Origin of the sequence: Isoptericola sp. NPDC056134 (genome assembly GCF_042264825.1) — a bacterium.
GTDB classification, from domain to species: Bacteria; Actinomycetota; Actinomycetes; order Actinomycetales; family Cellulomonadaceae; genus Isoptericola; species Isoptericola nanjingensis.
The window spans coordinates 1-57,671 of record NZ_JBHJVM010000023.1 but is presented as its reverse complement, the minus strand read 5'-3'; the positions used below and the strand labels follow the sequence as shown (position 1 = coordinate 57,671).

39 protein-coding genes (1 of these 39 running past the window's edge) are annotated in these 57,671 nt (G+C 74.2%); 6 read left to right on the top strand and 33 right to left on the bottom strand.

Annotated elements, in window-relative coordinates:
• The 15 genes from ACFCZN_RS17795 to ACFCZN_RS17725 form a co-directional block, all read right to left on the bottom strand.
• Positions 1-2,256, bottom strand: the 5' portion of a protein-coding gene (locus ACFCZN_RS17795) for an FtsK/SpoIIIE domain-containing protein (RefSeq protein WP_429764869.1). It extends 2,217 nt beyond the left edge of the window; the window shows 2,256 of its 4,473 coding nt (coding positions 1-2,256); the start codon lies at positions 2,254-2,256; its stop codon lies beyond the left edge, outside the window.
• A 69-nt stretch (positions 2,257-2,325) separates the two neighbouring features.
• On the bottom strand, positions 2,326-2,586 hold the full coding sequence (locus ACFCZN_RS17790; protein WP_430557629.1) for a hypothetical protein: 261 nt from the start codon (positions 2,584-2,586) through the stop codon (positions 2,326-2,328).
• Positions 2,583-3,293: a hypothetical protein gene (locus ACFCZN_RS17785; RefSeq protein WP_429764873.1), complete on the bottom strand. Its 711-nt coding sequence runs from the start codon at positions 3,291-3,293 to the stop codon at positions 2,583-2,585. Before ACFCZN_RS17785 ends, ACFCZN_RS17790 begins: the two co-directional genes overlap by 4 nt.
• Positions 3,290-4,921 (bottom strand): serine/threonine-protein kinase, encoded by a 1,632-nt coding sequence (locus ACFCZN_RS17780; protein ID WP_430557628.1) that lies wholly within the window; start codon positions 4,919-4,921, stop codon positions 3,290-3,292. The genes ACFCZN_RS17785 and ACFCZN_RS17780 overlap by 4 nt, the downstream gene beginning before the upstream one ends.
• Entirely contained in the window at positions 4,922-6,628 is a 1,707-nt protein-coding gene (locus ACFCZN_RS17775; protein WP_430557627.1) for a hypothetical protein, read from the bottom strand.
• The gene (locus tag ACFCZN_RS17770; protein ID WP_430557626.1) at positions 6,625-7,461 is read right to left on the bottom strand and encodes a PP2C family protein-serine/threonine phosphatase; all 837 of its coding nucleotides are present in this window, start codon (positions 7,459-7,461) and stop codon (positions 6,625-6,627) included. Before ACFCZN_RS17770 ends, ACFCZN_RS17775 begins: the two co-directional genes overlap by 4 nt.
• Positions 7,458-8,957, bottom strand: a complete 1,500-nt coding sequence (locus tag ACFCZN_RS17765; RefSeq protein WP_430557625.1) for an RDD family protein — start codon at positions 8,955-8,957, stop codon at positions 7,458-7,460. Before ACFCZN_RS17765 ends, ACFCZN_RS17770 begins: the two co-directional genes overlap by 4 nt.
• The gene (locus tag ACFCZN_RS17760; RefSeq protein ID WP_430557624.1) at positions 8,954-11,527 is read right to left on the bottom strand and encodes a transglutaminase domain-containing protein; all 2,574 of its coding nucleotides are present in this window, start codon (positions 11,525-11,527) and stop codon (positions 8,954-8,956) included. Before ACFCZN_RS17760 ends, ACFCZN_RS17765 begins: the two co-directional genes overlap by 4 nt.
• The gene (locus tag ACFCZN_RS17755; RefSeq protein ID WP_430557623.1) at positions 11,520-12,881 is read right to left on the bottom strand and encodes a DUF58 domain-containing protein; all 1,362 of its coding nucleotides are present in this window, start codon (positions 12,879-12,881) and stop codon (positions 11,520-11,522) included. The genes ACFCZN_RS17760 and ACFCZN_RS17755 overlap by 8 nt, the downstream gene beginning before the upstream one ends.
• A gap of 53 nt (positions 12,882-12,934) precedes the next feature.
• A complete protein-coding gene (locus ACFCZN_RS17750) occupies positions 12,935-13,909 on the bottom strand; it encodes an AAA family ATPase (RefSeq protein WP_430557622.1) in 975 nt (324 codons plus the stop codon).
• 61 nt (positions 13,910-13,970) lie between these two features.
• Positions 13,971-19,994, bottom strand: coding sequence for an Ig-like domain-containing protein (locus ACFCZN_RS17745; RefSeq protein WP_430557621.1), 6,024 nt, complete (start codon positions 19,992-19,994; stop codon positions 13,971-13,973).
• Positions 19,995-20,154: 160 nt separating this feature from the next.
• Positions 20,155-26,208: an Ig-like domain-containing protein gene (locus ACFCZN_RS17740; protein ID WP_430557620.1), complete on the bottom strand. Its 6,054-nt coding sequence runs from the start codon at positions 26,206-26,208 to the stop codon at positions 20,155-20,157.
• Between the two features lie 216 nt (positions 26,209-26,424).
• Positions 26,425-27,492, bottom strand: a complete 1,068-nt coding sequence (locus tag ACFCZN_RS17735; protein WP_430557619.1) for an NAD(P)/FAD-dependent oxidoreductase — start codon at positions 27,490-27,492, stop codon at positions 26,425-26,427.
• Entirely contained in the window at positions 27,492-28,016 is a 525-nt protein-coding gene (locus ACFCZN_RS17730) for an isoprenylcysteine carboxyl methyltransferase family protein (RefSeq protein WP_430557618.1), read from the bottom strand. Before ACFCZN_RS17730 ends, ACFCZN_RS17735 begins: the two co-directional genes overlap by 1 nt.
• The gene (locus ACFCZN_RS17725; protein WP_430557617.1) at positions 28,013-29,095 is read right to left on the bottom strand and encodes a type III polyketide synthase; all 1,083 of its coding nucleotides are present in this window, start codon (positions 29,093-29,095) and stop codon (positions 28,013-28,015) included. Before ACFCZN_RS17725 ends, ACFCZN_RS17730 begins: the two co-directional genes overlap by 4 nt.
• Positions 29,096-29,245: 150 nt before the next feature.
• On the opposite strand from ACFCZN_RS17725, the gene ACFCZN_RS17720 reads away from it, so the two are divergent.
• Together ACFCZN_RS17720 and ACFCZN_RS17715 are read left to right on the top strand one after the other, a co-directional pair.
• Complete coding sequence (locus ACFCZN_RS17720; protein WP_430557616.1) at positions 29,246-30,121, top strand: UbiA family prenyltransferase; 876 nt, start codon at positions 29,246-29,248, stop codon at positions 30,119-30,121.
• Positions 30,122-30,183: 62 nt separating this feature from the next.
• Entirely contained in the window at positions 30,184-30,762 is a 579-nt protein-coding gene (locus ACFCZN_RS17715; protein ID WP_430557615.1) for a prepilin peptidase, read from the top strand.
• 28 nt (positions 30,763-30,790) lie between these two features.
• Here ACFCZN_RS17715 and ACFCZN_RS17710 read toward each other — a convergent pair whose 3' ends face one another.
• From ACFCZN_RS17710 to ACFCZN_RS17635, 16 genes are all read right to left on the bottom strand, one after another.
• Positions 30,791-31,846, bottom strand: a complete 1,056-nt coding sequence (locus ACFCZN_RS17710) for a polyprenyl synthetase family protein (RefSeq protein ID WP_429764899.1) — start codon at positions 31,844-31,846, stop codon at positions 30,791-30,793.
• A 157-nt stretch (positions 31,847-32,003) separates the two neighbouring features.
• The gene (gene nuoN / locus ACFCZN_RS17705; RefSeq protein WP_430557614.1) at positions 32,004-33,755 is read right to left on the bottom strand and encodes an NADH-quinone oxidoreductase subunit NuoN; all 1,752 of its coding nucleotides are present in this window, start codon (positions 33,753-33,755) and stop codon (positions 32,004-32,006) included.
• Entirely contained in the window at positions 33,752-35,365 is a 1,614-nt protein-coding gene (locus ACFCZN_RS17700) for an NADH-quinone oxidoreductase subunit M (protein ID WP_430557635.1), read from the bottom strand. The genes nuoN and ACFCZN_RS17700 overlap by 4 nt, the downstream gene beginning before the upstream one ends.
• Positions 35,366-35,447: 82 nt before the next feature.
• Positions 35,448-37,376 (bottom strand): NADH-quinone oxidoreductase subunit L, encoded by a 1,929-nt coding sequence (gene nuoL, locus ACFCZN_RS17695; protein WP_430557634.1) that lies wholly within the window; start codon positions 37,374-37,376, stop codon positions 35,448-35,450.
• Positions 37,377-37,404: 28 nt separating this feature from the next.
• Positions 37,405-37,704, bottom strand: coding sequence for an NADH-quinone oxidoreductase subunit NuoK (nuoK, locus tag ACFCZN_RS17690; protein WP_429764904.1), 300 nt, complete (start codon positions 37,702-37,704; stop codon positions 37,405-37,407).
• Positions 37,704-38,591 carry an NADH-quinone oxidoreductase subunit J gene (locus ACFCZN_RS17685; protein ID WP_430557613.1) on the bottom strand — a complete coding sequence of 296 codons (888 nt, stop codon included), beginning with the start codon at positions 38,589-38,591 and terminating at the stop codon, positions 37,704-37,706. The genes nuoK and ACFCZN_RS17685 overlap by 1 nt, the downstream gene beginning before the upstream one ends.
• On the bottom strand, positions 38,588-39,367 hold the full coding sequence (gene nuoI / locus ACFCZN_RS17680; protein WP_430557612.1) for an NADH-quinone oxidoreductase subunit NuoI: 780 nt from the start codon (positions 39,365-39,367) through the stop codon (positions 38,588-38,590). Before nuoI ends, ACFCZN_RS17685 begins: the two co-directional genes overlap by 4 nt.
• Positions 39,364-40,722: an NADH-quinone oxidoreductase subunit NuoH gene (nuoH, locus tag ACFCZN_RS17675; protein WP_429764909.1), complete on the bottom strand. Its 1,359-nt coding sequence runs from the start codon at positions 40,720-40,722 to the stop codon at positions 39,364-39,366. The genes nuoI and nuoH overlap by 4 nt, the downstream gene beginning before the upstream one ends.
• Positions 40,719-43,376, bottom strand: coding sequence for an NADH-quinone oxidoreductase subunit G (locus ACFCZN_RS17670; RefSeq protein WP_430557611.1), 2,658 nt, complete (start codon positions 43,374-43,376; stop codon positions 40,719-40,721). Before ACFCZN_RS17670 ends, nuoH begins: the two co-directional genes overlap by 4 nt.
• Complete coding sequence (gene nuoF, locus ACFCZN_RS17665; RefSeq protein ID WP_429764913.1) at positions 43,376-44,710, bottom strand: NADH-quinone oxidoreductase subunit NuoF; 1,335 nt, start codon at positions 44,708-44,710, stop codon at positions 43,376-43,378. The genes ACFCZN_RS17670 and nuoF overlap by 1 nt, the downstream gene beginning before the upstream one ends.
• Complete coding sequence (nuoE, locus tag ACFCZN_RS17660; RefSeq protein WP_430557610.1) at positions 44,703-45,584, bottom strand: NADH-quinone oxidoreductase subunit NuoE; 882 nt, start codon at positions 45,582-45,584, stop codon at positions 44,703-44,705. The genes nuoF and nuoE overlap by 8 nt, the downstream gene beginning before the upstream one ends.
• The gene (locus ACFCZN_RS17655) at positions 45,581-46,927 is read right to left on the bottom strand and encodes an NADH-quinone oxidoreductase subunit D (protein ID WP_429764916.1); all 1,347 of its coding nucleotides are present in this window, start codon (positions 46,925-46,927) and stop codon (positions 45,581-45,583) included. The genes nuoE and ACFCZN_RS17655 overlap by 4 nt, the downstream gene beginning before the upstream one ends.
• Positions 46,924-47,736, bottom strand: coding sequence for an NADH-quinone oxidoreductase subunit C (locus ACFCZN_RS17650; protein ID WP_429764918.1), 813 nt, complete (start codon positions 47,734-47,736; stop codon positions 46,924-46,926). The genes ACFCZN_RS17655 and ACFCZN_RS17650 overlap by 4 nt, the downstream gene beginning before the upstream one ends.
• Positions 47,733-48,284: a NuoB/complex I 20 kDa subunit family protein gene (locus ACFCZN_RS17645; RefSeq protein WP_429735902.1), complete on the bottom strand. Its 552-nt coding sequence runs from the start codon at positions 48,282-48,284 to the stop codon at positions 47,733-47,735. The genes ACFCZN_RS17650 and ACFCZN_RS17645 overlap by 4 nt, the downstream gene beginning before the upstream one ends.
• Positions 48,285-48,406: 122 nt before the next feature.
• Positions 48,407-48,769: an NADH-quinone oxidoreductase subunit A gene (locus ACFCZN_RS17640; protein WP_429735904.1), complete on the bottom strand. Its 363-nt coding sequence runs from the start codon at positions 48,767-48,769 to the stop codon at positions 48,407-48,409.
• A gap of 114 nt (positions 48,770-48,883) precedes the next feature.
• Positions 48,884-50,197, bottom strand: a complete 1,314-nt coding sequence (locus tag ACFCZN_RS17635; protein WP_430557609.1) for a geranylgeranyl reductase family protein — start codon at positions 50,195-50,197, stop codon at positions 48,884-48,886.
• A 316-nt stretch (positions 50,198-50,513) separates the two neighbouring features.
• Between ACFCZN_RS17635 and ACFCZN_RS17630 the strand changes: the two genes are divergently transcribed.
• Positions 50,514-50,738 carry a YtxH domain-containing protein gene (locus ACFCZN_RS17630; RefSeq protein ID WP_429764922.1) on the top strand — a complete coding sequence of 75 codons (225 nt, stop codon included), beginning with the start codon at positions 50,514-50,516 and terminating at the stop codon, positions 50,736-50,738.
• A gap of 95 nt (positions 50,739-50,833) precedes the next feature.
• Here ACFCZN_RS17630 and ACFCZN_RS17625 read toward each other — a convergent pair whose 3' ends face one another.
• Together ACFCZN_RS17625 and ACFCZN_RS17620 are read right to left on the bottom strand one after the other, a co-directional pair.
• Positions 50,834-52,156, bottom strand: a complete 1,323-nt coding sequence (locus tag ACFCZN_RS17625) for an MFS transporter (protein ID WP_429764924.1) — start codon at positions 52,154-52,156, stop codon at positions 50,834-50,836.
• Between the two features lie 124 nt (positions 52,157-52,280).
• A complete protein-coding gene (locus tag ACFCZN_RS17620) occupies positions 52,281-52,976 on the bottom strand; it encodes a demethylmenaquinone methyltransferase (RefSeq protein ID WP_429764925.1) in 696 nt (231 codons plus the stop codon).
• 196 nt (positions 52,977-53,172) lie between these two features.
• Here ACFCZN_RS17620 and ACFCZN_RS17615 point away from each other — a divergent pair, with 196 nt between their 5' ends.
• From ACFCZN_RS17615 to ACFCZN_RS17605, 3 genes are all read left to right on the top strand, one after another.
• Positions 53,173-54,528 carry an 8-oxoguanine deaminase gene (locus ACFCZN_RS17615; RefSeq protein WP_430557608.1) on the top strand — a complete coding sequence of 452 codons (1,356 nt, stop codon included), beginning with the start codon at positions 53,173-53,175 and terminating at the stop codon, positions 54,526-54,528.
• 127 nt (positions 54,529-54,655) lie between these two features.
• Positions 54,656-56,119, top strand: coding sequence for a nucleobase:cation symporter-2 family protein (locus ACFCZN_RS17610; protein ID WP_430557607.1), 1,464 nt, complete (start codon positions 54,656-54,658; stop codon positions 56,117-56,119).
• Between the two features lie 78 nt (positions 56,120-56,197).
• Positions 56,198-57,610 (top strand): isochorismate synthase, encoded by a 1,413-nt coding sequence (locus tag ACFCZN_RS17605; RefSeq protein WP_429764930.1) that lies wholly within the window; start codon positions 56,198-56,200, stop codon positions 57,608-57,610.
• The last annotated feature ends 61 nt before the right edge of the window (positions 57,611-57,671 follow it).

Sequence of the window (57,671 nt, the reverse complement as noted above, 5' to 3'; positions counted from 1 at the left end):
GTGCGGCAGCTGCACGCAGTCCGCGAACGCGGAGCCGCCCTTGTAGTCGACGAACAGGAAGGTGACGCGGTCCGGGCTGTACTCGGCCGCCATCGCGAGCACCCATGCCTGCAGGAACTCCGACTTGCCGGCTCCCGTGGTGCCGCCCACCAGGGCGTGCGGGCCCTGGCTGCGCAGGTCGAGGTGCTGGGCGTCGAGGCCGGCCGAGCCGACGATGGCCCGCAGGGACCCGGCGCGCTTGCGAGGCACCGCCTGCGTGCGGTCGTAGACCGACAGGTTCTGGCGCCAGCGCTCCAGCACGGCGCGCGGGTCCTCGAACAGCTCGTGCCCGAGCAGCGCCGGCATCGTCACCGAGCGCGGCAGGTCGGACGAGTCGGCGACGATCGCGCCGGCGTCGAAGACGGGGGCGAGCCGCCGCCCGTAGTCGAGCGCCGCGGTCGCGTCGATCTCCTCGAGCTCGACGTCGTCGACCCAGCGCCCCAGCCGCACCATGCCGACGCGCGGCCCGTGCTCGCCGAGGTCCACGAAGGTGCGGCACGCCGCCGGGAGGTACGCGGTGTCGGCGGAGATCCACAGCAGGTACACGCCCGCGTCGGGACCCTGCTCGGCGAGCTGCACCAGGCGGGCCCGCTCCACGTCGATGTCGTCCGAGACGACGACCACCACCGCGGGCACCGCGGACTTCGTGCCGGCCTCCGCCTTCTTGCCCCCGACGTCGCTGCCCCGCTCCAGGGCGGCGTCGTCCTCGTCGATCGCGCCGCGCCGCTGGGCGCCGCCGCGCGCGGCCCGCAGACGCGTGGTGACGAGCTCCTCGAGCTCGGCCACGAGCCGAGCGGCGCCGCTCGCCGAGTCGGCCAGGTGGTGGCCCTCGATCGGGCTCTGGGGCGACGAGGTGTGCGGGATCCACGTGAGCCACTGCAGGGACCTGGTCCACACCGGGCTCACCATGCCCGTCACGACCAGCTCGGACGGCGAGTGCAGGCCGGTGAGCTGCAGCAGCGTGGCGTTGAGGCTGCCCGCCACCTTGGCGGGCGGCCCGGCGAAGCCGATGGCACCCGCGTCGTACAGGTTCTCCACCACGGGGACGCCCGAGACGGTCGAGTACTTGTCGACGACGGCGTCCAGGCGCTCCTGGTACTCCTTGATCATCGCGCCCTTGGCCGTGTCCTTCACGGTGTTGCGCGACGGCATCGTGCCGATCCCGAACCGGACGTTGAGGAAGCTCCAGTGCTCGGGGCGGCGCGTCCAGAGCATCGGCCCGTGCCGCATCGCCTCCGCGAAGACGTGCGGGGTCGCCGGCGCCTCGCGCAGCCGCACGGACCGCTCCGTCTCCTCCTCGCCCCCGAGGGCGTCGCGCAGCGCGTCCAGGCGCTCCTCGAAGCGCGCGATGTCGCGCTCCTTGCGCTTCTTCGTCTGCTTGTTCCGGGTGAGGTAGTTGCCCGCCAGCATGATCGGCGACAGCGCGATGAACACGAGCGACATCAGGCCGCGGCCCATCGCGAGCATGAACCCGCCCATGAGCACCGGGGCCAGCATCGCCAGCAGCGGGAACGGCTGCGGCTCGGTCTCGGCGGGCACCTCGGGCGCGTCGAACTCCTCGCCCTTGTACCGCGCCTCGACGCGCGGCGAGCGCGTGAACGGCACGGGCCCCGCCTTGGGCGCCACGCCCGTCAGGGTCTGCGGCTTGCGCCGCTCGATCGTCATCACGGTGTCGCCGACGGTGACGCGCTGGCTGCCCTCGACGCGCAGGCGCTGCACGTGGTCGCCGTCCACGAGCAGGCCGTTGGCCGAGCCCAGGTCGACGACGTCGACGACGTCCGAGACGTCGAGGCGCAGGTGCTGCTTCGACACGAGCGGGTCGCTCAGCACGACGTCGCAGCCCGGCGCACGCCCGAGCGTCCAGCTGCCCTCGGGCAGGTCGATCACGCTGCCGTCCGCGAACCGGAGGGTGGCGCGCACGTCCCGGGAGGGCTGGTAGTCGAAGCCCGGGCGGTCGAGCTCGACGATGGCCACGTCCGCGCCCGAGCCGATCCACGCCTCGCCGAGCGCGGCGTCGGCCGGCAGCCGCGTGGGCCTGTCCTGGCCGGGCAGCCGGGCCTCGATCGTCCGCCGGCCGGCGCCGACCGTGCCCGTCCCGCGCGGGTCCACGCGGGCCAGGGTGGACGCCACCTCGCCGATGGTCGCCCCCGCGTCCGCGGTGATGACGACGTCGTCGTGCGTGGTGTCGGGGCGCCGGAGCGTCACCTTGACGCGCATCGCTCTCCTCGGTTCGTTCCGTCGGTGTCTCGGGTGGGCGCGGCCGGCCGGGCCGTGCCACGGGGTCTGCTACGGGCGGCGCCAGCGCGAGATCGCGCCCACGACGGCGGTGACGGCCGCTCCGGCCAGCGCGCTCAGACCGATGATGCGCCAGTTGGCGGCGTCGGTGAGCTCGCGGCCGATCGCCCGCCAGTAGTCGAGGGGGTCGCCGGTGCCGACGCCGTCACGGAGCACGCCGGCGGCCATGAGGATCACGAACGCGATCGCCGCGGCGGCGACGGCGACCACGACGACCATCTGCCAGAGCTCCGGACGGTTGCGGCGGCTCATTCCCCGTCCTTCCCGTCGACGTCGGTCAGGTCGAGCAGCGGCAGGTCGTCGGCGGTGACGAGCCGCGACGCGACGGCGTACTCCACCAGCCGCGCGCGCCGGTTCGTGGCGAGCCCGCCGGAGCCGCCGCGCAGCCCCTTCACGCCCACCCGGTCGAGCTTCTCGCACACGTTGTCGAGCTTGCGGTTGAAGCGCGTCGTCGTCCAGCCGAGGCGCGCCGCCGCCTCCGCGGACGACGGGATCTCGGACAGCCCCGTGCCGTCGCGGCGCAGCATCGGCTCGCACAGGGCGACCACGAGCTGTCGCTGGCTCACCGTGAACGGGATCATCCCGATCGTGGTGGCCCCGCCCTCGGGCTCCTCGGAGTGGATCTCCGCGTACGGCGACGGGCTGAGGCGGGCGAGCAGCTCGTACGTGGTCGGGCCCGCGGTGAAGACGATCGACGTCGACGGGAAGACGATCGGCAGCGACGTGCCCGGCGAGAGCCACGACTGCACGCCGCCGGCCGCGTCGCACACGGTCGCGGACAGCCGCGCGCCGGCGTTGACCAGCCACCACAGCCCCGAGACGTGCGTGAGCTGCAGGAACCGCCGGTGCAGGTAGGGGTTGTCGTCGAGGGCGAGGTCGCCCTCCCGCCCGATCTCGAAGACCCCCTCCGGGTCGGGTCGGAACCACTCCCCCGCGAACTCCACCGCCAGGTCGCTCATCCCACGCACACTCCCTGCGGCTCGATGGAGAAGGCCCCCTGGCGCACGATGACGACCTCGACGCAGGTCTCCCCGGAGTCCGCCTTGTCGACCGTGACGGTGGTCTCCTTCACCTGCTGGTAGTGCGCCTCCTCCAGCGCCTTCGGCTCGCGCCAGCCGTACGTGTCCCCGTCGACCGGGTCGGGGTTGGTCCACGTGAAGACGACCTTGCCTCCCGAGACCTTGCCCTCCAGCTCGGTCACCGCGGGCACGAGCCCGCCCAGGTTGTCCGCCGGAGGCGCGGGGTCGTCGCCCGCCCCCGTCGCGACGGCCGTCGGGTCGTCGCCCGGGTCCTGCGCCCCGTCGGGCCAGAGCACCACGGCGAGCGTGACCACGAGGGCGGCGACCACGGCCACCAGCCCGACGACGAGGCCCGTCGTGGCCCGCCCACGACGCGGGGCCTCGGGCGCCTCCCCGGGGGCGGGCGCCGCGACCGGAGAGGCGGGTGACGTCGCCGGCGCGGCAGGGGCCATCGACCGGTGCACGGTGTCGCCGAGGTCGTCGGCCAGCACGCCCTGCGCCGTGCCCGTCGTCGGCGCCGGGACCGAGGCGGCCCACGACGGGCGGGAGGCCGCGGCCGGGGCCGCCGTCGCGAGCCCGCCGGCGGCCTGCGCCGGCCCGCGCGGGTCCACCGAGACGACCTCGCGCAGACGGGTGCCCACCTCGTCCTCGTCGGCCGGTTCGGGTGCGCCGCCGTCGTCGTCGCGCACCTGGCCGCGGTCGTCCAGGAGGTCGATCGGCGTGACGGCGAACGACAGGTCCGTCTGCACGGCCTGCAGCGCCCGGGCGAACGCCAGGGCCGTCGGGTACCGCGCCTCCGGGTTCTTCGCCATCGCCGTGCCGAGCACGCGCTCGAGCGCCGCCGGCACGTCGTTGCGGCCCGTGGGCTGCAGCGGCGCGGACTCGATCCGCGCCACCAGGTCGGCGCTGGAGTTCGGCCCGCCCGGCACCTCGAACGGCGTGCGCGACGCGAGGAGGGAATACGTCGTGGCCGCGAGGCCCCAGACGTCGGTCGCGACGGACGTGCGCGGCGGCTCGGCGAACGACTCGGGGGGCGACCACGGGATCGACATGCCCTCGGCGAGCCCGGCGTCGTCCAGCGTGGACGAGATGCCGAAGTCCGTCAGCGCCGGGTGCCCGTACTCGGTGACGAGGATGTTGGCGGGCTTGATGTCACGGTGCAGGATGCCCGCGCGGTGCGACGTCTCGACCGCGCCCGCGACCTGGACGGCGATCCGCAGCACGTCCGGCACGCTCAGCCGCTCGCTGCGGTACCGGGCACCCAGGTTGGGCCGCGAGCAGAACTCCATCGCGAGGTACGGGCGCCCGTCCGCGGCCACGTCGGCCTCGTACATCGTCACGATGGACGGGTGCGTGGACAGCGTGGCCATGAGGTCGGCCTCGGCCTCGAACGCCTCGCGCTGGCCCTCGTTCGTCCACTCGTGCAGCAGGACCTTCACGGCCACCCGGCGACGTGGCCGGCGCTGCTGGTAGAGGAAGACGTCGGAGAAGCCGCCCGAGCCGATGATCGAGACGTACTCGAACCCCTCGATCTCCGGCGGCGGTGACGGCGGACGCTTGCGGCTCACTCAGAGGATCCCTTCGAAGGTCAGCGTCACGCCGTCACCCAGGTCGACGACGTCGCGCGAGACGACCAGGACGGGCTCGCCCGGGTGCAGGCGCAGCGGCGGCTGCCCCGACCGGAGGAGGGTGGTGCCGTTGGTCGTGCTCATGTCGCTGACGAGCACGTGCCAGCCCTCCAGCCGCACCTCCACGTGGGAGCGGGAGATGTCCTGCTGCGGGCTCGGGACGGTCACCAGCCGGGGCAGGTCGTCGCCCGTGGCGCGCGGCGACCGGGGGCGGCGGCCGACGACGACCGGGCGGTCCAGCGTGACGCGGGGCCCGCCGGAGACGCCCATGACGCCGAGAGCGGGGCGCGGCACCTGCCGCGCGTCCCCCACGAGCGACTGCCCGCAGGTGGCGCAGTCGTCCCGCTGGGGCGGGTTGGGGTGCCCGGCCGTGCACAGGCGCGCCAGGATCATCGGCCGGCCGGGCTGCGGGCCGGGGGCGAACGAGGGGCCGGGTGGCGCGGCCGCAGGGTCCGGCGCCGGGGCGGCGGCCGGCGTGCCCGCGGCGGCCCGGAGGTCGGCGATGGCCGACGAGAGCACCGTGCTCCCGTCGATCTCCTCGACGTCCTGGACGGGCGCGCCGGAGGGCACCAGGTCGACCGGCGCGGGGGCCGGCGGCGCGGCGTCGGCCGGCGGGTGCGGCGCCGCGGTGCCGGGTCCCTTCGCGTCGTCGTGCTCCTCCGGGGCCACGGTCGCGCCGTCCGGAAGCCCGTCGTCCGCACCCTCGGTGGCGTCAGCCGCGGCGTCGTGCGAAGTACCCGGCGCGGGCTCGGCGGGGTCGGCGCCCGCCTGCCCGGGCCCCTCCTCGTCGTCCTCCTCGCTCGGCGGCCGCACGGCCGCGGCCTCGACCGCGCGGTGCACCGTCGAGCCCCAGAGGTGGTCGTAGCCGGACGTCTCCTCGACCGGCGCGCCCGGCCCGGCCGGGGTCTCGGCCACGTCCGCGCCCGAGACCTGGTCCAGGTCGCCGTCGGCCACGGGTCGCGGCACGTCGTCGGAGGTGACGGCGAGGCCCGGCGCGACGGTCGACTCCGGGGCGATCGTCGCCTCGGAGGCGAACGCCGTGTCGACGGACGGCACCGGGGCGCGGGGCACGACCGGCGCCGGCGCGCTCGGCGCGGCGGCCGCCGGCACCTCGTCCACCTCCGGCGGGCCCGTGTCCTCCCACGGCTCGCGGACCGGGTCCTGGCGGCGGACGGGAGCCGCCGCGAGCGCGTCCTCGGTGAGCCGCAGGCCCACGGACCGCACGAGGACCACACCCGCGTCCAACGGCAGGGCGCGCGCGTCGACGAGATCGTCCGGCTCGGTCACGCCGACCTGCACGGAGAGGTCCACCACGTCGTCGAACGTGCGCTCCGCCCAGGTGGTGACCCCCTCGCCGGACACGTGGTCACGACCGTCGACCCGCGCCACCGTCACCGACGTCGCGCCGCGGCTCGCGACCTGCACCCGTCGGCCGTCCGCCACCGCGATCGCGAACGGCGGCAAGGAGGCCAGGCTCGCCCCGAAGGACCCGGTGAGCACCTCGAGCACCGGCACCACGCCGGCGCGTTCGCCCAGCGTCGTCCACAGCTCGTCGACGAGCTCCGGCGTCACCTTCTCCGGCAGCACGACGACGGCACCGCCGCGCACCACGGCGTAGGCCGGACCGATCACGTAGCGCACGGTCACGTCAGCGCCCCCTTCCACGGCGACCGCCGGGGCACCGTGTCCTCGTCGTCGTCGTGGTCGGGCCGCCCGTCCCGGGGCGCCGTGCGCTCCAGGGCGTCCGTCAGCCCCGTCGCGTCCACCACGATCACGGTGATGTTATCCCGGCCCCCCGCGGCGAGGGCCTCGCCGACCAGCCGCTCCGCGGCCGTCTGCGGGTCGGGCTCGACCATCAGCAGCTCGGCCACCCGCCGGTCGGGCAGCTCGGCCGTCAGGCCGTCGGAGCACACCAGCATCCGGTCGCCCGCGTGGACGGGGAGGAACCAGAAGTCGGGCTCCGGGTCGTCCGGTGCCCCCAGCGCACGCGTCACGACGTGCCGCCGCGGGTGCGTGAGCGCCTGCTCCGCGGTGATCCGCCCGGCGTCGACGAGCTCCTGGACCTCGGAGTGGTCCACGCTCACCTGCTCCAGCGCACCGTCCGCAACCCGGTACGTCCGGGAGTCGCCCACGTTCACCACCAGCCAGTAGGGCTCGCCGCCCTGGTCGGTGAGCGCCACGCCGGACAGCGTCGTGCCGGCGCCGCGGCCGGGTGCCGTATCGATGGCCCGCACGGCGTCGTGGGCGGCGCGCACGCGGCACCGGACCTCGTCGACCCCGACGACGTCCGACCGCCCGAGCGGTGCCAGCGCCTCGACCGCGGCCGCGCTGGCGACCTCGCCGGCCTCGTGCCCGCCCATCCCGTCGGCGACGAAGAACACGGACCCGCGCGCGAGGAAGGAGTCCTCGTTGAGCCTGCGGCGCGCGCCCTGGTGCGTGGCGGCGCCCCAGAGCAGGCCGAGACTGACCGGTGTCGTCATGCGCCGGCGTCCTGCCCCACGACGGTGAGGCGACGCGCACCGGCCTGCACGACCCACCCGGCGGCGACCGTCACCGGCCGCCCGGCGACGAGCTCCTGCACCTGGCCGCCCGGCGCGATGACGGCGCTGCCGTTGGTGCTCCCGAGGTCCGTGACCCGCAGGCCGTCCGGGGTGGGCACGAGCTCGAGGTGCGTCTTCGAGACGGACCGCGTCGGGTCCTCGACGCTCAGCAGGGTGGCGGGCGCACCGCCGTCCTGCTGCGGCTGACGACCGACGAGCGTCCGCGCCGCGACGTGGACCCGGCGCTCCGGGTCGACCTCGACCACGATCCGCGGCGGCATGCTCCCGTCGCCCGCGCTGCGCCGCGAGGACACGCTGAACCGGGTGGCCTCGAGGTCGTCGAGGTCGTCCTGCGGCGCCGGTGCCGGGGCGGGTACCGGCGCCACGACGGGGACCGGCGGAGCGGCCGGGGCTTCGGGGGTCGCCGCGGGCACCGCGCGCTGCTGCTGCGTCGGCGCCGGCTCGGGCGCCGCGGCCTGTGCCGCCGCGGAGGCGCGGTGCACGGTGTGCGCGTCGACACCGGCTGCCTGCGGAGCCTCTGGCTCCCCCGCGGGAGCCGCGGTGCCCGGGACTCCCGTGATGAGGCCGCCCGCGGCGCGCTGTGCGGCCGGGAAGGCCCACGGGTCCTCGGTCGGCGGGCTGCCCTGCGCGGCGCCCTGCGCCGTGCCCGGGGCGATGTCCCCGGGAGCCGACGGCGAAGCAGGCGCGAAGCTGCGCGGCGACACACCGCGCACGTCCCGCACCACGCTCCGGGCGGCCTTGTCCTGCCAGCCCTGGCGGCGCCCGGACGAGTCGAACGTGGGCGACACGAGCACCAGCACCGTGCCCACCAGCGGCAGGACGCCGCACCCCGCGAGCACGAGCCACCGCAGCACCCCGCGACCGGCCCCGACGGGACCGCCGCCGTCGAGCGCGACCGTGCGGATCCCGAGGGCGGAGTTCCCGACCGTACGGCCGGTGCGCCCCTCCCACAGGGCCAGGCCGAACCAGCCGAGCAGGCTCACCGCGCCGCCCACGAGGGAGACCGCGACGTACGCGCTGAGGGCGTCGCGCGCCGCGGCCTCCGACCCCATCGGGGTGGTCGCCGCGACGGCGTCCGCGACCCGCGCGGGCAGGCGCACGGCGAGCGCGGTGACCGTGGAGGCCGCACCCACGAGCAGGGAGAGGGCGAGGAGGTCGAGCACGTACGCACCCGCCCGGCGGCCGACGCCGGCCAGCGGCGGCTCGCCCACGGGGGGCGGTGCCGCGGCCGCGCGGGCCACGTCGTCGGGGGCGCGACGGGTCCGCTCGCGCAGCTCCGGCTCCGTGGTCACCTCCAGGCTGCCGGTCGCCGGGCCGGGCGTCCGGTAGCCCGTCGCCACGGTCGGCGTGCCGCACACGGAGCAGAACGCACCGCGCTGCTCGGGCGCGCCGCACGCGGTGCACGTCGTCGTCATCGATCCTCCTGCCGCGGGCCGCGCCGGGTGCCGTCCTTGCGGCGCCGGGCGCGCGCCATCCTGTCATGCAGCGGGCGCACGGCCGCCCGCCCGAGCCGACCCGCCGCCGCGGGGACCGCCGCGAACCACCGGCGCACGACCTCGCCCACGGGCGGCGCGTCCGCGCCGCGCACGGAGCGCAACGACAGGCGCGCGGCCAGCCGGCGCCGCCACGGCAGGCCGGCGCGCATCGTGCCGACGACGTCGTCCACCTCGGACCAGAACCGCGCCACGTCGTCGTCGGTGGGCGCGCCCGCGCCGAACACGGTCGCGTCCGCCCGGTGGGCGAGCTGCACCGTGCTGGTCGCCGCCGACGGGACCTGGTCGGCCACGATCCGGGCGCCCTCGCGGCGCGTCGCGGCACGGGGCACGCCCGCGCCGAGGTCGGTGGCGGCGTCGACGACCTCGCGCCAGCCGCCGCTCACCCGGTCGGCGAGCACCGGTGCCGACCGGCGCTTCCCGCGACGACGGCGCTTGAACCCGAGGATCAGCAGCAGCGGCAGGGCCAGGATCGCGAGCGGCACGGCCACCGCGACGGCGATCATCGCGACCTGGCGCCAGTCGATCGCCGTCTGGTCGTCGTCCTGGTCCTCCTCCTCGACGTCGCCCGCCTCCGCCTGCGGCGGCTCCTCCGGGGACTCCGGGGTCTCGAGGACCGGCGGCTTCGGCACCTGCTTGGAGCGCGGCAGGGGCTCCACCTTGTTGTCCTCGTCGGGGACGACGTCGAACGGCACCCAGCCGTAGCCCTCGAACGGGACCTCGACCCAGGCGTGCACGTCGCCGCCCGTCACGGTGTACGGCTCGCCGGCCTCCACCGCGTCCTTCTCGGGGTAGAAGCCCATCACGACCCGCGCCGGGACGCCGGCCTGCTGCGCCATGAGGGCGAGCGCGACCGCGAACTGCTCGTCGTCGCCCACCATCTCGTCCTGCGCCAGCAGCGTGTCGATGCGCGCCGCGGAGTGGCCGGGGCGGGACGGCGGCTGGTTCTCGAGGCCGCTCGAGTAGACGCCGGTCGCCACGAGCGTGTCGCGGATGTTGACGAACTTCTCGAACGGCTCGGTGGCGTCGGCGGCGAACTGCGCGGACTTCCCCGGAACCTCGTCGGCCACGTCCTCCGGCCTCGGGAGGTCCACGTCCTGGATCGGCACGGTGGCCAGGTCGTCCTCGGAGGGCGTCGGCGAGACGATCGCGTCGATCTCGTAGGAGTCGCCGGGCCGGAGGCCGCTGGTCGACAGGGCCGTGCCGGACGTCGCGTTGTAATAGGTGGTGGACGCCAGCTCGTCGGCGCGCTCCCCCCCGAACGTGATGCCGCCCAGCTCCCCCACGTCGGGCAGCCACACGCCGGAGTAGCCCGTGACGGACACCTGCACGGGCGTCCGGGTGCCGGCCGCGACCGTGTCGACGACCTCGCCCGCGCGGTTGAAGACGCCCGTGGCGCCCCCGCTGGAGGCGTCGTAGACCGTGCCGGCGTACGTGTCGAGCGTCGCGAGGCGCACGCGGCCGCCCTCCGGCAGGCCGGTCACGGTGAACAGCTCCGCGTCCTTGAGGTCCTTCGTGTAGTGCCGGAAGCCGACCAGCGGGCTGGTGTACTGGTGCAGGTCGAGCGGCGGGGTGATCAGCTCGCGCAGCGCGAGGCGCTCCCCGTGCGCCATCGGCGGTGCCGCCACCACCGCGGCGAGGCCGCCGATCGCGAGCAGCACGGCGCCACCGCGCAGGCGCTGCGCCCGGAGCCGCCGCGTCGCGGACCGGCTCGCCTCGGACAGCAGGCGGTTGGCGCCCATCCGGCTCTCCGCCGCGCGCCACGAGCCCCACAGCAGGCCGACCACCGCGACCACGAGACCCTGCGCCAGCGGGTACGCGGGCAGGATGGTGCCGAGCAGCGCGACGCTCGCGAGGGCCACCACGACCGGCAGCAGCGCCCACGCCGCGAGGCGTCCGCGCCACGCGATGGTGCCCGCCAGCACCCCGGTGAGGAGCAGCAGCAGGTACGGGACCACCGCCAGCTCCGGGAACGACGCGAGCGGCGGCACGGTGGTGACGAAGCCCTTCCACCCGTGCACGGCGCCGAGCGCGAGCTCCTGCAGCGTCGCCAGGGACGGCACGACGCCGCCGATCGCCGTCACCGGCAGTGCGAGGGCGCCGCCGAGGAGGAAGTACGCCAGCACGGTGGTCGCCGCGGTCAGCAGCACGGACCAGCGCAGCCAGGCACCCAGCCACGCGACCAGCAGGCCGACGACCGCGCCGCCCAGCGCGGGCACGAGGTACCCGGTCGTGCCCCAGGCGGGGCCGAAGCCGACGGCCACGACGCCCAGCAGGGCGAGCAGCACGGCGCCGTCGACGGCGCCGGCGACGGTGAGCGCCCGCGGGCGGTCGCCGTCGCGACCCCGTGCGCGCGTGGTCCCGGCGCGCACCGAGGTGCGCGACGTCCCGCCGGTGCGGCCGGTGCTCCCGGTGTGCCCCGTGCCGCCGGTGTGGCCCGCCTCGGCGTGCGACGTGCGGTCGTCCGGCGCGGGGCCGTTGCCCTCAGTCATTCATCCTCCGCAGCGCGTTCGGCAGGTCCGCCAGCTCGCCGATCGTGAGCAGCTGCATGTCGGCCACCCGGCCTCGGCTCACCGAGGCCCCCGGCACGCACTGCATGGCGACCAGGCGTGCGTCGACGGGGAGGCGCACGGCGGCGGCGCGCAGGTCGTTGGGCGTGACTCGGCTGCCCACGACGACGGCCACGACCGACGCGTCCGTGACCGTGGCCGACGCGACGCGCGCCACCTCCGCGAGGCTGGTCCGCGCCGGCGCGAGCTCCAGCCGGGTCAGGTCGTCCAGCAGGCGGGTGCGGTGGTCGCCGCGCACGCGGCCCTGCTGCACCAGGACGGCGAGGCCGCCGTCCTCCCGGATCGCCTGGAGGCCGAGGGAGCCGCAGACGGACACGGCGAGCTCGAACTCCTCCGGGTCCGCGTAGTCCTCCTCGCGGGTCGAGAGGATGACCGCGAGGCGGGACCGGCGGGTCTCCTCGAACTGCCGCACCATGAGCTGGCCCGTGCGGGCCGTGGACTTCCAGTGGATGTGCCGGCGGTCGTCGCCGGGCACGTAGTCGCGCAGCGCGTGGAACGACACGTCGGAGTCGGAGATGTCGGGGGTGACCCGGCCCTCCAGGTCGTGCAGCAGGCCCGTGGACGAGCCGGAGAGGGGCAGCGTGCGCGGGTGCACGAACAGCTCCTCGGGCTCGGTCCACGTGAGCTCGCGGCGCAGCAGCCCGAGCGGGTCGGCGCGCACGGAGCGCACCGGGCCCAGCGGGATCACCGCGCGCCGGTGGGTCGGGACGGCGAAGATCTCCTCGTGCTCGGCGTCCGGGCGCAGGCGCGGCACCGGGAACGACGCGATCCCCTTCCCGACCTGGAGCTCCATGACGGCCGGCAGCATGGAGCGGGACGATCCGTTGCGCACCAGCAGGCGGCCGACGGCGCGGTCGCCCACGACGACGCGGCGCGACGCGACGTCGAGCGTCACGTCGTAGCGCAGGCGGCCGAGGACGAAGACGACCGCGCCCAGCAGCGCCACGGTGACGGTGACCGCGACGACGGCCCACTCCTCCCAGCTCAGGGCCAGGCCGGCCCACCACGCCGCGGCGGTGAGGGCGAGGACGGTCCACCCGAAGGGCGACACCACGCCCAGCACGGGCGTGGCGCGCGCCCAGGCGCGCCGCCCGGCGTCGGCGACGGCCGCGCCCGCTCGGGCGAGCACGCCCCCGAGGCCGCGAGCCCCGGCGGCGATGCCCCGCGCGGCACGGCGGTGCGGCCGGACGGCAGGGGCGGGCGTCGGCTGGTCGGCAGGCGCCTCGGCGTCCGCGGCTGCGGCGGCCTCGGTCTCCCGCTCGGTGGTGGTGGTCATGAGCTCTCCGGTGAGGTTCGCGTGGTCGGGGCCCCGGTCAGGCGGTCCGGCGGTCAGGCGGTCCGGCGCTCCTGCGGGGCCGCGACGTCGCTCAGCAGCCGCGAGATCGTGCCCTCGGCGGTCGCGCCGCCGAACTCGGCCTCCGCGTCCAGGACGAGGCGGTGCGCCCACACCGGCACGACGAGGTCCTTCACGTCGTCCGGCAGCACGTAGTTGCGACCGTGGGCCGCGGCCCACACCTTCATGCAGCGCACCAGCGCGAGCGCGCCGCGCACGGAGACGCCGACGTGGACGTCGGCCGCCGCGCGGGACTCCTCCGCCAGCCGCGACACGTACTCCAGGACGGCCGGGTCGACGTGCGTGGCGGCCGCGAGGGACGACATCTCCACGACGGCCTGCCCGGTGATGACCGGCTGCAGCGCGGCGCTGCGGTCGCGCACCGCCGCCCCGGCGAGGATCTCCACCGTCGACGCGAGGTCGGGGTAGCCGATCGACGTCTTCATGAGGAAGCGGTCGAGCTGCGCCTCGGGGAGGCGGTAGGTGCCGGCCTGCTCGATCGGGTTCTGCGTCGCGACGACCATGAACGGGATGCCCACCCGGTGGGAGACGCCGTCCACGGTGACCCGGCCCTCCTCCATGACCTCGAGGAGCGCGGACTGCGTCTTGGGCGACGCACGGTTGATCTCGTCCGCGAGCACGATGTTCGCGAAGATCGGCCCCTCGTGGAACTCGAACGTGCCCGACTTCTGGTCGTAGATCGTCACGCCAGTGACGTCCGACGGCAGCAGGTCGGGCGTGAACTGGATGCGCTGGTTGGTGCCCTGGACGCTGGCCGCCATGGCCCGGGCCATCATCGTCTTGCCCGTGCCCGGGGCGTCCTCCAGCAGCAGGTGGCCCTCCGCGAGCATGCACGTCAGCGCCAGCCGGATCTGGTCGTCCTTGCCGAGCACCGCCTGCGCCACGTTGCCGACGATGCGGTCGAACGTCTGGGCGAACCAGCTCGCCTGCTCGGGGGTCATGGTGGTCATCGGTGGAGTCTCCAGATCGTGGTGCTCGGTCGGTCGTGGTGGTCGGTGGTCTGCCCCGCGGTCATCGCGGCCAGGCCCGGCGCTCGAAGGTCCAGTCCTTCCCGTCGACCGTCACCCAGACGTCGGCGCCGTTCATGATGCCGACGACGCAGTAGATGTCTACGTAGCCCCCGGGCTTCAAATACCCGCTCTGGGTCGAGAAGTGGCTCGTCGAGCCGCCGAAGTTGTTGTAGCAGTTGAACGTGTAGGTGCCGGCCGGGACGTCGTTGTTGGCGTTGACTCGCACCTTGGTGCAGTTGCTGGTGTCGCAGGTGGGAACCCGGTAGACGCTGCCCGAGTCGGTGGCCCAGATCTTGGGCTGCGGCGCGGGATCGGTCTTGCCGCTGGCCGAGGCCTTCGCCGAGCAGCCCGCGGCGTTGCACGCCTGGGCGCTCAGCGAGTACGACTTGTCGTAGCCGCCGGACACGCCCACGTTGCCGGTGCCGGTGCCGGAGTTGCTCTGTGACCCGGAGAGATCCCACTTCACCGAGCCGCTGTCACCGTTCCAGCTGCTCGGGCCGCCCACCGTGAAATGGCCATCCGTGGCCGATGTCTTCGTCCAGGTGACGCTGGGCGCGGACGGCACGCCGTAGGCCTTGACCCCGTTGGACGCGGCACTGGTGTCGCCCGGCCCCGCGGCGTTGTGCGCCGTCACAGTGAAGGTGTAGGTCGTTCCGGCGCTAAGGCCCGTGAAGGGAAGGCTGTTGCCGGACGTCGTCCGGGACCCGCCGTTGCCAGACGCCGTCACCGTGTAACTGGTGACCGGCGAACCGTTGGGATCGGCGGCGTTCCAGGAGACGACGGGCACGCCCTTGTCGTCGGCGGCCTTGACCCCGGTGGGCACGCCGGGCTTGCCGAACGGCGTCACCGCGTTCGACTGGGGGCTGGTCGCCCCCATGCCGGCCTTGTTCTCGGCGGTCACGGCGAACGTGTAGCTCGACTTCGTGTCCAGCTCGCCCACCGTCGTGGACGTGCCCGTCACCGGCACCGTCTTCACCTTGGAGCCGCCCTGGAAGACGTCGAGGTGGTAAGTCTTCACGGCGTCGCCGTTGTCGGCCGGCGCGTTCCACGAGACGTCGATCTGGCCGCCCAGTGCGGTGTCGACGCGCGACGCGGTCGGCGCGGACGGCGCGTCCGGCGGCCCGGCCGGGATCATCGTCGTCGACCACGCGCCCCACTCGGACGGGTCCGGCGCGGAGTTCACGGCCTGCACGCGCACCTTGTACGCCACGCCGTTGGTCAGGCCCTCCCAGACGATGCGCTCGCCGGTGACGCCGACCTTCTGGCTGGCGCCCGACGCGGGCGCCGGAGAGATCTCCAGGTTGACCGACGTGATCGGCGACCGGTCGGTGTACGACGCGTTGGCCCACGTGACGACGAGGGACTCGTCGCCGAACTCGAGGCTCGGTGCCGTCGGCGGTTCCGGCTTGTTGTCGGGCCGCGCCTCCGCGGACGCGGGCGACGGCTTCGAGTCGCCCACCTCGTTGGTGGCCTGCACCGTGAACGTGTAGGTGACGTTGTTGGTCAGCCCGTCGAGGGTGCAGGTGGTCGTGGTGCACTCGAAGGTGTCGCCCTGGTTGGAGGTCACCGTGTACCCGGTGATCTCCGCGCCGTTGTTCTGCGGCGGCGTCCAGGACAGCACGACCGTCTCGGAGCGCACCTCCTCCACCTGCGGCGTCGACGGCGCCTCGGGCACGCCGAGCACGTTCAGCCGCACCCGACCCTCCACCTGGCGGTCCGGGTCCTTCGTCGCGTCCTGCACGCGGTAGACGGCCACGAGCGTGCCCACGAAGTCGGCGGAGGGCGTCACCACGACCTTGTCGCCGTCCACGACCGTGTCGCCGGAGCCTGTCTCGATGCTCGTCCCGAGCAGATCGAGCCCCTCGGGGGCGAACGGGTCGCTGTCGTTCGCCAGCACCGGCACGGACACCGCCTCGCCCTGGTGGGCGTCGTCCACGACGTCGTCGATCGCGCGGGCGAGCGGACGCGTGGACGCCACCACCTGGACCGTGAGCGTGCCGTCGACCGGCGGGTGCTCGTCGTCCGTCACCGTGAACGGCACCGTGAGCCGGTTGCCCTTCGGCACCTCGGGCGACGCCTCGAGCGTGACCCGCGAGCCGGTCATCGTGGCGCTCAGCCCCTGCGGCAGCCCGCCGAGCTGGAAGCGCAGGTCGTCGTCGTCCGGGTCCTTCGCGAAGCGGCCCAGGTCGACGACGCTCTCCTCGCCGGCGGCGACCTCGCCGGACGGGCTGCCCGGCTCGGGCGGCAGGTTCTCCGGCGGCAGCACGGTGATCGGCAGCGTGAGCAGCGCGACGGCGCCCTCGGGATCGTCGACGGACGTGCCGTCGGTGACCTCGAACGTCACCGAGGCCGGGCCGTCGTACTCCGCGCGCGGGGTGAAGGTCATGGTGGTCTCGCCGGTCACCTTGGCGGCGCCCTCGGTCGCGGTGACCTGGTCCTCCGTGGTCAGGCGCGGGGTGCGGCCTTCGACCACGAGCACGTGGTCGGTGATGTCGACGTCGAGCGTCTCGCCCGAGACCACCTCGAGCGGGGCCTGGCCCGGCTTGAGGATCGGCTTGGTCGACTCCATGCCCGGCACGACGACGAACGCCTTGGCGGTGAGCCCGTCCACGTCCGTCACCGTGTAGGTGATGACCTGTCGGCTGCGGGTCAGCGGGACCTCGAGCGCGCCGTCGGCGGTGACGGTCACCCCGGCCGACGCCGCGTCGGTGCCGACGGCGACCTCGAGGTCGTCCGCCGCGCCGTCCGGGTCCTCGTCGTTGTCGAGCACCGGCACCGTCACGGTCGACTTGCCGAGGATGCTCGCCACGGGCACGGAGTCGTCGCGGGCGATCGGCCGCAGCAGCGGCGCGTCGTTCGCCACGGTGACGCTCACGGAGGCCGAGGCCCGCGCGGCGTACGTGTCCTCGATCGCGTAGAAGAAGGTGTAGGTGCCCTCGTCGGCCGGCGTGCGCACGACGATGCGGTCGTCCGCCACCTTGGCCTTGAGGTCCTCGCCGCCCTCGACGGCGCCGGGCACGAGGCCGATGACGTCGCCGTCCGGGTCCGCGTCGTTCGCCAGGGCCGGCACCGCGACGCGCCGCTCCGGGCGCACCGTGATCTCGTCGTCGGCGGCGACCGGCGGCTGGTTGGTCTCCGGGGGCTGCGCGATGCCGACGCGGATGACGCCGGTGGCGACCTCGCCGCGCGCGTCCTGGACGGTGTAGCGGAACGAGTCGCTGCCCTTGGCGTTCTTGCCGGCCTCGTAGTCGACGTAGCCGTCGGTCACCTCGGCCCGGCCCTGCGTGGGCCCGGTGGCGAGACCCGTGAGCTGCACGGAGTCGCCGTCCGGGTCGATCCCGTCCAGGGGCACCGGGATCCGCGTCGTGCCGCCGGACAGCACGCGGGCCTCGACGTCCTGCGGCACCGGGGCGGCGTTCTCCTTGCCGCCGCGGATGTGGATCGTGACCTGGGCGGAGTCCTCCTGGCCGTTCGGGTCGCGCACCTTGTAGATCGCGTACGCGGTGCCCTGCTCGGCCCCGGCGCGGAACCGCAGGCGGCCCTCGGAGACGAACAGCTCGCCCTGCGCCGGGTCCACCGTCTGCTCGAGCTCGTCGTCGAGCGTGAGCTCGAGCCCGTCGGGGTGCGTGTCGTTGTCCAGCACGTCGATGTTCACGTAGTCGCCCACGCGCACGGTGACCTCGTCGGCGGCGGCGTTCGGCGGCTGCAGCCGGTCCGGCGGCGGCACGGGCAGCACCCGCACCTCGCCGGTGGCCGTCTCCGTGCCGTTCGACACCGTGTACTCGAGCACGACCGCCTCGGCCAGGCGCCGCGTCTCGGTGATCCGGAGCATCTGGTGCGACAGCACGGCCACGCTCAGCCCCGAGTCGTCGGGCACGCGCACCGACTGCACCACGAGCACGCCGCCCGCGGGGTCCGTGTCGTTCGCCAGGACGTCCACCAGCGTGGAGCCGCCCGCGGGCAGCAGCGCGGTGTCCGCCACGACGACGGGCGCGCCGACCGCGGCGTCCGGGTCCTGGACGTCCACCCGGACCACGCCGGTGGTGGACGACGGCCCGTCGGTCACCTGGTACAGCACGTCGTAGGACTTCGGCTCCTGCGCGAGGAACGTGAACGTGCCCGCGTCGTAGTTGCGCGTGATCTCCGCCGGCGCGGCGTCGCTGACGTTCGTGAGACGCAGGTCGTCGCCGTTGGGGTCGGAGTCGTTCTTCAGCGGCTCGATCGTGACGGGCTGACCGGCCGTGACCACCACGTGGTCCCCGACCGCGACGGGGGGCTCCTGGCTGGCGAGCACCTCCACCCACAGCGTGCCCTCGACGACGCCGCCCAGCCCGTCGCCCACGGTCAGCGCGACCTTCTTGCGGCCGGTGCCCGACCCGCCGTCCCGGAACTCGACCGTGCCGTCCGGGTACGCGCGCACTTCGTCGCCCTGCACGGTGGGCGCGGCGGTGGCCAGGTAGACGTCGTCCCCGTCGGGGTCGCGGAAGTACGGGAGCACCTTGATCTGCGCCGTCCCGCCCTGCTGCACGCGCAGGACCGGCTCCCCGGACTGCTCGGGCTTCTCGTTCTCGGAGAGCGGGACCACCCGCAGGGAGACCTTCGCCTCATCCGTGCCGCCGCGACCGTCGGAGACCTCGTAGGTGAACGACGCCGACCCGGAGCCGTCGCCCGGCACCACGACCTGCAGCGCCTTGCCGCCCAGCACCCGCTGCACGGTGAGCCCGTCGGGCTGGTCGCCCACGAGGCGCGCCGTGATGACGTCGCCGTCGGGGTCGAGGTCGTTGGCCAGCACGTCCAGCACCGTGGTGCGGCCGGGGCGGACCCCGAAGGAGTCGTCATTCGCCTCCGGGGGGTCCTGCTTCTCGCGGTCCACGACCGTGTTGTCGACCAGCTCGGGCTTCGCGTCCTCGGCGTCCTCGTCCTGGCCCTCGGCCCGCTCCGGCAGCTTGATGTCCCAGTCGTCGACCTTCTCGTACTCGTCCAGCGCCATCCACAGGGTGCCGGCCGTGAGGTCGTTGAGCACCACGGCGTTCCGGTTCACCCGGTACTCCAGCTCCGTGGACTGGTCGATGCCCTCGAGCACCTCGGCGACGTCGCGGTCCGTGCCCTCGCAGTCGCGCACGATCTGCCCGGTGCCCGACCAGGCGCCGTACAGGCAGCCGCCCAGCTGCACCGGGGCGGCGGGCGAGCCGGACGCCTTGCGCTGCGTCGCGGCCCCGCCGTCCAGCGGCTGCAGCACCAGCGCGCCGGACGTCGCGTACGCCACCGACTCCGAGCCCATCCCCGGCAGCTGCAGCCGCGCGCCCTGCGCGTCGGCCACCTCGACGACGTCCCCGCCGGGCAGGCGCAGGCGGCCCGACGTGCGGTCCAGCACCACGACGTCGTCGCCGACGGTCGTGAGCACGACGTCGTCGTCCTTGCTCAGGAGGTCCAGCTTCTCGGACCGCGGCTCCTCGCCCGGCTCGACCGTCCAGAGGGTGTCCTCGGCGGGCACGACGACGAAGGCCGTCCCCGACTCGGACACGGCGACCTCGGCGTCGCCGTCGAGCTCCGCCGTCGGGTCGTCCTCCTCCGTGTCCAGCCCGGGGAACCGGTCGAGGCGGGTGACCCACAGCGCGTCCGCCTCGTCGTCCACCACGGCGACGCGGTCGCCGCCCATGGCGACCCGGGCCCCGGCCGGGAGCTTCGTCGTGGACGCGAACTTGAGCCGCGCGGGATCCACCACGTTGGCGCTCGAGGACCCGTCGTCAGCGACGAGCACGTCGCCCGCCTGCTGGTCGACGTCGAAGGCCGAGCTGCCCGCCAGGAGCGTGCCGTCGAGCGCCTTGGCGTCGGTGTTGAAGCGGCCCACGAGACCGGACGCCTGGTTGGTGACCCAGACGCCGGAGTCGTTGAGGTCCACGTCGGCCGTGGCCTCGCCGTCGTACAGGACGGCCGCGGTGACGACGCCCGCGGACAGCGCGAGGACGACCGTCGTCGCGATGCCCGAACGACGGTCTCCACGCAGGCGCGTGAGCAGGCTCAAGTTGTCCCCCGATGAGTTGGCGCTGCCGGCCTTCGGCCCCCGTCGGCCACACGCAGCGCCCGCACAGGATAGCCAGGCTTCTCCCGCTCGCGACAGGGGCGACCACTCTCCGGGCATGGGGAGAGGTCCCCATGCCCGAGATGTCCGGGGCGGCCCGGGGTCACCAGGTGGAGGCGGCGTACCGCTTGCCGTCGATCACCACGGCGACGCTCGTGCCGGGGTACCCGTAGTAGCAGTCGAGCTCGAACGACTGGCTGCCGGAGAAGCTCTTGGTGAAGCCCGGGCCGCCCGGCGTCGTCCAGACCTTGCTGCCCTCCATGATGATGTTGTGCCAGCCGTACGCGGTCGAGGCCGGGTTGTTGGCCGACCAGCACTCCACCCGGTGCGAGCCGCCGGGGAAGTCCTTCACGGTGACCTTGAAGTAGTTGCAGTTCCCGTACTGGCAGCCCGACTGCACGCCGCTCGAGCCGCCGCGGCTCACGGTCGCCGTCGGGGTCGGGGTCGTCCCCGAGTCGCTGCCCCACGAGCCGCACCCGGCCTCGTTGCACGCCCTCGCCCGCAGGGCGAAGGTCGTGCCGGTCTTCTTCTGCGTGGTCACGGTGAACGGGAAGCTCGTCCTGCTCCCGCTCCCGCTCTGGCCCTGGGTGAACGTGTACTCGATGCGCGAGATCGCGTTGCCGCCGTTGGAGCCCGCCGTCACCTTGAACGTGCCCTGCTCGGCGGAGACCCGTGACCAGGCGACGCCCGGCGCACCGGGCACGGTGTACGGCTTCACGGCGCCCGAGTAGCTCGTCCACGCCGAGCAGCCCGCGGCGTTGCACGCCTTGACGCGGAACCGGTACGAGGTGCCGTTCGCCAGCCCGGAGTAGGTGTACGAGGTGCCCGTGGTCGTCTTGCTGCCGCCCTGGTCGGTCGCCACCGTGTAGGTGACGGGGTTGCCGTTGGCGTCGGCCGCGCCCCACGAGACGACGGCGCGACCGCTCGTGTCGGACCCCAGCGTCGCCGTCGGGTTCCCGGGCTTCCCCGGCTGGCCGAACGGCGTGACCTCGTTGGACCGCGGGCTCTTGCCGCCCTTGCCGGCCTTGTTCTCGGCGGTCACGGCGAACGTGTACGTCGCCTTGGTGTCCAGGCCCTCCAGGTCGATCGAGGTCCCCGTCGTCGTCTCGGTGGCCACCTTCGTGCCGTCCTCGACGACGTCCACGGAGTACTTCTTCACGGCGTCGCCGTTGGTGGCCGGCGCCTTCCACGCGACGTGCACCTGGCCGCCCAGGGGCGTGTCGACCCGGGCGGCGCTCGGGGCCGCGGGCGCGTCCGGCGGGCCCGCCGGCACCATGGTCGTCGACCAGGCGCCCCAGTCCGACGGGTCGGGGGCGGAGTTCACGGCCCGCACGCGCACCTTGTACGCCGTGCCGTTGGTCAGTCCCTCCCAGACGATCCTCTCGCCCGTGACGCCCACCTTCTGGGTCTCCCCCGACGCCGGCGCGGGCGAGATCTCCAGGTCGACGGAGCTGATCTGCGACCGGTCGCTGTACGACGCGTTGTTCCAGGTCACGACGAGGGAGCCGTCGCCGAACTCGAGCTGGGGCGCCGCGGGCGGGTCCGGCTTCTCGTCCGGCCTCGCCTCCGCCGACGCGGGCGACTTCTGCGACGGGCCCACCGCGTTGTTCGCCACCACCGTGAACGTGTAGGTGACGTCGTTCGTCAGCTCGTCGAGCGTGCACGTCGTCGTCGCGCACTCGAACGTGTCGCCCCGGTTCGACGTCACCGTGTACCCGGAGATCTCCGCGCCGTTGTTCTGCGGCGGCGTCCACGACAGGACGACGGTCTCGGAGCGCACCTCCTCCACCTGCGGCGTCGACGGCGCCTCGGGGGCGCCGAGCACGTTGACCGTGATGCGCCCCTCGACCTGGCGGTCGGGGTCCTTCGTGGCGTCCTGCACGGTGTAGCGCACCACCATGGTGCCGACGTAGTCGTCCGCCGGCGTGACGACCACCTGGTCGCCATCCTTCGTCACGTCCGCGACGCCGGTCTCGACGGTGGCGTCGCCCACGAGCTCCAGCGGGCCGCGGTCCTCGAACGGGTTCGAGTCGTTCGCCAGCACGGGCACCGAGACCGCCTCGCCCTGGTGGGCGTCGTCCACGGTGTCGTCGACCGCTCGCGCGAGAGGTCGCGTCGACGCGACCACGGTCACGAGCATCTCGCCGTCGACGGGCGGGTGCTCGTCGTCGGTGACCGTGTACGGCACGGTGAGCTCGGTGCCCTTCGGCACGTCCGGGGACGCCTCGAGCGTGACGCGGGAGCCGGACGTCGTCGCCCTCACCCCGTCGGGCAGGGCGCCCAGCGCGAACCGCAGGTCGTCGTCGTCCGGGTCCTTCGCGAACCGGCCCAGGTCGACGACGCTCTCCTCGCCGGCGGCGACCTCGCCCGACGGCGAGCCCGGCTCGGGCGGCAGGTTGTCCGGCGGCAGCACCGTGACGGGCAGGGTCAGCACGGCCGTGTGGCCCTCCGGGTCGTCGGGGCTCGTGCCGTCGGTGACCTCAAAGGTCACGCCGGCCGGGCCCGTGAACCCCTCGCGCGGCGTGAACGTCATCGTCGTCGCACCGGTGACCTCGGCGCTCCCCTCCAGGCCCTCGACCTGGTCGGCCGTCGTCAGGCGCGGGGTGCGGCCCTCGACCACGAGCACGTGGTCGGCGATGTCGATCTCGAGCGTCTCGCCCGACATCACCTCGAGCGGCGCCTGGCCCGGCGTGAGGATCGGCTGCACGGACGTCAGGCCGGGGACGACGACGAACGCCTTCGCGCTCTGCCCGTCGACGTCCGTGACGGTGTAGGTGATGACCTGGCGCTGCTCGGTGAGCGTCACGTCGAGCTCGCCGTCCGGCGTGCCCTCCGCCGTGGAGGACGAGGCCTCGACGGTGAGGTCGTCGGCCGCCCCGTCGCGGTCCTCGTCGTTGTCGAGCACCGGCACGGTCACCGACGTCTTGCCGAGAAGGTCCGCCACGGGCACCGCGTCGTCGCGCGCCACCGGTGGGAGCAGCGGCGCGTCCTTCGCCACCGTGACGCTCACCGAGGCGGAGCCGCGCGCCGCGTAGGTGTCCTCGATGGCGTAGAAGAACGTGGAGGTGCCCTCGTAGCCCGGGGTGCGCACGACGAGCCGGTCCTTCTCGACCTTCGGCGACAGCTCCTCCCCGCCCTCGAGCGACCCCGGGACCAGGCCGATCTGGTCCCCGTCCGGGTCCGAGTCGTTCTCCAGCGCCGGCACCGCCACGCGGCGGTCGGGCCGCACCGTGATCTCGTCGTCCTCCGCCACCGGCGGCTGGTTGGTGGCCGGCGGCTGCGCGACGCCGACGCGGACGACGCCGGTGGCGACCGCGCCGCGCGCGTCCTGCACCGTGTAGCGGAACGAGTCCACGCCGCTCGCGTCCTCGCCCGCCGCGTAGTCGACGTACCCGTCGACGACCTCCGCGCGACCGAGCGCGGGCCCGGACGCCAGGCCGGTGAGCTGCACGGAGTCGCCGTCCGGGTCGATGCCGTCCAGCGGCACCGGGATGCGCACCGTGCCGCCGGCGAGCGCGCGCGCCTCGACGTCCTGCGGCACCGGGGCGGAGCTCTCCTCGCCGCCGCGGACGTGGATCGTCACCTGGGCGGAGTCCTGCTGCCCGTTCGGGTCCGTCACGGTGTAGATGGCGTAGGCGGTGCCCGGCTCCGGGCCGGCGCGGAAGCGCAGCCGGTCCTCCGAGACGAACAGCTCGCCGCGCTCGGGGTCCACGCCCTGCTCGAGCTCGTCGTCCAGGGAGAGCTCGAGCCCGTCGGGGTGGGTGTCGTTGTCCAGCACGTCGATGTTCACGTAGTCGCCGGCGCGCACCGTGACCTCGTCCGGCCCCGCGTTGGGCGGCTGCAGCCGGTCGGGCGGCGGCACGGGCAGCACCCGCACCTGTCCCGTCGCGGTGTCGTTGCCGTTCGACACCGTGTACTCCAGCAGCACCGGCTCCGACACCCCGCGGGTCTCGGTGATCCGCAGCATCTGGTGCGAGAGCACCGCCACGCTCACGCCGGAGTCCTCCGGCACCTGCACGGACTGCACCACGAGGACGCCGCCCGCCGGGTCGGCGTCGTTGGCCAGCACGTCGACCAGGGCGGAACCGCCGGCCGGCAGCATCGCCGTGTCGGCCACGACGACGGGCGGGCCCGTCGCCTCGTCCGGGTCCTGCACGTCGACGCGGACCACGCCCGTGGTGGACCCGGGCCCGTCGCTGACCTGGTAGAGCACGTCGTAGGACTTCGGCTCCTGCGCCAGGAAGGTGAACGTCCCCGCGTCGTAGTTGCGCGTGATCTCCGCCGGCGACGCGTCGTTCACCTTCGACAGGCGCAGCTCGTCGCCGTTCGGGTCCGTGTCGTTCGTGAGGGGCTCGATCGTGATCGGCTGCCCCGCCGTGGCCACCACGTGGTCGCCGACCGCGACCGGCGGCTCGTTGCCGTCGCCGAGGACGTCCACCCGCAGCTCGCCCTCGACGACCTCGCCGCGGCCGTCCCCCACGACCAGCGTGACCTTCTTGCGGCCCGTCGACGAGCCGTTGTCGCGGAACTCGACCGTGCCGTCCGGGTACGCGCGCACCTCGTCGCCCTCGACGGTGACGTCCGCCGACGCGAGGTACACGTCGTCCCCGTCCGGGTCGCGGAAGTACGGCAGCACCTTGATCCGCGCCGACCGGCCCTGCTCGACCCGCAGCACCGGGTCGCCCGACTGCACGGGAGCCACGTTCTCGGTCTCGGGCGCCAGCCGCAGGTCGACCTTCGCCTGGTCCGTGCCGCCCCGCCCGTCCGACGCCTCGTACGTGAACGACACCGTCCCGGACGCGTCGTCGGGGACCACCGCCTGCAGCGCCTTGCCGCCCAGCACCCGCTCGACGCGCACGCCCTCCGGCTGGTCGCCGACGAGGTCGGCGGTCATCACGTCGCCGTCCGGGTCGAGGTCGTTGGACAGCACGTCCAGCACCGTCGCGCGGCCGGGCCGTGCCCCGTACTCGTCGTCCTTCGCCTCCGGCGGGTCCTGCTTGTCGCGGTCCACGACCGTGTTGTCGACCAGCTCGGGCTTCGCGTCCTCGGCGTCCTCGTCCGACCCCTCGGCCTGCTCGGGGAGCTTGATGTCCCAGTCGTCGACCTTCTCGTACTCGTCCAGCGCCATCCACAGCGTGCCGGCCGTGAGGTCGTTGAGGACGACGTTGCCGCGGTTGACCCGGTACTCCAGCTCCGTGGACCGGTCGATGCCCTCGAGCACCTCGGCGACGTCCCGGTCCGTGCCCTCGCAGTCGCGCACGATCTGCCCCGAGCCCGACCAGGCGCCGTACAGGCAACCCCCGACCTGCGCCGGCGCCGCCGGCGAGCCGGACGCCTTGCGCTGCGTCGGAGCCCCGCCGCCCAGCGGCTGCAGGGCCAGCGCCGAGGGCGTCGCGTACGCGACGGACGACGACGCCGCACCCGGCAGCTGGAGCCGCGCCTCCTGGGCGTCCGGCACCTCGACGACGTCCCCGCCGGGCAGCCGCAGCTCGCCCGCGCTGCGGTTCAGCAGCACCGGGTCGTCGCCCACCGCGGTGAGGACGACGTCGTCGCCGTCCTCGAGCATCCCCAGCTCGGTCGAGGTGGGCTCCTCCCCCGGCGCGACCGTCCACAGCACGTCCCGGCCCGGGACCACCGCGTAGGCGGTGCCCGACTCCGACACCACGACCTGCGCGGCCCCGTCCAGCTCCGCCGTCGGCTCGGTCGTCTTCGGGTCGAGGGACGGCAGGTCGGCCAACGACGTGACCCACAGCGATCCCGACTCGTCATCGACGACCGCGACCCGGCCGCCGCCCATCGAGACCTCGGACCCGGCCGGCAGCGGCGTCGTCGACCCGAACTTCAGGCGCGCGACGTCCACGACGTTCGCCGCGCTGCTGCCGTCGTCCCCGACGAGCACCTGGCCCGCCTGCTGGTCCACGTCGAACGACGAGCTGCCGGCGAGGAGGACGCCGTCCAGCGCCTGGGCCGCCGTGTTGAACCGACCGACCTTCCCGGCGGCCTGGTTCGTCACCCACACGCCCGAGTCGTCCAGGTCGACGTCGGCCGTCGCCTCGCCGTCGTACAGCACCGCCGCGACGGCGACGCCCGCGGTCAGCGAGAGCACGACCGCCGTGGAGACGGTCGTGCGGCGGTCGGTGCGCAGTCGGGCGAACACGCCCACGGCTCCCCCCGGAGCGTCGGTCGACGACGACCCCACGGCGCACGCGCACACGACCGGAACCGGTCGGCGGGGTCTGGATGCCCGACAGAGTGCCAGACTTCACCCGCCCCGGGCAATGAGTCCGGGGAGGGTCGGGCGACGCGTCCCACGCCTCGGGACGCGCGGGCTCGGGCGCGCGGACTCAGGCGCGCGGCGCCCGCAGCCCGCGCGTCAGCGGGCCAGCCGCTCCACGACCTGCCCGTACAGGCGCGGCAGGCGGGCCGCGGCGGGGACCACGCCACGGCGCAGGGGCGACCTCGCGGCCGTCACCAGGCCCGTGGTCAGGGCGCGGTAGTCGCGGGTGACGCGAGCCCACGCGCGCTCGTAGGCCGCGCCGTCCTCCAGGTGCTCGACGACGACGCGCGCCTGCGCCAACCCCACCCGCAGCCCCTCGCCCGTGAGGGCGTCCACGTACCCGGACGCGTCCCCGACCAGCCGGACGCGACCGGCCGCCCGCGCGGCGGAACGCACCCGCAGCGGGCCGGCGCCGAGCACCGGGCCGTCCGCCGCCGCCCCCGCGAGCCGATCGGCGAGCTCGGGCAGCGACGCGAGCCCCTCCTCGACGCCGACGCCCGGAGGGCCGAGCAGCGCGACCCCGACGAGATCGCCCGCGACCGGCGTCACGTACGCCTCTGCCCGCGGCCCCCAGTGGACCTCGACGAGGTCGGTCCACGGGGCCGTGCGGTAGTGCCGCCGCAGTCCGAACCGGCGCCGGCGTGCCCGAGACCCCTCACCGGGCCCGGCGGGCACCTCGAGCCCCGCCGCCCTCCGCACCCGCGAGTGCAGCCCGTCGCACCCCAGGAGCCACCGTGCCCGTACCCCGCCCGCCACGACCCCGTCCGGCGCCTGCTCGACGGTCGTGACGCGGCGCGCGAGCACGACCGCTCCCGCCTCCTGTGCAGCGTCGTGCAGGCCCGCGTGCAGCGTCGTGCGCCGCACCCCTCGGCCGGGCCCGCCGGCGAAGCGGTGGTCGGCGACCACGTCGCTCTGCCGGTAGGAGATGCCGTGCAAGGGCCACCCCGCCGGGTCGACCCCGAGCCGCCGCACGGCCGCGAGCGCGCCCGGCATCAGCCCCTCCCCGCACGCCTTGTCGATCGGCGCGGGGCGCGGCTCGAGGACGACGACGCCCAGCCCGGCCCGCCGCGCCTCGATCGCCGCGGCGAGGCCGACGGGGCCGCCGCCGACCACGAGCACGTCCGTCTCGACGTCGACGCCCCGGTCGGGCGGGCGGCCGGGCATCAGCCGACCTCGGCAGCCCGCAGCGCGCGCTCCTCGGCGGGGATGCGGAACCCGAGCAGCAACCAGGCGTTCAGGACGGTGAACGCGAGGGCCGTCACCCACGCCGTGTGCACCAGCGGCAGCGCGACGCCCTCGACCACCACGGCCACGTAGTTGGGGTGCGCCAGCCAGCGGTAGGGGCCGCGGCGCACCAGCGGCAGCCCGGGCACCACGATCACGCGGGTGTTCCACCGCTCCCCCAGCGTCACGATGCACCACCAGCGCAGGCCCTGGCTCGCGAGGACGAGCGCGAGCATGGGCCACCCCAGCCACGGCAGGAAGGGCCGGTCGGCGACGAGGACCTCCACGACGCACGCCACGAGCAGGCCCGTGTGCAGCGCGACCATCGCCGGGAAGTGACCGCGGCCGGACTCGACTCCCCCGCGCGCGAACGACCAGCGGGCGTGGCGCGCCGAGACCACGAGCTCGGCCAGCCGCTCCAGGCCGGTCGCGAGCACGAGGGCGGCGTAGAGCGCCGCGCTCATGCCGTCCCCGCCGCGGGCGCCCGCAGCAGCACCAGCTCGACCGCGACGCCGGGCCCGAACGCCATGAGCACCGCCCACCCGCCCGGCGGCGGCGCGCCGTCGTCGAGGGTCGCCGCGAGCACGTGCAGCACGGACGACGACGACAGGTTGCCCTCGGCCGCCAGGGTCGCGCGGGTGCGGGCCACCGCCTCCTCGGGCAGGTCGAGGGCGTCGCGCACGGCGTCGACGATCTTCGGGCCGCCCGCGTGCACCACCCAGGTGCCGACGTCGCGCGGTTCCAGGCCGTGCGCGGCCAGCAGGTCCTTGACGTCGCCCGCGAGGTGCGCCCGCAGCAGCTCCGGGAGCTCCGCCGACAGCACGATGCCGAACCCGGTGTCCCGGACCTCCCACCCCAGGTGCCGCTCGGTGCCGGGGTAGAGCCGGCCTCGGGCGTCCACGACCCGCGGCCCGGGGCGCGGGCCGCGCGGCGCGACGTCGTCGCCCGCGACGACCACGGCGCTCGCCCCGTCCCCGAAGAGGCCGGACGAGAGCAGGTTCGCGGTCGAGCCGTCGTCCCGCTGCAGCGTGAGCGAGCACAGCTCGACGGAGACCAGCAGGGCCACCTGGTCCGGGTGGCCCGCGAGGTACTCGTGCAGGTGCGCCAGCCCGGCCGCGCCGCCCGCGCACCCGAGCCCGAACGAGGGCACCCGGCGCACGTCGGCCCGCAGGCCCAGGCGGCCCACCAGCCCGGCGTCGACCGACGGTGCCCCCACGCCCGTCACCGACGTGAAGAAGAGCAGGTCGACGTCGCCCGGGTCGACGCCCGCGGCCGCGAGCGCCTCCCGGCATGCCCGCTCGGCCAGCGCCGACCCCTCGCGGGCGAACACGGCGTTGGCGTCCGCGAACCCGAACGGCCGCTCGTAGTCGGCGAGCGGGAGCGCGAGGTGCCGGGTGCGCACTCCCGCGGCGGCGTGCAGGCGGCGGGCCAGCTCGCGCCGCGGCCCTGCGTCTGCCAGCAGCGGGGCGACCATCTCGGCGATCCGTTCCTGAGGGTGCGCCGGACCGGGCAGGACGGGGGCGACGGCGAGGACGCGCGACATGCTTCGCATCGTGGCACCGCAGCCGTTCCCCCGCGCGGGGGCGGTCGCTCCCGCCGCGCCGGGGCCCGGCGCAGGGGGCTGGGGGAAGGCCTGGCGAAGGGGCCTGCGAAGATCCCGGCGGGAGCGGGCCCGGCGGCGTAGGTTGCCCCCGTGGGCGGCGACACGACGGGGACGGCGCGGGTCACGCCCGCGGCGCGGGCGCGCGGCCTCCTGCTCGCCACGCACCCGGCGCCCGCGGCGGTGGTCACGGGGCTGGCGCTGGTGTTCGCCGTCGGCGTCGGCCTCCCCGCGGGCCGCGCCGTGCTCGTCACGGCGGCCGTGGCCGCCGGCCAGCTGTCCGTGGGGTGGAGCAACGACTGGCTCGACGCCGCGCGCGACCGTCGCGTCGGGCGCGCGGACAAGCCGACCGTGACGGGCGCCGTCGCGCCCCGCGACCTCCGGACGGCCGCGTTCGCCGCCCTGGCCGGGTGCGTCGTCCTCTCCTTCGCGACGGGGCTCGTGCCGGGGCTGCTGCACGTCGCCGCGGTCGGCAGCGCCTGGTCGTACAACGCGCGGCTCAAGTCGACGCCCCTGTCGTGGCTGCCCTACGCCGTGAGCTTCGGCCTGCTGCCCGCGTTCGTCGTGGCCGCCGCGGGCGACGGCCGGGTCGTCGCCGGCTGGACGGTCGGCGCGGCCGCGCTGCTCGGCGTCGGCGCCCACCTCGCCAACGTGCTGCCGGACCTCGAGGACGACGCCGCCACCGGGGTGCGGGGCCTGCCCCACCGCCTGGGGCGGCGGGGCACGAGCGTGCTGGCGCCCGTGGTCCTCGCGGCGGGCAGCGTGGTGATCCTCCTCGGCCCGCCGGGCCCGCCCTCCGCGGCGTCGGTGACGCTCGCCGGCGGCGCGGTCCTGCTCGCCGCCCTCGCCGGGACCGTGGGGATCGTGCGACCGCACAGCCGCGCACCGTTCCTGCTGAGCCTGGCCGTGGCAGTGGTGTGCGTCGCGCAGCTCGTCCTCGCGGCCGACGCCGTGGCGCTCCCGGGCTGACCCGCCCCCACGGGCTGTGGACGGCGCCCCTGCGCCCCGACGCCGGCGCATAGCATCCGCAGGTGCCCCCGATCCTCCAGCGTGCCCGTGCCGAGGTCGCGCCCCACCGCCGCGCGGTGACGGGGGGAGCCGCCCTCGGGGCGGCGTGGGCGGTGTGGGCGAGCGGGCCCGGCTGGGCGACGCCGGCGCTCGTCGTGGCCGCCGTGGCGGGGGCCGCGCTCTGGGTGGTCGACGCCCGCACGCACCGGTTGCCGGACGCGCTCACCTACCCGGCGACGGCGGTCGCCGCCGCTCTGCTCGCCCTCGCGGCGCTCGCCGGCGGGACGTGGGACGCGGCGCTGCGGGCGCTCCTCGGCGGCCTCCTGCTCGGCGGGGCGTACCTCCTGCTGCACCTCGTCCACCGCGCGGGGATGGGGCGCGGCGACGCCAAGCTCGCCGTGCTCCTCGGCCTCGTCACCGCCTGGTTCGGCTGGTCGGCGCTCGTCGCCGCGACGGTGCTCCCGATCCTGCTCGGCGGGTGCGTGGCGCTCGTCCTCATGGTCACCCGGCGGGCGTCGCGCGGGACGGCGCTGGCCTTCGGCCCGTACCTGCTCGCCGGCGCGGCGCTCGCGGTGACGTTCGCGCGGCTGGCCGCCGCCTAGCCGTACTGACCCGGGGCACGCCGCCCGGTCACGCCGTCCGGTCGGCCAGCGCCTGGGCGAGGTCGGCGAGCGCCTCCTTCACCGGGCCGTCGGGCAGCGGCGCCAGCTCCGCGGCGGCCTCGCGCGCCCACCGGCCGGCGAGCGCGCGGGTCTCGGCGAGCACGTCGTGCGCCCGCAGCTCCGCGACGACGGCGGCGAGCGCGTCGTCGCCGTCGAGGTCGCCGTCGAGCCGGGCGACGAGCGCCGCGTCCGCCGCGGAGCCCTCGCCCCGCGCGACCCGCTGGCGCAGCAGCAGCACCGGCATCGTCGGCACGTGCTCGCGCAGGTCCGTGCCGGGCGTCTTGCCGGACTCGTCGCCGGACGACGCGATGTCGAGCACGTCGTCGGCGAGCTGGAACGCGACGCCCACCTTCTCGCCGTACGCCGCCACGGCCTCGACGACGGCGGGCTCGCAGCCGCCGAACATCGCGCCGAGGCGCGCCGACGTCGCGAGCAGCGACGCCGTCTTGTCGCTGAGCACCTGCAGGTAGTGCTCCACCGGGTCGTCGTCGGCCCCCGGCCCCATCGTCTCGTGCAGCTGGCCGAGGCACATGCGCTCGAACGTGCGCGACTGCAGCACCACCGCCTCCGGGCCGAGGCCCGCGACGAGCGCGGACGCCCGGGCGAAGAGGAGGTCGCCCACCAGGATCGCGACCGAGTTGCCCCACACCGTGTGCGCCGCGGGCGCCCCGCGGCGCAGCGGCGCGGAGTCCATGACGTCGTCGTGGTACAGCGACGCGACCTGCGTGAGCTCCACGACGACGGCCGCGTCCACCAGCTCCGTGCGCGACCCGTCGCCCAGCTCGCCCGCGAGCAGCGTGAGCAGCGGGCGGAACCGCTTGCCTCCGGCAGCGACGAGGTGCCGCGACGCGTCGTCGGCCAAGGCGTCCGCCGAGGCCACGGCGGCGTCGAGCGCCGCGTCCACCCGCGTCATGCGCTCGGCGAGCCGGTCGGCGAGCGCCGGGTCGGACAGCGGGATCGCCGGCGGCGCCGGGGGCGGCGTGGGCCCGGGCCGGGGGGCCGAGGCGGAAGGAGCGCGAGTCACTGTCCGAACCTATCCGTCCGGGGCGCCGAACACCGCACCGAGACAGCGCTCGGCCGCGTCAGGTCGGACACCCCGGCACGAGCGTCGGGCCGGCGGCTCGTCCCCGGGTCGGCACACGGGCGCGCCGGCCCGGGGACGGGATGCCGACCCGGGGCCGTCAGGGACGGAACTGCGCCGCCTGGCCGACCAGGTCCAGCGCGCCCGCCGGGAGGATGCCGAGGAGCAGCACGCCCACCGCGCACACCGCGATCGCGAACGCCGCGGGGCCGCGCGAGCCGACCACCGTCACGACCGTCCGCGAGACGAGCGTGCGGGTCGCGGCGCCCGTCACGGTGGCGGTGCCGCCGCCCTGCTGGTCGCGCGCCGTCGTCCCCGACGACGCCACGCCCGCCGGTGCCGTGCCCTGCTCCCCGCCGGGCGGCGGGGTGAGGACCATGAGCACGATGACGCGGACGTAGAAGAACACGGAGACGGCGGACGCGAGCACGCCGAGCAGCGCGAGGGGCCACGCCCCCGCCTCGACGGCGGCCGAGAACACGCCGAACTTCGCCACGAACCCGGCCGTGAGCGGGATCCCCGCCATCGAGAGGAGGAACAGCGAGAACGCGGCGGTGAGCCACGGGGCCTTGCGGCCCAGGCCCGCCCACTGCGCGAGCCGCGTGGCCTCGCCCAGCACGACGCCGTCGTCGGGGACCGTCCCGGTCGCCCCGTCGCCGGTGTCGTCGCCCGACACCGTGCGCTCGCGCACCAGCGTCACGACCGCGAACGCGCCGACGGACGCGAGCCCGTAGGCGAGGAGGTAGAAGAGCACGGCCCGCGAGCCCGCCTCGTCCATCCCGACGACGCCGACCAGGAGGAACCCGGCGTGCGCGATCGCGGAGTACGCGAGCAGGCGCTTGACGTCGGTCTGCACGGCGCCGACCACGGTGCCGATCAGCATCGTGAGGATGGCGACCGCCCAGAGCGCCACCTCGACGTCGTGCCGGGTCGCGGGGTCCAGGCCGTTCGCGAGCGTGAACAGCACGCGCACCAGCGCGCCCATCGCGGCGGCCTTGGTGCACGCCGCCATGAACCCGGTGATCGGCGTGGGGGCGCCCTGGTACACGTCCGGGGTCCACGCGTGCAGCGGCGCGGCGCCGATCTTGAACAGCAGCCCGCTGAGCACCAGCAGCAGCCCGACCACCACCAGGGCCGGCATCGACCCCAGCGGCGAGACGGACGGGTCCGCGAGCACCTGGACCACGCCCTGCAGCCGCACGGTGCCGGCGAAGCCGTAGACGAGCGCGATGCCGAAGACGAAGAGCGCGGACGCGAAGGCGCCCAGCACGAAGTACTTGAACGCGGCCTCCTGGCTGAGCAGCCGGCGGCGGCGCGCCGTGGCGCACAGCACGTACAACGGCAGCGACAGCACCTCGAGCGCGACGAACATGACGATGAGGTCGTCGGTGGCCGGGAACAGCAGCATGCCGCCGGTCGAGAACAGCAGGAGCGGGTAGATCTCGGTCTGCTGCAGGCCCGCGCGGCGCGTCTCGTCCTCGTACGCGGTGCCCGGCACGGCGGCCGCGGCCGGCGCGAACGCGTCCTGGCCGGTCGTGGTGCGCTCCGCGACGACGAGCACGCCCAGCAGCGCGCACACGCCGATCACGGCCTGCACGCCCAGGCCGAACGGCGTCAGCAGGTACGACCCGCCGACCACGGAGAGCGCGTTCTCCTGCACCCGGTCCCACAGCAGCCCGACCGCCACGAGCGAGCCCGCGAGCGCCGCCAGGGTGAGCGTGAGCTGCGTCGTGCGGCGCGCCTTCTCGGGCACGAACGCCTCCAGCAGCACGCCGAGCACGCCCGCCGCCAGCACGATCAGCACCGGCGAGACGGCCGCCCAGTCGATGGGCGGGGCGACGAAGTCGTTCACAGCTGGCTCCCCTCGGTGATGACGCCGGACGCAGCAGGCTCGAGCACCGGTGGCGGATCGGTCTCCCCGACCTGCTCGACGGCGACCTCACCGGGCGCGCGCACGTAGTCGAGCACCGGACCGGGCACGAGGCCGAGCACGAGCAGCGCGCCGACGAGCACGCCGGCCACCGTCTTCTCGCGGCCGTCGAGGTCGCGCGCGGACGCGAGCTCCGGCGTCGTCTCCCCCGTGAACATGCGCTGGTACGTGAGCAGCACGTACACGGCGGCGAGGACGACGGCGGGCACGGCGACGATCACCGCGGCGGGCCAGCGGGCGTACGACCCGAGGAACACCATGATCTCGGAGACGAACGTCGCGAGGCCGGGCAGCGCGGCCGCGGAGAGGCCGGCCACGAGGAACGTGCCGCCCAGGATCGGCGCCACCGTGCGCAGGCCGCCGTAGTCGCCGATGAGCTGGCTCTGGCGCGGGTGCCGCGCGATCGCGAACCCGGCGACCAGGAACAGCGCACCGGTGGAGATGCCGTGGTTGAGCATCATCAGGCTGGACCCCGCGGTGCCCAGCGACGTGAACGTGAAGATGCCCAGGATGATGAACCCGAAGTGCGACACCGACGTGTAGCCGATGAGGCGCAGCACGTCGCTCTGGCCGATCGCGAGGACCGCTCCGTACAGGATCGAGATCACCGCGAGCACGATGACGAACGGCGCCGCCCACCGGCTCGCCTCGGGGAACAGCGGCAGGCAGAGGGTCAGCATCCCGAAGGTGCCCACCTTGTCGAGCACGCAGATGAGCAGCGTCGAGGTGCCGGGCGTCGCGTGCTGGGTGACGTCGGGCAGCCACGAGTGCACCGGGAACATCGGCGCCTTGATCGCGAACGCGAGGAAGAACGCGCAGAACATGAGCTTCTCGGCCGTGGGGTCGAGGGTCAGCCCGGTGAGGTTGTCGGTAAGGAAGGTCTGCGGCCCGCGGTCCGCGGCCGGCACCTGCAGGTAGAGCGCGATGACGCCCACCAGCATGACCAGGCCGCCGGCCAGCGAGAACAGCAGGAACTTCACCGCCGCGTACCGGCGCTGCGGCCCCTGCCCGAACCCGCCGATGAGGAAGTAGGCGGGGATCAGCATGGCCTCGAACACCACGTAGAAGAGGAACACGTCGCGCGCCACGAAGACCGTCACCATGAACGCCTCGAGCAGCAGCACGGTCGCGAGGTAGCGACGCAGCCGCACGTGGTCGCCGCCCTGCTCGCGCCAGGCCGCGAGGATCACCAGCGGCACGAGGCCCACCGAGAGCGCCACCAGCAGCAGGCCCACGCCGTCGACGCCGACGGCGTAGCTGGCGCCGATCGGCGGGATCCAGGAGTACGTCTCGGTGAGCTGGTGGGTCCCCGCGTCGCCGGTGTCGAAGGCCGCGAAGGCCCCGACCAGCAGGAGGACCTCCACCAGCGCGCCGACCAGCGCGACCGTGCGGGCGGCGCCGGCCCCGAACCGACCCCCGGTCACCGGGCCGGCGGCCGGGCGGCCTCTGCCCACCCCCGTGAGCGCCGTCGCGGCCGCGGCCACCAGCGGCCACACGATGAGGACCGTGAGCCAGGGGAACCCTGTGGACATCGTCATGCGTCCCCGTCCTTCGTCGTCGACGTCGTGTCCGGCGTCATGTTCGGCGTCATCGCCATCGCTCCCGCCATCCCGATCAGCTCGCCAGGACCCACACGACCAGCCCGACGACGCCGAGGCCGCCGAGCATCGTCGCCGCGTACGACCGCACGTAGCCGTTCTGCATCCGCCGCAGCCGTGCGCCGAGGCGCCCGATGCCGCCCGCCAGGCCCAGCCAGCCGCCGTCGACCGCCGTGCGGTCCGAGTACACGAGCGCGCGGGTGAGGTACTGCCCCGGCCGCATCACGAGCGACTCGTTGAAGGCGTCCTGGTACAGGTCGACCCGCGCCGCCCGCACGACGGCCGGCGCCGGCGGCGGCTCGACCGGCACCGCCGCGACCGCGTACTGCCGGAACGCGAGGAACGCGCCGAGCACCACCAGCACCAGGGTGAGCGTCATGAGCAGCCACACCGGCAGCACCGGCTCGTGGTGCTCCGCGTGCCCGGTGACCGGCTCCAGCCAGGTGACGAACCGGTCGCCCAGCGCCAGGATCCCGCCGAGGAACACCGACCCCGCGGCGAGGATGATCATCGGCCACGTCATGAGGCGCGGGGCCTCGTGCGGGTGCCGCACGGGGGCGCCGTCGTCCCCGGACCCTTCGTCGGGCCGCCACCGCCGGCGCCCCGCGAAGGTCATGAAGAACAGCCGCGACATGTAGTACGCGGTGATCCCGGCGCCGAGCAGCGCCGCCAGGCCGAACACCCACGGCCGCCAGCCCTCGCCGACGAACGCCGCCTCGATGATCTTGTCCTTCGACCAGAACCCGGAGAACGGCGGCACGCCCAGGATGGCGAGCCAGCCGAGCCCCATCGTGATCGCGGTGACCGGCAGCAGCCGGGCGAGCCCACCGAAGCGGCGCATGTTCACGTCGTCGTCCATCGCGTGCATCACGGACCCGGCGCCGAGGAACAGCCCCGCCTTGAAGAAGCCGTGCGTGAGCAGGTGGAAGATCGCGAACGCGTACCCGATCGGCCCCAGGCCGGCGGCGAGCATCATGTAGCCGATCTGCGACATCGTCGACGCCGCGAGCGCCTTCTTGATGTCGTCCTTGGCGGTACCGACGACCGCGCCGAACAGCAGGGTCAGCGCGCCGACGATCGCGACGACGAGCTGCGCGTCCGGCGCGGCCTCGAGGATCGGGCCGGAGCGCACCAGCAGGTACACGCCGGCGGTCACCATCGTCGCCGCGTGGATCAGCGCGGACACCGGCGTCGGGCCCGCCATCGCGTCCCCGAGCCACGCCTGCAGGGGCAGCTGCGCCGACTTGCCGCACGCCGCCAGCAGCAGCATGAGGCCGATCGCCGTCATCACGCCCTGGCCCGCCGCCGTCGCCCCCTCGCCGGCCGCCGGCAGCACCGTGCCGAAGCTCAGCGAACCGAAGGTCGCGAGCAGCAGCATCATCGCGACGATGAGCCCCATGTCGCCGACGCGGTTCATGACGAACGCCTTCTTGCCCGCGACCGCGTTCTCCCGCTTGCCGTCCCAGAACCCGATGAGCAGGAACGACGCCAGGCCCACGCCCTCCCAGCCGACGAAGAGCAGCAGGTAGGAGTCCGCGAGCACCAGCAGCAGCATCGCCGCGACGAACAGGTTGAGGTACCCGAAGAACCGGCGCCGGTCGACGTCGTGGTCCATGTACGCCACCGAGTACACGTGGATCAGCGTGCCGACGAACGTCACGAGCATCACGAACGTCATCGACAACGGGTCCACCTGGAACCCGAGGTCCACGTGCAGGGCCCCCGCGTCGATCCACGTGCCCACGGTGTGGGTGCCCACCCGCTGGTCAGCGGGGGTGCCGAGCATGTCGAGCAGCATCACCAGCCCGACGACGAACGTCGCCGCGCTCGCGAGCACGCCCAGCCAGTGCCCCCACCGGTCGGTGCGCCGGCCGGCGACCAGCAGCACGAGGGCGCCGATCATCGGGGTCGCGACCAGCCAGGGGGCGAGGGAGAGAGTCTGCATCGTCGTCTGCGTGTCCACAGGTCGCCTCTCAGCTGTGCAGCAGGTTGACGTCGTCGACCGAGGCCGACCGGCGGGAACGGAAGATCGTGATGATGATCGCGAGCCCCACCACGACCTCGGCCGCGGCGACCACCATCACGAAGAAGGCGAGCACCTGGCCCGTCACGTCGCCGTGGATGCGCGCGAACGTCACGAACGCGAGGTTGGTGGCGTTGAGCATGAGCTCCACGCCCATGAACACCACGATGGCGTTGCGCCGCAGCAGCACCGTCGCCGCGCCGATCGCGAACAGGATCGCGGCCAGCCCCAGGTAGTGGGTGATCTCCATCAGCGCACCTCCCCGTCCTCGTCGCCCTCGTCGGTCGTGCCCGCGTCGGTCGTGCCCGTCGCGACCGGGTCGCCCACCTGCTCGACCGTGGCGTCCGCCGCCGGGCCGACGCCGAGGAGGCGCAGGTCGTCACGCGCCACGAGCGTCTCCTCCTCGGCGAGGACCGCCGTGGCCGACCGTTCCTGCCCGCGGATGCGCAGCACGCGCGGCACGGAGTGCGGCAGCGGCTCGCCGTCGGGACCGAGCGCCGGCGTGTCCATGGCGTTGTTCTGCGCGTAGACGCCGGGCGCGGGCAGCGGCGTGAGCGTGCTGCCCTGCGGCAGGGCGGCCACGCGCGCGGCCGCGAGGACGCGCTGGGTGGGCCGCACGCTGAGCCGACGACGGTGCGTGAGCACCAGGCCGGCCAGCGCGGCGGTGACCAGCAGGACGCCGACCACCTCCATCGCGAGGACGTAGTCGCCGAGCAGCACCCGGGCCAGGGCCACCGGGTTGGTGAGCTCCTCGGTCGCGGCCAGCCCGACCGCGGGCGGGAACGCCGCCTGTGCGATCACGCCCAGCAGCACGACGACCAGCCCGAGCCCGAGCAGCACGCCCAGCCAGCGCTGGCCCCTGATCGTCTCGGTCAGCGAGTCGGCGGAGTCGACGCCCACCAGCATCAGCACGAACAGGAAGAGCATCATCACGGCGCCCGTGTAGACGACCACCTGCACGACGCCGAGGAACGGCGCCTCCTGCGCCACGTAGAGGATGGCCAGCCCGACCATCACGAACATCACGCACACCGCGGCGTGCACCGCCTTGCGGGCGAACAGCAGCCCGAGCGCGGCGAGCACCATGAGCGGCGCGAGCACCCAGAACAGCGCGGCCTCCGCGCCCGACGCCGTCACCGCGGGCCGTCCGTCAGGTCAGGGGTGGGGAGCGTCGCGACGTGCCCGCCCTCGGCGGCCTGCCGGGTCGCGACGGCGGCCTTGGTGGCGCTGCCGCGCAGCCGGTGCCGGCGCGGGGTCGGGGGCGGCGCGTCCCCGTGCACCACGCGGGCGGCGGCGTCCAGGGTCGGGTCGTCCGGCCGGTGCTCGCGGACCCAGTCGACCTGCTGCGCCGTCGGGGCGGTGACCTCGCCGCGGTAGTACTCCGTGTCCGTGGTCCCCTCGACCATCGGGTGCGGCGCGGCGAGCATCCCCTCCGCGAGCGGGGCGAGCAGGTCCTGCTTCTCGTAGATCATCCCGGCGCGGTCGGGGCCGGCGAGCTCGTAGTCGTTCGTCATCGTGAGCGCCCGGGTGGGGCACGCCTCGATGCACAGCCCGCAGAAGATGCAGCGCAGGTAGTTGATCTGGTAGACGCGGCCGTAGCGCTCGCCGGGCGACATGTGCTCGCCGTCGGGCAGCTCCGCGTTGTCCGCGCCCTCCACGTAGATCGCGTCCGCGGGGCACGCCCACGCGCACAGCTCGCAGCCGATGCACTTCTCCAGCCCGTCCGCGTAGCGGTTGAGCTGGTGGCGCCCGTGGTACCGGCGCTGCGGCGCCGTCTTCTTGCGCGGGTACTGCTCGGTCACCGTGGGCCGGAACATCGACGAGAACGTCACGCCGAACCCGGCCACCGGGGCGAACAGCTCCCCCAGCGGCCCCTTGGACGGGCGCAGCGGCTCGTACGGCTTGTCGGTCATCGCGTCTCCTCGGATCGGTCGACGGCGGGGTCGGGGGCGGCGGACGCGCCCGGGACGTCGGCGGCCTGCATCACGTGCCGGCGCGCGCGGGGCGACGGCGGCAAGGCCTGGCCGGGCAGCGGCGGCACGGGGAACCCGTCCGCGAAGGCGTCGAAGTCGCCGCCCGGACGATGCGCGTCCCCCGGTGGTCCGGCGCCGTCGGCGGCCTTCGCCTTCCGGTCGGGCCACAGCCACAGGAGGCCGATGACGACCACCGCCGCGACGGCGACGCCGGTGATGAGCTGGGTGCGGGTGACGCCCGCCAGGCCGAGGTACTGGAACACGCTCAGCACCACGACCCACACCAGCGCGACCGGGATGAGCACCTTCCAGCCGAACGACATGAACTGGTCGTAGCGCAGCCGCAGCAGCGTGCCGCGCACCCAAACGAACACGAACATGACCAGCCAGAGCTTGACCAGGAACCACAGCACCGGCCACCAGCCGGTGTTGAACATCCCGTCGTTGATCGCCGACAGCGGCCACGGCGCCCGCCAGCCGCCCAGGAACAGCGTGGTGGCGACCGCGGAGACGTTGAGCATGTTGATGTACTCCGCCAGGAAGAACCAGGCGAACTTCATCGAGCTGTACTCGGTCATGTAGCCGGAGACGAGCTCGCCCTCGGCCTCCGGCAGGTCGAACGGGAGGCGGTTGGTCTCGCCGATCATCGAGATGACGTAGACGACGAACGCGGGCAGCAGCGGCAGGAACCACCAGATGCTGGTCTGCGAGGCCACGATCTGGGAGGTGGACATCGAGCCGGCCATGATGAACACGCTGACCAGCGAGAGCCCCATGGCGAGCTCGTACGAGATCACCTGGGCCGTGGACCGCACGGACCCGAGCAGCGGGTAGGTGGAGCCGGAGGACCAGCCGCCCAGCACGATGCCGTAGACGCCCATCGACGCGCACGCCAGCACGTACAGGACGGCGACGGGGAAGTCGGTGAGCTGCGCCGGCGTCGAGTAGTCGGTGAACGGGATCGTCACCTCGGGGCCGAACGGGATGACCGCGAACACGAGCAGCGCGCAGAACACCGAGATCATCGGCGCCAGCAGGTACACGATCCGGTCCGCCCGGGTGACGTTCACGTCCTCCTTGAGCAGCAGCTTCATCGCGTCCGCGAGCGACTGCAGCAGGCCGAACGGGCCGTGCCAGTTGGGCCCCGGGCGCACCTGCATGCGCGCCACGACCTTGCGCTCGAACCAGATCGCGAAGAGCACGCTGGTCAGCAGGAAGACGACGATGAGCACCGCCTTGATCAGCGACACCCACAGCCAGTCGTTGCTGAAGTCGGACGCGACGCCGGGGATCATGCGGCCCCTCCCTGTGCCTTCTCGTCGGTCGAGCCTGGGACCCCGCCGGCGGCGACCGCCTCCGGCGCGCCGATCCGCACCAGGTCGCCCGGCGCGGCGCCGAGCGCGTCGTGCACGCGGCACCCGCGCGACGCGAGCGGCAGCCACACCACGTGGTCGACCATCTCCGTGATGGCGACGGGCACCGTCACGGCGCCGCGGTCGGTGGCCACGGTCACGCGGTCGCCGTCGTACACGTCGACGGCGGCCGCCGTGGCCGCGGACATCCGCGCCACGGGCCGCTTAGCGGTGCCGGCGAGGAACTGCTCGCCGTCCTGCAGGGCGCCGTCGTCGAGCAGCAGGTGCCAGCTCGCCAGCACGGCGGACCCGGTCGGCACCGCGGGCGGCTCGACCGGCCCCCCCTCCGGTGCCGGCACGCGCGCCCCGCCCCAGGCCGGCAGCGCCGCGATCGCGCGGTGCGCGTCGAGCGGGGTCGCCGCGCCGAGCGCGACGCCGGCCTGGTCGGCCAGCGCGTCGAGCACGCGGTGGTCGGGCAGCGCCGACGACTCCAGCGCCTGGCCGAACGCGCGGACGCGCCCCTCCCAGTTCCAGTACGACCCCGCCCTCTCGACGGGAGGAGCAACAGGAAGCACGACGTCGGCAAGCTCGACGGCTTCGGTCCTCCGGACCTCGAGCGAGACCACGAAGCCCGCGGCCTCGAGCGCGCGCCGGGCGTGCGCGGGGTCGGGCAGGTCGGCGAGCTCCACCCCGCCGACGAGGACGCCGCCGAGCTGCCCGACGGAGAGCCCGTCGAGGATCTCCGCGACGTCGCGGCCCGGGGCGGCCGGCAGCGCGTCGGCGTCGACGCCCCACGCCGCGGCCACCTCGGCGCGGGCCGCGGGGTCGGTCAGCGGTCGTCCGCCGGGCAGCAGCCCGGGCAGGAGGCCCGCCTCGACGCCCCCGCGCTCCCCCGCGCGGCGCGGGATCCAGGCGACGCGGGCCCCGGTGGCCTCCGCGAGCCGCAGGGCCGCCCCGTAGGCGCCGGGGGCCGACGCGAGCCGCTCACCCACGAGGATCAGCGCGCCGGGCGTCGCGAGCCCGTCGGCGACGGCGCCCAGCGTGGCGGTGTCGGAGTCGGCGGGCACGAGCCCGCCGCCGGCGCGGGTGGCGAGGATGCCCAGCCACTCGGCCTCGGTGCCGGGCGCGGCGGGCAGCAGCTCGCCGTCGAGCCGGGCGAGACCACGGCTCGCGAACGGGGCGACGGCCCACACCCTGGTGCCGTGCTTGCGCACCCCCTTGCGCAGCCGCAGGAAGGTGACGCCGGCCTCCTCCTCGGCCTCGAGGCCGGCGAGCAGCACGGCGGGCGCGGCCTCGACGTCGCCGAAGGTCACGCCGACGCCGGTGCCCGCCACCGCGTGGCCCAGGAACGCCGTCTCCTCCGCCGAGCCCACGCGGGCCCGCAGGTCGACGTCGTCGGTGCCGAGCACGGTGCGCGCGTACCGCGACCAGGCGAACGCGTCCTCGACGGTCAGCCGTCCGCCGGGCAGCACCCCGACGCCGCCGGCCGCACGGGCGGCGGCCAGGCCCTCGGCGGCGAGCTCGAGCGCCTCCACCCACGACGCGGGCCGCAGCTCGCCGCGCGACACGACGGTGCCGTGCGCGTCCAGCACGCGGTCCCGCACCAGCGGGACGGTGAGCCGGTCGGGCGCCGCCTGCCACGTGAACGCGAAGCGGTCCTTGTCGGTGATCCACTCCTCGTTGACCGCCGGGTCCTCCCCCGACAGCCGGCGCAGCACCACGCCGCGCCGGTGGTCGACGCGGATCGCGGAGCCGCACGAGTCGTGCTCGGAGATCACCGGCGTCGACACCAGGTCGAAGGGCCGGGAACGGAACCGATAGGCCGCGCCGGTGAGCGCGCCCACCGGGCAGATCTGCACGGTGTTGCCGGAGAAGTACGACGCGAACGGCTGACCGCCGTCCGTCGCCGCGGCCGACCCGAACGTCTCCTCGGCGGGCTCGCCGGGCGGCGGCGTGAAGTCCAGCACCGTCTCGTCGAACCGGCCGATCTGCTGGTGCGCGCCGCGCTCCTGCAGCGCGATGAACGCGTCGCCCGCGATCTCGTCGCTGAACCGGGTGCAGCGCTGGCACAGCACGCAGCGCTCGCGGTCCAGCAGGATCTCGGTGGACACGGCGATCGGCTTGGGGAAGGTGCGCTTGACGTCCTCGAACCGGGTCTCGGCGCGACCGTTGCTCATCGCCTGGTTCTGCAGCGGGCACTCGCCGCCCTTGTCGCACACCGGGCAGTCCAGCGGGTGGTTCATGAGCAGCAGCTCCATGACCCCGTGCTGCGCCTTGTCCGCGACCGGCGACGTGCGCTGCGTCTTGACGACCATGCCGGGCGTGACCGTCATCGTGCACGACGCCTGCGGCTTCGGCATGGGCCGCACGTTGCCCTCGCGGTCGGGCATCGCGACCTCGACCAGGCACTGCCGGCACGCGCCCGCGGGCTCGAGCAGCGGGTGGTCGCAGAACCGCGGGATCTGGATGCCCACCTGCTCGGCCGCGCGGATGATCAGCGTGCCCTTCGGCACCGTCACCTCGACCTCGTCGATGGTGAGCGTGACCGTCTCCACCGGGGGCGCGGCCGCGGTGGACTTGTCCGTGGTCGCCGTCATCAGTGACCTCCCGCCCCGGCGAGCGCCGGCGACTGCTTGGGGGTGTACGGGAACAGGGCGCTGGCGCGCGGGTCGAAGGGGCACCCGCGGCCGTCGATGTGCGCCTGGTACTCGTCGCGGAAGAGCTGGACGCTCGACGTCACGGGCGACGTCGCGCCGTCGCCGAGCGCGCAGAACGCGCGGCCGAGGATGTTGTCGCACAGGTCGAGCAGGAGGTCGACGTCGCGCTCCTCGCCCTGGCCGGCCTCGATGCGGTGCAGCACCTGCTTGAGCCAGTAGGTGCCCTCGCGGCACGGCGTGCACTTGCCGCACGACTCGTGCGCGTAGAAGTCGGTCCACCGGCTCACCGCGCGGACGACGCACGTCGTGTCGTCGAAGAGCTGCAGCGCCCGGGTGCCGAGCATCGACCCCGCCGCCCCCACCGACTCGTAGTCGAGCGGGGTGTCGAGGTGGTCGGCCGTGAACAGCGGAGTCGACGACCCGCCGGGCGTCCAGAACTTCAGCTCGTGCCCGGCCCGCATCCCGCCGGCCAGGTCGAGCAGCTCGCGCAGCGTGATCCCGAGCGGCGCCTCGTACTGCCCCGGCCGGGTCACGTGCCCGGACAGGGAGAACAGGCCGTGCCCCTGCGACTTCGCGGTGCCCATGCCGGCGAACCAGTCGGCACCGCGCGCGACGATGCCCGGGACCGACGCGATGGACTCGACGTTGTTCACCACCGTGGGCCGCGCGTACAGGCCCGCGACGGCGGGGAACGGCGGCTTGAGCCGCGGCTGGCCGCGCTTGCCCTCGAGCGAGTCGAGCAGCGCCGTCTCCTCGCCGCAGATGTAGGCGCCGGCGCCGGCGTGCACGGTGACGTCCAGGTCGAAGCCGGTGCCGAGCACGTCCTTGCCGAGGAACCCGGCGTCGTACGCCTCCTGCACCGCGGCCATCAGCCGCCGGTACACGTGCAGCACCTCCCCGCGCACGTACACGAACGCGTGGTGGCAGCCGATCGCGTAGCTGGTGATCGCGATGCCCTCCACCAGGTGCTGCGGGCTCGCCAGCATGAGCGGGATGTCCTTGCACGTGCCGGGCTCGGACTCGTCCGCGTTGACCACGAGGTAGCGCGGGCCGCCGTCCGGCGGGGGCAGGAAGCCCCATTTCATGCCGGTCGGGAAGCCGGCGCCGCCGCGGCCGCGCAGCCCGGAGTCCTTGACCGTCTGCACGAGGTCCGCGGGCTCCATCGTCAGGGCCTTGCGCAGCCCTGCGTACCCGCCGGCGGCCTCGTACGACGCCAGCTTCCACGACCGGTCGGCGTCCCACGTGTCCGTGAGCACCGGCATGAGGTCAGTCATCGCTGCCACCCTTCTCCGGCTCGGGGTTCGCGTCGCCGCCCGACGGCGAGCGGCCAGGGTTGTCGTCCCCCGGCGCGGCGGGCTTGCGCTCCGCGCTCGACTGCGCCGTCCCGGTCTCCGGGGGCACCTCGGCGGCCGAGCCGGCCGAGCCCCCGTCGGTGGTCTCGGCAGGCTGGACCGACGAGGGCTCACCGCCGTCGACGGCGGCCGCGGCGCGCGCCAGGCGCAGGCCGGCGAGCGTCGGCTGCCCCGCGCCCACGCCCTCGTCGGCGCGGCCGTCGGTGAACCCCGCGAGCACACGGCTCATCTGCTTGAAGCCGCACACCGACGACGCGCCGCGCGTGGGCGCCACCTCCTCGCCCGCCCGCAGGCGGTCGGCGAGGTCCGTGGCCGACTCCGGCGTCTGGTTGTCGAAGAACTCCCAGTTGACCATCACGACCGGCGCGTAGTCGCAGGCGGCGTTGCACTCGACGCGCTCGAGCGTGATCGCGCCGTCGTCGGTGGTCTCGTCGTGCCCGACGCCGAGGTGCTCGCTCAGCTCGTCGAAGATGGCGTCACCGCCCATCACCGCGCACAGCGTGTTGGTGCACACGCCCACGGTGTAGGTGCCGTTGGGGTGCCGCTTGTACTGGGTGTAGAAGGTGGCGACGGCGCTCACCTCGGCGGGCGTCATCTCGAGCTGCTCGGCGCAGAACAGGATGCCGTCGCGGCTCACGTACCCGTCCACCGACTGCACCAGGTGCAGCATCGGCAGCAGGCCGGAGCGCGGGTCCGGGTAGCGCGCCTTGACGGCCGCGGCGTCGGCGGCCAGCGACGCGAGCGTGTCGGCGTCGTACCGCGTGGCCGAGCGGGCGCTCGTGGGTTCTGCCGTCATCGGTCGACCCCTCCCAGCACGGGGTCCAGGGACGCGACGGCGACGACGACGTCGGCCACCTGGCCGCCCTCGCACATCACCGACACGGCCTGGAGGTTGTTGAACGACGGGTCGCGGAAGTGCGCCCGGTAGGGCTTGGTGCCGCCGTCGGACACCGCGTGCACGCCCAGCTCGCCGCGCGGGTGCTCGACGGTCTGCCACACCTGCCCGGCCGGCACCCGGAACCCCTCGGTGACGAGCTTGAAGTGGTGGATCAGGGCCTCCATCGAGGTGCCCATGATCTGGCGGATGTGGTCGAGCGAGTTGCCCTGCCCGTCGGCGCCGATCGCGAGCTGCGCCGGCCACGCGATCTTCTTGTCCGCCACCATGACCGGCGCCCCCGACGTCGCCTCGAGACGGGTGAGCGCCTGCTCCACGATGCGCAGCGACTGGTAGCACTCCTCCAGGCGCAGCACCACGCGGGAGTAGCAGTCCGCGTCGGTCGACGTCGGCACGTCGAAGTCGTACGTCTCGTACCCGGAGTACGGGAACGCCTTGCGCACGTCGTAGGGCAGCCCCGTGGAGCGCAGCACCGGTCCGGTGACGCCCAGCGCCATGCAGCCGGCGAGGTTGAGCACGCCGACGTCGGTGAGGCGCGCCTTGAAGATGGGGTTCGCGAGCATGAGGTCGCCGAGCTGGCCGAGGTACTGGCGGATCTTCGGCAGCGCCGCCCGCACCTGGTCCTCGAAGCCCTCCGGCACGTCCTGCGCCACGCCGCCCGGACGCACGTACGCGTGGTTCATGCGCAGCCCGGTGACGGCCTCGAACAGCCGGAGGATCTCCTCGCGGGCGGTGAAGCCGATCGTCATGACCGTCGTCGCGCCCATCTCGTTGCCGCCCGTGCCCAGGCACACGAGGTGGGACGCCACACGGTTGAGCTCCATCATCAGCACGCGGATGATCGACGCCCGCTCCGGCACGTCGTCGGTGACGCCGAGCAGCTTCTCGGTGGCGAGGCAGTACGCCGTCTCCTGGAACAGCGGAGCCAGGTAGTCCATCCGGGTGCAGAACGTGGTGCCCTGCGTCCAGGTGCGGAACTCCATGTTCTTCTCGATGCCGGTGTGCAGGTAGCCGATGCCGCAGCGGGCCTCGGTGACCGTCTCGCCGTCGATCTCGAGCATGAGGCGCAGCACGCCGTGCGTGGACGGGTGCTGCGGGCCCATGTTGACGACGATGCGCTCCTCGCCCACGGCCTCGCGGGCGATCTCGTCCCAGTCGCCGCCGGACGCCTCGAAGCCGGGGATGCCCGGGTCGAACTCGTCGTCGGTCGGCGGCCGCGTCGCGGTGTAGGTGGCGGAGCTCATGAGTACGACCTCCTCGTGTCCGGCGGCGGCACCGTGGCGCCCTTGTACTCCACGGGGATGCCGCCGAGCGGGTAGTCCTTGCGCTGGGGGTGGCCCGGCCAGTCGTCGGGCATCTCGATGCGTGCCAGGCCCGGGTGGCCGTCGAAGACGATCCCGAAGAAGTCCCAGGTCTCGCGCTCGTGCCAGTCGTTGGTCGGGTACAGCGACGTGGTGGAGGGGACGTGCGGGTCGGCGTCGGGCACCGACACCTCGAGCCGCACGCGGCGGCCGTGCGTCACCGAGGTGAGGTGGTAGACGGCGTGCAGCTCGCGGCCCGTGTCGTCGGGGTAGTGCACGCCCGAGACGCCGAGGCTGAGCTCGAACCGCAGGTCCTGGTCGTCGCGCAGCGCGCGGCAGACGGCGAGCAGGTGCTCGCGCGCCACGTGCAGCGTGAGCTCGGCGTGCGGGCTCGGCGGGTCGGTGTGCGGGTCGACGACGACGCGCTCCACGGCGACGTCGAACGCGACGCCCTGCTCGCCGAGCACCTCGGCGAGCACGTCCACGGCCTCGTCGAACCAGCCGCCGTACGGCCGCGTCGCGGCGCCGGGCATCGCGACCGGCTGCACCAGGCCGCCGTACCCGGACGTGTCGCCGGAGCCGCGGACGCCGAACATGCCGCGCCGCACCTCGACGACCTCCGGCCCGCGCCCGCCCCGGCCGGCCTGCTCGCTGCCCGGCACCAGCTCCCCGGAGCGGGGCCCCAGGACCTCCTCGGGCTGCGGGACGGGCCTGTCCGCCGCGGACCCGCCCGCCGTCGTGCCGTCGTTCATCGCAGCAGCCCCTTGAGCTCGAACGTCGGGGTGGCCTCGAGCGCCGCCGCCTCGGCGGCCGCAGCCGCCTCCTTGCGGTTCACGCCCAGCGGCGAGTCCTGGATGTGCTGGTGCAGCGCGAGGATCGCGTTGATGAGCATCTCCGGGCGCGGCGGGCAGCCGGGCAGGTACACGTCGACCGGCACGATGTGGTCGACGCCCTGGACGATCGCGTAGTTGTTGAACATGCCGCCGCTGGACGCGCACACGCCCATGGACAGCACCCACTTGGGCTCGCTCATCTGGTCGTAGACCTGCCGCACGACGGGCGCCATCTTCTGGCTCACCCGTCCCGCGACGATCATGAGGTCCGCCTGCCGCGGCGACGCCCGGAAGACCTCCATACCGAACCGCGACAGGTCGAACCGCGACGCGCCGGCCGCCATCATCTCGATGGCGCAGCACGCCAGTCCGAACGTCACCGGCCACACGGACGCCTTGCGCAGGTATCCCGCCAGGTCCTCGATCGTCGTCAGCAGGAAGCCCGACGGAGCCTCTTCCAGGCCCATGACCCCTCCCCTTCGTGAACATCGGTGCCGGATCCTCGGCGCCGATGCCGTCCGTAGTGCCGTGTCGTGCTGGGTGGTGCAGGTCGTGCTGTCGTGCGGTGGTGCTGGTCGTGCGCCCGGGTCTAGACCCAGGTGAGGCCGCCGCGCCGCCACTCGTAGACGAACGGCACGGTGATGAGGGCGAGGAACGTGAGCATCGCGACGAGGCCGAAGCCGGCCAGCACGGCGAAGTCCACCGCCCACGGGTAGAGGAAGACCACCTCGATGTCGAAGACGATGAACGTCATCGCCACCAGGTAGTACTTGACCGGGAGCCGGCCGCCGCCGACCGCGTGCGGCGTCGGCTCGATGCCGCACTCGTAGGCGTCGAGCTTCGCCCGGTTGTAGCGCTTGGGCCCGATGACGGCGCTCGCCGCCACGCCGCCCACGGCGAGCACCAGGGCCACGCCCATGAGCATGAGGACCGGCACGTACGGGTTCGTCATCGCCGGTCCCCCGTCCGCACGGCCGCACGCTTCTCGACCTCGTGCATCTCGACCACTCCCTTGTGCTCGTGTGCGCTCATGCTCTGCTGGCCTCGCCCGATCGTCGTGCCGCGTTCATGCCGACGGGACCACCCTCGTGAGCCCCGCGATGACCCGGTCCACCCAGTCACCGCCGCGCGGCTCGTAGCAGTCGGACAGCAGCTTGAGCACGAACCGCATGACCACCGGCCGCGGCAGCCCGTGCTTCACGCAGATCCGCATGATCTGCGGGTGCTCGATGAGCCGCACGAACCAGCGGCCCAGCGTGTAGTAGCCGCCCAGGTCGGCCCGCATCCGGTCGGCGTACGACGCGAGCGTCCGCTCGCGCGCGTCGTCCGTGGCTCGGGTGCGCGCCTGGGCGATCGCGTCGGCGGCGACCCGGCCCGCCTGCAGGGCGTAGGCGATGCCCTCGCCGTTGAACGGGCTGACCATCCCGGCCGCGTCGCCCACCAGCACCGCGCCGTCGCGGTACAGCGGGGTGCGGTTGAAGCCCATCGGCAGCGCGGCCCCGCGGACCGGCCCCACCTGGTTCTCGGGGGTGAACCCCCACTCGGCGGGGGCGTTGCGCATCCAGGCCCGCATCATGCCCTTGTAGTCGTGACCGTTCGCGGACTGCCGCGCGGGCGTGGAGCTCACGGACCCCAGGCCGACGTTGGCCGTGCCGTCGCCGAGCGCGAAGATCCAGCCGTAGCCGGGCAGCAGGTTCGAGGCGCCGGGCGCGCCGTCCCACAGCTCGAGGTGTGACTCCATCCACGCGTCCTCGTGCCGGGAGGTGCCCTCGGTGCGGAAGTACGTGCGCACCGCCGTGCCGAGCGGGCGGTCGTCGCGGCGGGCGACACCGAGCCCCGTCGCGAGGCGTGAGGAGACGCCGTCGGCGGCGACGACGACGGGCGCCCGGTAGGTGGTCTCGGCGCCGTCGGCGCGCCCCCGGACGTCGAGGGCCTGCGCCCGCACGCCCAGGACGCGGCCGTCGCGCTCGTCGAGGACCGGTCCGGTCACCTTGGTCCGTTCGAGCAGCTTGGCGCCGCTCGCCTGCGCGTGCTGCGCGAGCCGGTGGTCGAGCGACGTCCGGGCGCGGGCCATGCCGTAGCCCGGGTACGAGTCGAGGTCGGGCCAGGGCAGCTCCCACGACCGGGCGCCGGCGACCACGCGCAGGCCCTCGTTGCGGATCCACCCGTCGTCCTCGCGGGTGCCGAGCCCCATGCGGGCCAGCTCGCCGACGGCGCGGGGCGTCAGCCCGTCGCCGCACACCTTGTCGCGAGGGAAGGAGGCCTTGTCGAGCAGGAGCACGTCGAGGCCCGCGGCGGCGCACCAGTGGGCCGTGGACGAACCGGCCGGGCCGGCGCCCACGACGATGACGTCGGCGTCGTCGACGCGACCTGACCGCACGTGCTCACCTCGCTCCCTCGAGCGCCCCGGCGACGGTGCCGGAGTCGATTTGTGAACCCCATCACAACTCTTGCGAGCACTCTAGTCACGTTCTGGCGGCGCTGTGTAGGAAGGCAACCCTTCCTTCGCCCGACGACGCGCCGCCGGGCCGCGGGACGGCGCGTCCCCGCAGGTCCCGCAGGGTGCCGCCGTCGGCATGTCGCGGGGTGCGTACGACGGCGGTCGTGCCTACGGTCGTGCGCACGACCCACGACAACGACCGCCGGACGACCCGGCAGCACGACCCGGCAGCACGACCATCAGGGAGGCGTGACACATGAAGGCAGGACCGGCATTCGTCGTCGGCGCGGCACTCGGCTACCTGCTCGGCACCGAGAAGGGCCGGCAGCAGCTCGACAAGGCCAAGGACTGGGCGACGGAGACCTGGAACGACCCGCGCGTCCAGGCCAAGGTCTCGGACGTCACGAGCAGCGTGACCGAGTTCGCCAAGGAGCAGGGCAGCACCCTCAAGGACCGCACGGCCGGCAACTCACCCAGCTGACCACGATCTGTTCGGCAGGGGGTGGATCAGGTCGGCACGTGACGTTGCCGAGCTGATCCACCCGCTGCCGAACGGACGACGACCGACGGTCAGGGTCAGCGGGCCGCCGAGACCTCCGCGTCGTCGAGGTCCGCGCCGTAGCGCTCCTTCTCGATCTCCTTGAGGCTCTTGCCCGCGGTGTCGGGCGTCCAGACGACGCCGATCACCAGCGAGGCGACGAGCAGCGCGACCATGATCCCGCCCACGAAGGGCACGCCCTGCTCGGCGAGCATCGTCGGGAACAGGTAGCTCAGCAGGCCGACCGCGATGCGGGCGACGAAGAACAGCACGCCCTGCGCCGACGCGCGGTACGCCGTCGCGAAGAGCTCGGCGGTCCACAGCGCGTAGAACGCCTGGGCGCCGATGCCGGCGGACACACCCCACAGGACGGCGTACGCGATGAGCAGCGGCATCGAGACGTGCGGCACGAAGGCGAGGATCATCCACGCCGCGACGGCCATCACCGCGCCGATGCCGTAGAGCAGGCGGCGGCTCACCCGGTCGCCGTACTTCATGAAGCCCCAGAACGTGGCCGCCGACGTCAGGCCCCACACCAGCACCTGCAGCAGGTTCTGCGCGACGGCGCTCTCGACGCCGGCCGTCTGGTAGACGCGCGGCATGAAGATGCCGGCCTGCCCGGCCACCGTGTTCCACAGGGCGTAGACGCCGACGAGGAACAGCAGCGCCTTGACGTTCTGCGGGTGCGAGATCAGCTCGCGGAAGCCGCGGCGCTTGCGACCGAGCGCGACCTGCTTGGCGTTGGACTCCTTCCAGACGTCCGACTCCGCCAGCCCGCGCCGCACCCACCAGGTGACGAACGCGATGACGAACAGGTGCGCGAAGATGATGCGGCTGCCCAGCAGGCCGAGGGGGACCAGCGCCGTCGCGAGCACGAAGCCGACGAACGGGCCGAGCGACCACGCGAGCTGGGCGGTGCCGACGTGCCTGGCGCGCTGGTCGTCGGGAGCCTCCTCCGCGATGTACGTCCACGCGACGGGCACGCCCGCGCCGACGGCGATGCCCGTGAGCACGATGCCGACGAACAGCATCCACGGGGCGCCGGCGAACACGATGAAGGCCGTGCCGAGCATGTAGAGCAGCAGGTCGTAGGTGTAGATGAACTTGCGCCCGTACCGGTCGCCGAGGGGGCCGCCGATCATGGCGCCCACCGCCGCGCCGAACGCGTTGGCGCTCAGGGCCGCGGCGAGCCCGACGGCGAGGTTGCTCAGCCCGAAGTGCTCCTGCCAGAGCGTGAGGCTGGTGGCGAGCGCGATGATCGAGCCCGCCTCGATGTAGTTGGACATCGCGACCGCGACCGTCGCCCGGTAGCCGTGCAGGCGGGTGCCGCCGCCCGCCGTCGCGCCGTGTGGTGTCGTCATCGACCGTGCCTTCCCTGCGTACGTCGTCGTGCCGATCGTCTTTGAATCGTTTCAGGATCGGATCGACGATACGCCGGGGCCCGCGAGGGCGTCAAAGCCCGAGGTGGGGACCGCCCGACGGCGGTCAGGCCGGGCGCACGGCCCGGTGCAGCGCCACGATGCCGCCGGTGAGGTCGCGGTACGACACGCGGTCCCAGCCGGCGTCGAGGAGAAGCCGGCCGAGGGCGGCCTGGTCGGGCCAGCCCCGGATGGACTCGGCGAGGTAGTCGTACGACCCGCGGTCGCGCGTCACGGCGCCCGCCACCACCGGCAGCGCGCGCATCAGGTACTCCATGTACACCGTGCGGAACGGCGCCCACGTCGGCGTCGAGAACTCGCAGATCACCACGCGACCGCCCGGCCGCACGACGCGCAGCATCTCGCGCAGGGCGGCGTCGGTGTCGACCACGTTGCGCAGGCCGAAGCTGATCGTCACGGCGTCGAACGCGGCGTCCGCGAACGGCAGCCGGGTCGCGTCGCCCGCGACGAAGGACAGGTCGGGGCGACGCTCCTTGCCCACCGCGAGCATGCCGAGGCTGAAGTCGGACGGGACCACCAGCGCGCCGTCCGCGGCGAACGGCTCGCTCGACGTCCCGGTGCCGGCCGCGAGGTCGAGCACCCGCTCGCCGGGCACGGCCGCGACGGCGTCCACCACCGCGCGTCGCCAGCGCCGGTCCTGCCCCAGGGAGACGAGGTCGTTGACGAGGTCGTACCGCTTCGCGATCCCGTCGAACATCGACGCGACCTCGGCGGGCTTCTTCTCCAGGCTGGCGCGGGACATGGACGTCATGCTCCCACGCACGGCCGCACGCACCGAGGCCCGCACCGAGGCCGCACCGTTGACGGTGCGCGCGCCGGTCGCCTAGCGTCGCCGACAGAGGACGGCGCGGTGCCGTCGCTCCCTGGATCGGCAGACAGGACCACTGAGCCGGCGCGACGCGGCGCCGCTCCCCGGTGCCGCCGCCATGGAGGCACCGATGAGCACCTGGATCAAGAACCCGCTGGCCGTCTTCACCGCCGACGACGCACCCGGGGCGCCCGACGCCCGTGGCGGCGTCGTCGTCACGGACGGCGTGATCACCGAGCTGGTCGCGGCGGGGGCGAGCCCGTCGACCCCGGTCGACATCACGTTCGACGCGTCCGAGCACGTGATCACACCCGGTCTGATCAACACGCACCACCACTTCTACCAGACCCTCACGCGCGCCTGGGGGCCGGTCGCCGACGCCGAGCTCTTCCCCTGGCTGACCACGCTCTACCCGGTGTGGGCGCGCCTCACGCCGCGCGCCCACGAGCTCGCGACGAAGGTCGCGCTGACCGAGCTGCTGCTGTCGGGCTGCACCACGGCCGCCGACCACCACTACGTGTTCCCGGCGGGCCTGGACGACGCGATCGACCTCCAGGTCGCGGCGGTCCGCGAGCTCGGCATGCGCGCCACGCTGACGAGGGGCTCGATGACGCTCGGCACGGACGACGGCGGCCTGCCGCCGCAGTCGGTGGTGCAGGACCCGGACACGATCCTGGCCGACTCCGAGCGGCTGATCTCCACGTACCACGAGCGCGGCGCCGGGGCCCGGATCCAGATCGCGCTGGCGCCGTGCTCCCCCTTCTCCGTCACGACCCAGAACATGCGCGACACCGCCGAGCTGGCCGAGCGGCACGACGTGCGCCTGCACACCCACCTGGCCGAGACGATCGACGAGGAGGACTTCCTGCGCGAGCGGTTCGGCATGCGCACCGTGGACTACCTCGAGTCGGTCGGCTGGCTCACCGACCGGGCCTGGCTGGGCCACGGCATCCACTTCGACGACGCCGAGATCGCCCGCCTCGGCGCGGCGGGCACGGGCGTGGCGCACTGCCCGACGTCGAACATGCGGCTCGCGTCGGGCATCGCGCGCGTGCTGGAGCTGGAGGACGCCGGCGCGCCGGTGGGCCTCGGCGTGGACGGCTCGGCGTCGAACGACGCGTCGACGATGATGCCCGAGGCCCGCCAGGCCCTGTACCTGCAGCGGCTCAAGTACGGCGCCTCGGTGCCGGTGGCGCGCGCCCTCGGGTGGGCGACGCGCGGCTCGGCCCGCGTGCTGGGCCGCGACGACCTGGGGGTGCTGGCCGTCGGCAAGCAGGCCGACCTCGCGCTGTGGCGGCTGGACGAGCCCCGCTTCTCGGGCTTGCACGACCCGGTCGCCGCCCTGCTGCTGTGCGGCGCGGACCGCGCCGACCGGGTGATGGTCGGCGGCGAGTGGCGCGTCGTCGACGGCGCGGTGGTCGGGCTCGACCTGCCCGCGCTCCTGGCCGAGCACCGCGAGGCGGCACGCCGGCTCGTGGCGGGCTGAGCTCGCGGCCGCCGCAGATCCACCCCCGGGAGGGGTTGACACAGATCACCCTTGCCGGTCGAATAGTGGAAGGCTTCTTCCGTAGACCGGAAGAAATGACCATCGATAGCGAACGAGGAGGTCCGCTATGTCACGGTCCGCATCCCCCCGGGCGGCGGCGACCAGCCCCGCCCGCCCCGAGGACGAGCGTCTGCCGCTCGGCGCCACCATCGGGTACGGCTTCCAGCACGTCCTCACGATGTACGGCGGCATCATCGCCCCGCCGCTCATCGTGGGTGGTGCCGCCGGCCTCACCTCGGCGGAGATCGGCACGCTCATCGCCGCCTCGCTCTTCATGGGCGGTCTCGCGACGATCCTGCAGACGGTCGGGATCAGGTTCTTCGGCTCCCAGCTGCCGCTGGTGCAGGGCGTGTCGTTCGCCGGCGTCTCGACCATGGTCGCGATCGTCGGGGGCGGCGGCGGGATCCCCGCCGTCCTCGGCGCGGTGCTCGTCGCCTCGGCGATCGGGTTCCTCATCACGCCGTTCTTCGCCCAGATCATCCGGTTCTTCCCGCCCGTGGTCACCGGCGTCGTCATCACGACGATCGGACTGACCCTCATGCCGGTGGCGGCGAACTGGGCGATGGGCGGCGACGCCGAGGCGCCCGACTACGGCTCCACGAGCAACATCGGGCTGGCGTTCCTCACCTTCGCCATCGTCGTCCTGCTGTCCAAGGTGGGCTCGGGCGTCGTGTCGCGACTGTCGATCCTCATCGCGATCGTGGCCGGCACGCTGATCGCCCTCGCCCTCGGCATGGCGGACTTCGCCGGCGTCGGTGAGGGCCCGGTGGTCGCGTTCCCGATGCCGTTCAGCTTCGGCGCCCCGACGTTCGAGGTCGCCGCGATCGTCTCGATGCTCATCGTCATCCTGGTGACGCTCACGGAGACGACGGCGGACATCATCGCCGTCGGCGAGATCGTCGGCACCAAGGTGGACCGCAAGCGCATCGCCAACGGCCTGCGCGCCGACATGGCGTCGTCCGTCGTCTCGCCGGTCTTCGGCTCGTTCACGCAGTCGGCGTTCGCCCAGAACGTGGGCCTGGTCGCGATCACCGGGGTGAAGTCCCGCTTCGTGGTCACCGCCGGCGGCGGCATCCTCGTGATCCTGGGCCTGCTGCCCGTGCTGGGCCGCGTCGTGGCCGCCGTCCCGACGCCCGTGCTCGGCGGCGCCGGCGTGGTGCTGTTCGGCTCCGTGGCGGCGTCGGGCATCCGCACGCTCGCCAAGGTCGACTACAAGAACTCGATGAACCTCATCATCGTGGCGGCGTCCATCTCGTTCGGCATGATCCCGATCGCGAAGCCCGACTTCTACGACCAGTTCCCCACGTGGTTCGGCACCATCTTCCACTCGGGGATCAGCTCGGCGGCGCTCATGGCGATCCTGCTGAACATCCTGTTCAACCACATCAAGGCCGGGACGCCCGAGAACCCGTCCGTCTTCGTCAAGGGCACCGCGAGCAAGGCCGTCGACGACGAGCAGCTCGAGGACCTCGCCGACGACGGCGTGCTCAACCGGTCCAACCGCCGGAAGGGCGAGGCGACCTCGAGGTGAGGTCGTCCGGCAGCACACGAGGCTGACCCACGCACCGTGAGCGGGGCGTGGCGGACCGTCGGGCGTACCCTGGAGCCGATGTCCGCCACGCCCCTGCCGGCGCCGCGCCCCCTCCCGGGCACGACCACCGGCACCAGCCCCGATCCCGCGACCGAGCCCCTCGCGCTCCTGGTCCGCACCTCCCGGATCGACGACCTTCCCGGCGGCCTCACCGCCCTCGTCGACCTCCTGCCGGACACGCGCCCGCTGAGCTGGGTGCGGCGCGGTGACGGCATCGTCGGCTGGGGCGAGGCCCTCCGCTTCGACACCTTCGGGCCCGGCCGGTTCGCCGACGCCGAGGCCGCCTGGCAGGCCACCCTCCAGCGGGCCGTGGTGCGCGACGACGTGCGCCTGCCCGGCACGGGACCCGTCGCGTTCGGCACGTTCGCCTTCGACGACGCGGGTCAGCTCGACGACCAGGACGGCGACGACGCGGGCCACCCGCGGCCGGACGGGTCGCTCGTCGTGCCGCGTGTCGTCGTCGGCCGCCGGGCCGGCGTCACCTGGATGACCACCATCACCCCCGGCGCGAGCCTCGACGCCGCCCCCGGCACCGCCGCGCTGCGCCGCGAGCCGCGCACGGAGGTCGTCGCCCCCGGCCGCGTCCGCTTCGCCGACGGTGCCGTCGGCGCCACCGACTGGCCCGCCGTCGTGCGCGAGGGCGTGGCCCGCATCCAGTCGGGCGCCCTCGAGAAGGTGGTGCTGGCACGCGACGTGCTCGCCACCACCGAGCACCCCCTCGACCCCCGCTGGCTGCTGCGCCGCCTCGCCGACCGCTACGAGGCCTGCTGGACGTTCTCCGTCTCCGGCATGGTCGGCGCCACCCCCGAGCTCCTGGTGCGCAGCGAGAAGGGGCTCGTCACGTCCCGCGTGCTCGCGGGCACGATCCGCCGCGAGGCGGGGATGTCCGACGACGACGCGCTGCTGCACGCGGCGCAGCTCGCCCGGTCCTCCAAGGACCTCGAGGAGCACGAGTACGCCGTGCGCTCCGTCGCGGCCGCGCTCGAGCCGTTCTGCTCGTCGATGAACGTCCCCGACGCCCCGTTCGTCCTGCACCTGCCGAACGTCATGCATCTCGCGTCCGACGTCACCGGCGTCCTCGACCGGGGCCACGACGCCACCGGGCGGGCGCCGTCGTCGCTCACGCTGGCCGCCGCGCTGCACCCCTCGGCCGCCGTCTGCGGCACGCCGACGAACGTCGCCCGCGACCTCATCCGCGAGATCGAGGGGATGGACCGGTCCCGCTACGCCGGTCCGGTCGGGTGGGTCGGGGCCGACGGCGACGGGGAGTGGGGCATCGCGCTGCGGTCCGCCGAGCTCTCGGCCGCGGACCCGCGGCACGTCCGGCTGTTCGCCGGCTGCGGCATCGTCGCCGCCTCCGACCCGGAGGCCGAGCTCGCCGAGTCCGAGGCGAAGCTCGTGCCCATGCGCTGGGCGCTCGGCGCGGACTGAACATTCCGCGAGATAGAGAACCCCTTTCGCCGAGATAGAGAGGCTCGGACGAGGCCGCAGC

Coding starts and splice junctions, on each gene's coding strand:
- ACFCZN_RS17765 (WP_430557625.1), bottom strand. CDS start 8,957: ATGACGACGACGTGCACCGCGTGCGGCGCGCCCGAGCAGCGCGGTGCG.
- nuoL (WP_430557634.1), bottom strand. CDS start 37,376: ATGCAGACTCTCTCCCTCGCCCCCTGGCTGGTCGCGACCCCGATGATC.
- ACFCZN_RS17615 (WP_430557608.1), top strand. CDS start 53,173: ATGAGCACCTGGATCAAGAACCCGCTGGCCGTCTTCACCGCCGACGAC.
- ACFCZN_RS17700 (WP_430557635.1), bottom strand. CDS start 35,365: ATGTCCACAGGGTTCCCCTGGCTCACGGTCCTCATCGTGTGGCCGCTG.
- ACFCZN_RS17625 (WP_429764924.1), bottom strand. CDS start 52,156: ATGACGACACCACACGGCGCGACGGCGGGCGGCGGCACCCGCCTGCAC.
- ACFCZN_RS17730 (WP_430557618.1), bottom strand. CDS start 28,016: ATGAGCGCGGCGCTCTACGCCGCCCTCGTGCTCGCGACCGGCCTGGAG.
- ACFCZN_RS17750 (WP_430557622.1), bottom strand. CDS start 13,909: ATGACCACCATGACCCCCGAGCAGGCGAGCTGGTTCGCCCAGACGTTC.
- ACFCZN_RS17620 (WP_429764925.1), bottom strand. CDS start 52,976: ATGTCCCGCGCCAGCCTGGAGAAGAAGCCCGCCGAGGTCGCGTCGATG.
- ACFCZN_RS17725 (WP_430557617.1), bottom strand. CDS start 29,095: ATGTCGCGCGTCCTCGCCGTCGCCCCCGTCCTGCCCGGTCCGGCGCAC.
- nuoE (WP_430557610.1), bottom strand. CDS start 45,584: ATGACGGCAGAACCCACGAGCGCCCGCTCGGCCACGCGGTACGACGCC.
- ACFCZN_RS17645 (WP_429735902.1), bottom strand. CDS start 48,284: ATGGGCCTGGAAGAGGCTCCGTCGGGCTTCCTGCTGACGACGATCGAG.
- nuoH (WP_429764909.1), bottom strand. CDS start 40,722: ATGATCCCCGGCGTCGCGTCCGACTTCAGCAACGACTGGCTGTGGGTG.
- ACFCZN_RS17670 (WP_430557611.1), bottom strand. CDS start 43,376: ATGACGGCGACCACGGACAAGTCCACCGCGGCCGCGCCCCCGGTGGAG.
- ACFCZN_RS17650 (WP_429764918.1), bottom strand. CDS start 47,736: ATGAACGACGGCACGACGGCGGGCGGGTCCGCGGCGGACAGGCCCGTC.
- ACFCZN_RS17610 (WP_430557607.1), top strand. CDS start 54,656: ATGTCACGGTCCGCATCCCCCCGGGCGGCGGCGACCAGCCCCGCCCGC.
- nuoI (WP_430557612.1), bottom strand. CDS start 39,367: ATGACCGACAAGCCGTACGAGCCGCTGCGCCCGTCCAAGGGGCCGCTG.
- ACFCZN_RS17630 (WP_429764922.1), top strand. CDS start 50,514: ATGAAGGCAGGACCGGCATTCGTCGTCGGCGCGGCACTCGGCTACCTG.
- ACFCZN_RS17605 (WP_429764930.1), top strand. CDS start 56,198: ATGTCCGCCACGCCCCTGCCGGCGCCGCGCCCCCTCCCGGGCACGACC.
- nuoK (WP_429764904.1), bottom strand. CDS start 37,704: ATGGAGATCACCCACTACCTGGGGCTGGCCGCGATCCTGTTCGCGATC.
- ACFCZN_RS17655 (WP_429764916.1), bottom strand. CDS start 46,927: ATGAGCTCCGCCACCTACACCGCGACGCGGCCGCCGACCGACGACGAG.
- ACFCZN_RS17735 (WP_430557619.1), bottom strand. CDS start 27,492: ATGCCCGGCCGCCCGCCCGACCGGGGCGTCGACGTCGAGACGGACGTG.
- ACFCZN_RS17785 (WP_429764873.1), bottom strand. CDS start 3,293: ATGAGCGACCTGGCGGTGGAGTTCGCGGGGGAGTGGTTCCGACCCGAC.
- ACFCZN_RS17760 (WP_430557624.1), bottom strand. CDS start 11,527: ATGACTGAGGGCAACGGCCCCGCGCCGGACGACCGCACGTCGCACGCC.
- ACFCZN_RS17790 (WP_430557629.1), bottom strand. CDS start 2,586: ATGAGCCGCCGCAACCGTCCGGAGCTCTGGCAGATGGTCGTCGTGGTC.
- ACFCZN_RS17770 (WP_430557626.1), bottom strand. CDS start 7,461: ATGACGACACCGGTCAGTCTCGGCCTGCTCTGGGGCGCCGCCACGCAC.
- ACFCZN_RS17640 (WP_429735904.1), bottom strand. CDS start 48,769: ATGACGAACCCGTACGTGCCGGTCCTCATGCTCATGGGCGTGGCCCTG.
- nuoF (WP_429764913.1), bottom strand. CDS start 44,710: ATGACTGACCTCATGCCGGTGCTCACGGACACGTGGGACGCCGACCGG.
- ACFCZN_RS17755 (WP_430557623.1), bottom strand. CDS start 12,881: ATGACCACCACCACCGAGCGGGAGACCGAGGCCGCCGCAGCCGCGGAC.